This is a genomic window from Streptomyces racemochromogenes (assembly GCF_044129415.1).
GTDB lineage: Bacteria > Actinomycetota > Actinomycetes > Streptomycetales > Streptomycetaceae > Streptomyces > Streptomyces racemochromogenes_A.
This window is the reverse complement of sequence record NZ_JBBDHD010000014.1, coordinates 55,224-96,893: the sequence shown is the minus strand read 5'-3', so window position 1 is coordinate 96,893 and position 41,670 is coordinate 55,224. Positions and strand designations below refer to the sequence as shown.

The window sequence follows — 41,670 nt, the reverse complement described above, 5'->3', positions numbered from 1 at the left end:
TTCCTCGGCGACCGGACCGACGCGCCCGTCACCGCCCGCGCCCAGGACTGAGCCACCGCCTTTCCCCCCCGCCGACGGCCGCCCCCCCGCCCCCCCCCGGGCGGGGGGGGGGGGCCGCCGGGCCGGCTCCCCCGGCGATCGGGAGGCCGGCCGGTCCGCGGGGCCGCGGCCTCAGGCCTGGGCGGCCTGCTCGACGGCCCCCTCGCGCTCCGAGAGCGGGACCTGCTTGCGCGGCAGGACGAACATCACCGCGAAGATCACGACGAGTACCGCCACGACCCACCACAGCGCGCCCCGGAAGGCCTCGACGTAGGGGGCGCCGAGGACGCGGTCGTCGTCGATCGACCCGAAGAAGACCACGGAGGTCAGGGCGAGGCCGAGGGCGTTGCCCATCTGGCCGGTGGTGTTGATCAGGCCGGAGGCCGAACCGGCGTGCTCGCGCGGCACCTGGGACAGGATGGTGTCGTTGAGCGGGGCGACGATCAGACCCATGCCGGCACCCATGACGATCAGCGGGGCGGCCATCTGCCAGGAGGCGATCTCCATCCCGTAGCGCTGGGACTCCCAGATGTAGAGCAGCAGACCCGCGGCCATGACCAGCGCTCCGGCCTGGAGCACCTTGCGGCCGAAGCGGGGGACGAGCTTCTCGACGGAGAGGCCGGCGGCGACGGAGACGGCGATGGAGAAGGGGATGCCGGTGCTGCCCGCGTGCAGCGGGGTCCAGCCGAGGCCCATCTGCATGTAGAGCGTCCACACCAGGAAGAAGATGCCGGTCGCCAGGCCGAAGGCCAGCTGGACGGTGATGCCGCCGGCGAAGCTCTTGACCTGGAAGAGGGAGAGCTCGACGAGCGGGGAGCCGTCCTTCTTGATCTTGTACTTCTCGTACGCGATGAAGACGGCGAAGACGACCGGCGACGCGATCATGCAGGCGAAGCCCCACAGCGGCCAGTCGTTCTCCCGGCCCTGGGTGAGGGGGTAGATCAGCAGGACGAGCGCGAGGGTCGCGAGGACGACGCCCACCAGGTCGAGGCGCAGGGCCTTGGGGGCCTTGGACTCGGAGATGAACCTGCGGCCGAGGATCACGGCGGCGATGCCGACGGGCAGGTTGATCAGGAAGATCGTGCGCCATTCGAGGCCGAAGAGGTTCCACTCGGTGAGCAGCGCGCCCAGCAGCGGTCCGGAGACCGCGCCGAGGCCGACGATCGCGCCGAACATGCCGAAGACCTTGCCGCGCTCGTGCGGGGGGAAGGTGACGTGGATGATCGCGAGGACCTGCGGGACCATCATCGCCGCCATGCCGCCCTGGAGGAGGCGGGAGGCGACCAGCATGGACGGGTCGGCCGCGATGCCGCAGAGCAGCGAGGCGGCGGTGAAGCCGGCGACGCCGACGAGGAAGAGCCGCTTGCGGCCGTAGATGTCACCGAGACGGCCGCCGGTGATCAGGCCCGCGGCGAAGGCGAGGGCGTAGCCCGCGGTGATCCACTGGATCGCGCTGGTCGAGGCGCCGAAGTCCTGGCGCATGCTGGGTATCGCGATGTTGACGATCGTGACGTCGACCAGGTCCATGAAGGACGCGGTCATCACGATGGCCAGCGCCAGCCAGCGCAGGCGGTCGGCCGGGGCGTCGGGGGCGGCGGGGCCGGCGGCGTCCGGTGCCGCTGCGGCGGGCGCCTGCCCCTCTTCTCGTTCGGGGCCGTTCTCTCTTTCGGGCGATGCTGTGGGCGTCTCGGTGCTCATGGGGAGAAACGTAGACGGGATCTAGGCCAGATCGTGTCCTATTTACCTGGCAATCTTGAAGGATGAACGACACACCCGCCCGGCTGCTCACCCTGCTGTCCCTGCTCCAGACCCCGCGCGAGTGGCCCGGCAGCGAGCTGGCGGAGCGGCTGGGCGTGAGCGCGCGGACGATCCGGCGGGACATCGAGCGGCTGCGGGACCTGGGCTACCCGGTGGAGGCCACGCTGGGCGCGATCGGCGGGTACCGGCTGGTGGCGGGGGCGGCGATGCCGCCGCTGCTGCTGGACGACGAGGAGGCCGTGGCCATCGCGGTGGGGCTGCGGGCGGGGGCCGGGCATGCGATCGAGGGGGTCGAGGAGGCCTCCGTACGGGCCCTGGCCAAGCTGGAGCAGGTGCTGCCGGCCCGGCTGCGCCGCCGGGTGGGCGCGTTGCAGTCCGCCACGGTGGCGGTGACCCGGGGGGACGGGCCGAGCGTGGACCCGCGGACGCTGACGGCGATGGCCGCGGCGGTGGCGGGGCCGGAGCGGCTGCGGTTCGCCTACCGGGCGCGGGACGGGGCGGACTCGCGGCGGCTGGTGGAGCCGTACCGGCTCGTCAGCACGGGCAGCCGCTGGTACCTGGTGGCCTACGACCTGGAGCGGGAGGACTGGCGCACGTTCCGGGTGGACCGGGTGAGCGAGCCGTTCCCGACGGGGGCGCGGTTCAGCCCGCGGCCGCTGCCGATGGAGGCGGCCGAGCTCGTCCGGCGGGGGCTGCGGGGCGGGGAGACCTACCCGGTGGACGTCTGCTTCGCGGCCGCGCCGCAGGAGCTGCCGGGGTGGCTTCGGGAGGGGGCGGTGGCGGAGGGGCCGGGGTCGCGGGTGCGGTTCGAGAGCGGGGACGCGCCGGAGTGGCTGGCGGCCCGGATGGCGCTGACGGGGCTGGAGTTCACGGTCCGGGGACCGGAGTTCCTGAGCCGCGCGGCGGCCACCCTGGCGGCCCGACTGACCGGTGCGTCATCGACGCCGGGGGGCGAAACGGCGTAGGCGGCGAGCCGCCGGGGCGGGGTTCCGGGCAGGGGGGAGCCCCGGCACCCGGGGGGGTGGGTGCCGGGGCTCGGCTCGGGGGGCGGGTGGGGCGTCAGGCCACGGCGTCGAAGCCCGTGTCGCGGGCCATCCGCTTCAGTTCCAGCAGCGCGTGCTTCTCGATCTGGCGGATCCGCTCGCGGGTGAGCCCGTGCTGCTTGCCGACCTCCGTCAGGGTCCGCTCGCGGCCGTCCTCGATGCCGTAGCGCATCTTGATGATCGACGCCGTGCGCTGGTCCAGCTTGCCGAGGAGGTCCTCCAGCTCCTCGCTGCGCAGCAGCGCGAGCACGGACTGCTCGGGGGAGATCGCGGCGGTGTCCTCCAGCAGGTCGCCGAACTGGGTGTCACCCTCGTCGTCCACCGACATGTTGAGGCTGACCGGGTCGCGCGCCCAGTCCAGGACGTCGCCGACGCGCTTCTCGGTGGAGCCGAGCTCGGCGGCGATCTCGGCGTGCTCCGGGTCGCGGCCGTTCTCACGGTTGAACTCGCGCTGGATCCGGCGGATCCGGCCGAGCTCCTCCACCAGGTGGACGGGGAGGCGGATGGTGCGGGACTGGTCGGCGATGGAACGGGTGATGGCCTGGCGGATCCACCACGTGGCGTACGTGGAGAACTTGAAGCCCTTGGTGTAGTCGAACTTCTCCACGGCGCGGACCAGGCCGGCGTTGCCCTCCTGGATCAGGTCGAGGAGCGGCAGTCCGCTGCGCGGGTAGCGCCGCGCGACGGCGACGACGAGGCGGAGGTTGGACCGGATGAAGACCTCCTTGGCCCGCTCGCCCTCGGCGGCCAGGACCTCCAGCTCCTCGCGCGCCGGGGTCTCCCCGCCGCGCTCGACCTCTCCGTCGAGGATCTGCCGGGCGTAGACGCCCGCCTCGATGATCTGCGAGAGCTCCACTTCCCGGGCGGCGTCGAGCAGCGGGGTGCGCGCGATCTCGTCCAGGTACATGCCGACCAGGTCGCGGTCGACGATCTCGCCGCCCGCGGCGCGGGCGCTGCTCGTGGACTGACGACGGGCGACGGCGCGGGTTGCCATGCGGTGCTCCCTTGCGATGCGATGAACGGTCGCGGTGCGTCTTCGGACACTCTCCCGAGTGGCCGCTTCCGAGGGAAACAACGACTGGAATCGGGACAGAATTCCCACACGCCTCCCTCTTCTCCGGGATCTTGCAGTATCCTGCCCCGCCACCATCCCGCCCGGGCGGTCCCGGCGGTCCGCGAGAACCCGTGGACGTGCAGGTCAGGCCGGGGGTCGGAGCCGCCGGCCGGTCCCCGCGGGCGCAGCGCCGATGAGATGGCCGTCACATCCGTCACGGCCGCCCCGGCGCTGTCCGCGGGCTGCACTCCCACCCTCCAGGACGGCCCGCGCCGGGTTCTGGTTGCCTGCCCGTCACCCGTCCGGGCGGGGGCCTCAGCCGAACTGCAGGGACCGCTTCGACAGGCCCATCCAGAACCCGTCCACCGGCGTGCTCTGCGCGCCCAGGTCCGGTCCGGCCGCGCCGAGGGTGACGAAGAGGGGGGCGAAGTGCTCCGTGCGGGGGTGGGCCAGGCGGCCCGCCGGGGACTTGGCCTCGAAGTCCAGCAGGGCGTCGACGTCCCCGGCGGCCAGGGCCTCGCGGCCCCAGGCGTCGAACTCCGCCGACCAGCCCGGCACCCCGGGGCCCGTGTGGCGCAGGGCGGCCAGGTTGTGGGTGAAGAAGCCGCTGCCGACGATCAGGACGCCCTCGTCGCGCAGCGGGGCGAGCCTGCGGCCGAGGTCCATCAGCCGGGTGGGGTCCAGGGTGGGCAGGGAGATCTGGAGGACCGGTATGTCGGCCTCCGGGTACATCTCGACGAGGGGGACGTACGCCCCGTGGTCCAGCCCGCGGTCCGGGATGTCCTGGACGGGGGTGCCGGGGGCCTTGAGCAGGGCGCGGACCGAGGCGGCGAGCTCCGGGGCGCCGGGGGCGTCGTAGCGGACCCGGTAGTAGTGCTCGGGGAAGCCCCAGAAGTCGTAGACGAGCGGGGCGGGCACGGTGGCGCCGAGGGCCAGCGGGGCCTCCTCCCAGTGGGCGGAGACCATCAGGATCGCGCGCGGCCGGGGCAGTACCGCCGACCAGGCGGCGAGCTCGGACGGCCAGAGCGGGTCGTCGGCGAGCGGGGGCGCACCGTGGCTGAGGTACAGCGCCGGCATGCGGGCGGGGGCGGTGGGCGGGTTCATCGGGCGCTCCTCGGGCCGTCGGACCGGTCGTCGGCGTACGTCGTACGTCGTCCGCGGGGAGGGCGTACTCGGTTCACCCGAAAAGACTAACCCCGCTTCGTTCAAATTTGAACGAAGCGGGGTCCTCGGTCATTCCCGTACCGGCGCCCCCGTCAGTGGGCGATCACCGGCACCCGGAGCTCCGCGTCCTCCGCGCCGGCGCCGGAACCGCCGGCCACCGGGCCGCCCTGGCCCGGACGGCCCGTGGTGATCAGGGTGAAGGCGATGGTCGCGCTGACCGCGAGGATGCCCACGGCCCACCAGATCGCCGAGGAGTAGCCCTCCACCATGGCCTGCGCCTGGATCAGCCGGCCCGCGGTGCCGCCCGCCGCCGCCTCGGCCGCGTGGTCGGTCAGGTACGCCGTGGTCGCCGAGGCGGCGATGGTGTTCAGCAGGGCGGTGCCGATCGCGCCGCCGACCTGCTGCGAGGTGTTGACCATGGCCGAGGCCACACCGGCGTCGGCCGGGTTCACCCCGTACGTGGCCAGGGACATGGCCGGCATGAACGCGGTGCCCATGCCGAGGCCCAGCAGCAGCTGCGCCGGCAGGATCAGCGCCGGGTAGGAGGAGCCGACCTCCAGCTGGGTCAGCAGCAGCATGCCGACGCCGGCGAGCAGGAAGCCCGGGCCCATCAGCAGCCGCGGCGCGACCCGGGTCATCAGGCGGGCGCCGATCTGGGTGGAGCCCGTGATCATGCCCGCGATCATCGGCAGGAAGGCGAAGCCGGTCTTGACGGGCGAGAAGCCCTTCACGACCTGGAGGTAGTACGTGAGGAAGAGGAACAGGCCGAACATCGCGATGACGGCGAGGCCCAGCGAGAGGTAGACACCGCCGCGGTTGCGCTCCAGCAGGACGCGCAGCGGCAGCAGCGGGGACTTCACCTTGGCCTCGACGGCGACGAAGGCGGCGAGCAGCACGGCGGAGGCCACGAACAGGGCGAGGGTGACGCCGTCCGTCCAGCCGGCCGACTCGGCGCGGGTGAAGCCGTACACGAGCGAGACCAGACCCAGGGTCGAAAGGACCACGCCGGGGATGTCGAGGCGGGCGCCGTTGCGCGAGCCGGCCGGCTCGCGGATGACCATCCAGGCGCCGGCGGCCGCGACGACCGCGAAGGGGATGTTGACGAAGAACGTCCAGCGCCAGTTGAGGTACTCGGTCAGGAAGCCGCCGAGGATCAGGCCGACGGCGCCGCCGCCGCCCGCGATCGCGCCGTAGATGCCGAAGGCCTTGGCGCGCTCCTTGGCGTCGGTGAAGGTGACCGCCAGCAGCGAGAGCGCGGCCGGGGCGAGCAGCGCGCCGAAGGCGCCCTGGAGGGCGCGGGCGCCCAGCATCATCGCCTCACCGGTCGCGGCGCCGCCGAGCGCGGAGGCCAGGGCGAAGCCGGCGAGTCCGGTGATGAAGGCGTTCTTGCGGCCCCACTTGTCGGCGATGCGGCCGCCGAAGAGGAGCAGTCCGCCGAAGGCCAGCGCGTAGGCGGTGATGACCCACTGGCGGTTTCCGTCGGATATCCCGAGGTCGGTCTGCGCGGAGGGCAGGGCGATGTTCACGATGGTCGCGTCGAGGACGACCATCAGCTGCGCCAGCGCGATGAAGACCAGGGCCTTCCAGCGACTGGGATCGGCGGCGGCAGCGGCAGCCGGCGAGGCGGACGCGGCTGTTTTGGACATGGGGGTACCCACTTCACTGAACGAAGAAAACGGAATGACCGAAAAAAAGCGGTGATGGAATGAAAAGAGGCGGTTTTTCAGACTACGGAAGGAGGGGGCGCCGCGTCACATGGTTTTCCGGCTGATGTCCTGCAACGTGACGGCCGTACCGGGGAGTTGGGAGCGGGCCGGGGCCCGCAGCCCGTCGAGGAAGAGCTGGAGGTGGCGGTGGACGAGCCCGCCCACCATCGCGCAGTTCGTCCCGGGGAGGGGACGGGCGAGCTGGGACAGGGCGAGCATCAGGTCGCCGGTGCCGATGTCGGCGCGGAGCAGGCCCGCCTGCCGGCCGGCGCCGACCAGGGCGTCCACGGCTGCCCCCAAGGCCTCGCGGGCGGCGAGGAGTTCGGGGTGGTCGTGGTCGAAGTCGTCCGAGAGCATCGGGCACAGGGCCCCGATCCGCTCGTCGGCGGCGGCGTGCGTGAAGCGGCACAGGGCCGCGAAGGCGTCGGGCTCCTCGGCGAGCGCGTCCTCGGCCTGGGCGGTGACCCGGTCCATCACGTAGAGCACCACGTGGTGGACGAGGTCGGCCCGGTCGGGGAAGTGCCGGTACAGGGTGGCGTTGCCGATGCCGGCCCGGCGGGCGATCTCGTCGAGGGGGGCGTCCGCGCCGAACTCCACGAACATCTCGCGGGCCGCGCCCAGGATCCGCTCCCGGTTGCGCACCGCGTCGGCGCGCGGCTTGGGCATCCGGGCGGCGGCGGCCGGGGCGGTGGCGGTGGCGCTCTGCATTCCGGGCCTCCCTGAGCTGGAACTCGTACGGACTGACGGCGGGACCCCGAACCGGGGACTCGTTCCCCGCTTAGGGGGACTCTCTTCCAAACGGGGAGCCAGTCCCCGGTTATTTCACTCGCCCGAGTGACCTGCGTCACACCCGAATCCTGCTGTTTCCTCCCGTTTGGCCGCTTTCGACGGGCGGGCGTGTCGCAGCCGTCGGAGGGTGAGCGCACAGAGAGCAGTCCGGACCCGGCCGGCTGCCGCGCACCCGAAGGCGATCTCCATGCCGCAGACCCGCCACCGGATACGCAGACCCTGCCGCACCGGCGCGTTCATCGGCCTCACCGCGCTGGCCCTGGGCGTCACCGCCACCGCCGGCGACGGCATCCAGGGCCGGGGCCCCACCACCTCCGGCCCCAAGGCCGCCAGCGCCGAATCCGTCCTGGCCCCGTGCCGGATCTCGGCCACCATGGGCGTCCAGCTGTCGGAGGGCCTGCCCACGGCCCCCGGGTACTCCCGCTCGACGGGCGAGGTCCGCGCGCTCAACCTGATGATCGACTTCCCCGACGCCAAGGGCGAGGGCTCGGCCATGGACCGGCTGGCGGAGTTCTTCCCCCAGACCGCGGACTGGTTCCGCACCAGCTCCTACGGCCGGCTGACCTACCGGGCCGAAGCCCCGATACGCACCTGGCTGCGGATGCCGATGCCCTTCGCGGCGTACGGGATCGAGCGCGGCTCCCCGTACGAGCCGGGCTACCGGCAGCTCGTCGAGCACATCGCGCGCGCCGCCGACCCCGAGGTCGACTTCAGCCGGTACGACCTGATCAACATCCTGGTCACCCCGAACGCCGGACCCTCCGCCCTCGACACCGTCCTGTCGGTCACCTTCTCCGGCAACGGGGAGGCCCCGATGGCGGACGGGGTGCCGCTGGCGAACACCTCCTTCGTCTACAGCCGGCAGGACGACGGCTCCGGCTCCTACCGGGAGACCGGCTACCGGGTACTGCCGCACGAGAACGGGCACGTCTTCGGCCTGCCCGACCTCTACACCTCCGACGGCGGCGGGACGGTCGGGCACTGGGACATCATGAGCGAGGACTGGGGCGCCAACAACGACCTCCTCGGCTGGCACAAGTGGAAGCTGGGCTGGCTCGACGGGTCCCAGATCAGCTGCGCCTCGAAGCCGGGCGTCAGCGAGCACGTGCTCACCCCGCTCGCCGTCCAGGGCGGCACCAAGCTGGCCTTCGTCCCCCTCTCGGAGAGCGCCGGCTACGCGATCGAGGTGCGGACGCGGGCCGGGAACGACGAGGCCGTCTGCAAGCCCGGAGTGCTGATCTACAAGGTCGACTCGGACGTGGACACCGGGCGCGGGCCCGTGACGGTCTCGGACAGCATGACCGGCAGCGGCGGCTGCACCCGCCGGCCCAACGTGCACGCCGAGCTGTCGGACGCGCCGTTCCGGCCGGGCGAGACCTTCACGGACGAGAAGGCGCGCCTCACCATCGCGGTGGTCGCGGCGCTGCCCGACGGCGGCTTCCGGGTCCGCGTCACCCGCCCCTGACCCCTTCCCCCCCCAGAGGAGCCACCCATGAACGCGACCCCCGAGGAACGCCTGGCGGCCGCCGGACTGAAACTGCCGCCGGTCGCCCCGCCCGTCGCCGTGTACGTGCCGGCGGTGGTGAGCGGCCACTACGTGTACACCTCCGGCCAGCTGCCCATGGTGGACGGGGCACTGCCGCGCACCGGCAAGGTGGGCGGCGAGGTCACCCCGGAGCAGGGCGCCGAGCTGGCCCGGCAGTGCGCGCTGAACGCGCTGGCCGCCGTGGCCTCGGTGGCCGGGGACCTGTCGGCGGTGAAGAGGGTGGTCAAGGTGGTCGGCTTCGTGGCCTCCACCCCGGACTTCACCGGCCAGCCGGGCGTGGTCAACGGCGCGAGCGAGCTGCTCGGCACCGCCTTCGGCGACGCGGGCATCCACGCGCGCAGCGCGGTCGGGGTGGCGGTGCTGCCGCTGGACGCCCCGGTGGAGGTGGAGCTCACGGTGGAACTGCACACCCCGATGGGGGTCTGAGTCCCCGGGTCACACCCCCGCCCGTGCCCCTCCCCCGCCGGTGACGGGCAGCGCGCGCAGCGCGCGGAACCTGAACGTGGTGCTCCACTCCAGCTCCCGCGCGGGCACCGCCGGCCGCAGCCCGGGCAGCCGCCGCAGCAGCGTCTCCAGGGCCAGGGTGACCTGCATCCGGGCCAGCGGGGCGCCGAGGCAGTAGTGGACCCCGTGCCCGAGCGCCAGGTGGGCCTTGTCGGCGCGGCCGATGTCGAAGCGGTCCGGCTCGGGGTAGCGGGCCGGGTCCCGGTGGGCGGAGGCCAGCGAGAAGAGCACGGTGTCACCCGCGGGGATCCGTACGCCGCCGATCTCGACGGGCTCGGTCGGGAAGCGGCGGATGGCGGTGTGGTTGGGGACCGCGTACCGGAAGAGCTCCTCGACCGCCTCCGGCAGCAGCTCCGGGCGCTCCCGGAGCGCGGCCAGCTGTTCCTCGTGCGTCAGGAGGGTGAGCAGGCCACCGCTGATCAGGTGCTGGACGGTCTCGCTGCCGGCCATGAGGATCAGGAAGGCGAGGGAGACGAGCTCGTCCTCGCTGAGCCGGTCACCGCGGTCGCGGGCGGCGATCAGCCCCGACAGGACGTCGTCCCCGGGCGCGGCGCGGCGGTCGGCGACCAGCCGCACGAGGAACCCGTGCACGTTGCGCACCGCCCCCGCCGGCTCCTCGCGGCCGCGGGGCAGGAGCATGGAACCGATCCACCCGGCGAACCGCTCGTACGCCTCCTCCGGCACGGCCAGCAGGTCGCCGATGACCTTCAGCGGCAGCGGGCCGGCGAACTCGGCGACCAGGTCGGCCACCCCGTCCGCCTCCAGCCGCGCGACGAGCCGGTCCGCGCAGGCGTCGACCGCCGCCTGTACCGCCGTGCGCATCCGCTCGACGTGGCGGGGCGTGAACCCCTGCGCGACGAGGCGGCGCAGCCGCAGATGGTCCTCGGGGCCGACGTTCAGCAGGTTCACGTCCAGCGCGGGCGGCAGCGAGAACCCCTGGAAGCCGCCCCGGGAGTGCCGCTTGTCGACGGAGAACCGGCCGTCTGCCAGCCCCGCGCGCACATCGGCCTCGTGCGTGACGAGCCACACCGGCGACCCGTCGGGCAGCGCGACCCGGTGCACGGACCCCTCGGCGCGCAGCCGCGCGTAGACCCCGTACGGATCCTCCCGGAACCCGTCCCCGAACACCTCGACGGCCTCGGCCATGCTTCCCCCCTCGCGTGCGAGCGCACCGCTCCCGAGCCGATTATGCGGGCCCGCCCCCACCGCCGTGATCTTGCCCGGCGGATCCGAGGGGCCGGGCAGCCCGCAGCGGACGGCGCCGCCGCGCCGCCCGCCCACCCCGGCGGGAAACCGACCCGCGGAGCCGCTACCTGATCCGCTACGCTGTGCCTGGGCCGCCTCCACGGCGACCCAGGGCCCCTCACGGGCCCCGCCTTCGTGGGGCTTGGAGAAAACCCCATCACTGCAGGTCAGCGGGTAATCACCAGCCTCACTCAGAACGCATGACTCCCGACCTGAGAACGCTCAGCGAATCGCTGCAGGTCAGCGAGGGCATCCGTTCATGCACCCACGAAGACCGCCTCCCGGCCCCGGAGTCCCGTCGATCAAGTGAGCGGGAGGCACCTCTTCACTCTCCTGCGCGCTGCCGCGCGACACGAGCACGGCTCCGGGAAGCTCGTAACCACCCCACCCGTCCGGACCAAGGGATCGCTCGGCCGCTGTATCCGTCACGCGCCTCACGAACATCGTCGTGACAAGGCCGAGCACTACAGAGCTAGGATGCCCACGGCTGTCGATCAAGGGGGTACGACATGGTGGGGGCGGAGAGGCCCGAGCTACTGCCGGACTGCGACGTGCCGACCCAGCGCAGGCAGCCAGATGACTTCGTCACGACCTGCCTTGTCCGCCTGGCCGACGAGTCACTCGGTGACGCCTGGCGGACATCCGCTCTGACAGCGTGCATGGTTCGTGGAGGTTCTGCACTCGCTGCGGCGACGTTCATGGTTCAGGCTCCAGGCCCCTGGTACGAGGACTTGCGACGCATCCTGCGGTTGTCCGGGGTCAATGTCGATCGGCCGGCGTACTCCAGCGCCGACTACACCGTCGGCCTCTGCTACGTCGCAGGCACCAAGGGCCTCCCGGCAGGTCTGCGGCACCGCGCAGCTGACGCCCTGGTGCACCGCGCGAACGACGTCGGCTACGCGGAAGCCCGACACCTGCTGCCCAAGAATGGCTGGAGCTGGTTGGCGGACGCGGTGCGTGAGGGATGGGCCGTGTGGACCGCTCACCTCTTCGCCCAGGACGAGACGGCCCCGCTCACCACACGTATGCGAGTCGGTCTGGCCCTCGCCGAGCACGACCATCCTGCCGGCTACGTACCGACAGCTCTGGAGCGGCTTGCAGCACACCCGGGTGCGGCAAGCAAAGATCGTCTCGCCCTGGCCGTCGCCGTGGGGCAGCGCGCCCCCAAGGACGCGACGGGTCTGCTGTGCTGCGTCGCGTCCGACTCGATCGTTCAAGCCGGCCACCGGATGCAGGCCATTGAATTGTTGGACGAGATCGACCCGGTGAAGGCTGAGGAGATGCGGGCCCTGCAAACCCGCCTTCCCTCCGCCCGGACGTCTCGTGACCAACAGCGAGACGCCGCTGCGCGCGCGGAGCAGGAGGCGGCAGCGCGGCGCGAGCGGGAGACCCCTGTGGCGGTCAAAGAGCGCCTCGATTCCAAGGTGGAGAAGCTTCTGGACGATCTCCGTGGCCGCGGCTCGGCGGACTGGCTGGCCGATGATCTCGACAACCACATCGCAGAGAGCGACTGGAACCAGGTTGCCCAGGACATCGCCGACATCTGCGGTCTGGTCCGTGAGGAGGAGGTCGAGTCCTCGCTCCGCCTGCTGGAAGTCCTCACGCAGATCAGGTACGGCGACGAGGCCAGTCCGACGTCGAGCACTTCCGACCTAGAGACGCGAGGTGATCTGGACGTTCCCCGACTCACTCGGGAGGAGCTGGAAGATTACGCGCGTGCCAAGGCAGAGCGCTCCTGGACCTTCTGGAAGGAGCTCGTCGAAAAGCACGGTTGGGATGACGACAAGCTCTATGAACTCGACCATCAGGCAGACGAGGTGGACCGGAACGTTGCCGACTCGCTCTGTCAGAAGGCCGGCGATCACCTGCGAGCCCTGCAACAGTTCCTGGTGTGGGAGCTCTGGCCCGCTCTCGTGAACGCCGCGGAGCACCGAAACTACGGCGCAGCGCGCGGCCACCTAGCGACCGCCCGACTCCTTGGGGACGAAGCAGAGCACGCCGAGATCCTGTGGAGATCGACAACGCTCGAGAACTACTCCTTCGACCCTCGGGCCATGTCCTGGCCCCGTGACTTCTGGCTGGTGCTGGAGCAATGGCGGCGCGATGCTCCTGACGCTGATGGTCAGGACTGATCCGGCCGCTTGGCGTACCGCGCGACCGGATCCCTCCTCGACCCCCGCCAACCATGCCGGGGGCCATACCTACTTCGCCTTGGGCGCCCACTCCTGCGCGAAGGTCTCCATCTGCTTGAGGACCAGGTCGACGGCGTCGTGCTCCCCCTTCGGGGGGTAGTCGAACTTCGCGAGCACGCGGCGGATACGGGAGCGGAGCTTCGCTCGGACGGGTTCCCGGGAAAGCCAGTCGACGGACAGGTTCTCCCGAATGTCCGTCACGAGCGCGCGGGCGATCCGGGCGAGGGTGTCACCTCCGCCCGCGATGAGCTCAGCCATGTTGCGGTGCGCGACGGCGTCGTAGAAGGCGAGCTCGGCATGGCTCAACGGCGGGTCAAAACGTTCGCCGCGGCGGGCCTCCGCCGAGATCTCAGCCGCCATGGCAGCAAGTCCGGCGATCACCTGGGCACTGGTGAGTTGCTGGAGCATGTAGCGCCTCATCAGGTCGTCCAGGCGCTTAGCGAAGCTCTCGTGGCGGACGATGTTGTGCTTGGTGACCTCGCGCATCTTCTGCTGGATCAGGCGCCGCAGAGCCTCGGCGACGAGGTGCGGCGTCTCGGAGTTCTCCAGCTTCCGCAGCTGCGCCTCGTTGAGGTGGGTGATGTCGAGTCTGCCTATGCCGGCCTGTTCGTACAGGTCGGTGATGTCGTCGGCGTCAACGACGGAGGCCGCGAGCTGCTTAAGGTAGAGCTGGACCTCCGCGGAGAGGGGTTCGCCCTTCGCCTCCCGGTCGGCAGCGTCGAGTTTGACCATCCAGGCACGGACCTCGGTGAAGAAGGCGATGTCGCGCCGCCAGTCCTCCAGGTCCTCACAGCGCTCGACGATCTCCCGGCTCATGGAGCAGATCCGGTAGTAGCGCTCCAGGCGGTAGGCACTTTCCTTGAACTTCGTGGACAACGGCTTGGCGTCGCCCTCCACCTGGTTGCCGGGGGTCTTCGGGTCGCGGAGGTAGTTGGAGACCAGCCGCAGGGCACGCTTGCGGGGCTCCGGGTACGTGGTGTCAGCGAGGAACTCCTTCCAGCGGCTGCCGGCCAGAAGCCCCTTGATCTCGTTGAGTTCGTTCTTGACGTGAGTGATCGCTCGCTCGATGTCCGCGCCGAGCGTCTTGTCCCGCTGATCGCCGGACGAGTATTCGCCGAGCGCCTTCGTGAGATGGTCGGTCAGCGGGGCGTAGCCGACGAGGAGGCCGTCCTGCTTGCCGCGGAAGCGACGGTTGACGCGGGCGAGGGCCTGCATCAGGTTCGCGCCCTGCATCGGGCGGTCCATGTAGAGGGTGTGGATGGGCGGGGCGTCATACCCGGTGAGCAGCATCGAGTGGACGATAAGTAGTTCGAGTGCGTCATCGGGGTTCTTGGCGCGCTTCTGCACCGTCTTCTGCTGAGACTTGCGCAGACCGTGCTTGCGGAGGAGTTCCGGGTCGGTAGGGTCGCTGTGAAAGACGATCTTCATGACGCCCTCGTCGACCTTGTCGCTCGCCCAGTCGGGGCGCCGCTCCGCGAGCGCGTCGTACAGCCGCACGCAGATCTCGCGGGTGGCGCATACGACCATCGCCTTGCCCGGGCCGCCGATCTGCGGCTTCATGAGCTCACGGCGCTGCTCCCAGTGTTCGATCAGGTCGTCGGCGAGCGTCGCTATGCGGTCGTCGGCACCGTACACCGTGTTCATGGTGGCGGCGCTCTGCATGGCACGGCGGCGCTCGGCGTCGTCCATGCCCTCGGTCAAGGCGTTTGCCTGCTCGTCGAGCACGTCGGGGTCGATGCCAGGCGGGAGGGAGACGTCGATGACCCGCGGCTCGTGGTACACGCGCACGGTGGCGTCGTCGTCCACGGCCCGCTTGAGGTCGTAGCGGTCGATCTCCGTCCCGAACACTGCCCAGGTGTCGGCTTCGGCCTTGGAGATCGGAGTGCCAGTAAAGGCGATGAACGTGGCATACGGGAGCGCGTCGCGCAGGTGGCGGGCATATCCATCAAGACTGTCGTAGTGGGAACGGTGCGCCTCATCGACGACGACCAGGATGTTGCGGCGCTCGGAGAGCCGCGGATGGCTGACGCCGGTGGCCCTCTCCTCAGGGGTGAGCCCGAACTTCTGCAGCGTCGTGAAGATGATCCCGCCGGTGCGTCGACTCGACAGCTCGGTGCGCAGCTCCTCGCGGGTGGTCACCTGGAGGGGTGCCTGGCGGAGGAGGGTTGTGCTGTCCTGGAACGTCTCGTACAGCTGGTCGTCGAGGTCGTTGCGGTCGGTGACCACGACGATGGTGGGGTTGTTCAGCGCCGGGTGCCGGGACACCAGCGCGGAGGTCTCCACCATCTCCTCGGACTTGCCTGCGCCCTGCGTGTGCCAGACGACGCCGGCTTGGCCGTTGCTGCGGGACGCCTCGACGATCGCGTTCACGGCCTTGGTGACGGCGTAGTACTGGTGCGGCTTGGCGATCCGCTTGCCGGTCGGCGTGAAGTTGACGAAGTTGGCCGCGAGAGAGAGGAAGCGGGGCTGGGTGAACAGCCCGTAGAGGGCAAGGTTCAGTGCCTCCAGACCGTCGTAGTCGGGAGCGTTGGTGTCGACGCGCTCGCCGTTCTCGTCCACGTTCCACGGAGCGAAGTGCTCGTACGGCGTGAAAACCGTCCCGTACTTCGCGGTGATGCCGTCCGAGATGAGGCACAGGACGTTGTAGCGGAACGCGATCGGGAACTCGGCGACGTACGTCTGGATCTGCGCGTGCGCGTCCTTGAGCGTGGCGCTCTCGGCGGCGGCGCTCTTCAGCTCGACGACTGCAAGGGGAAGGCCGTTGACGTAGAGGACGACGTCAAAGCGGCGGTGTCCGCCGTTGCTGTCCCGCAGTGTGACCTGGTTGACGACGAAGTACGTGTTCGCGTCAGCGTTGTTGAAGTCGACGAGGCGGACCGTCGGGGACTGCTCGGCGCCGAAGTCGTCGGTGTACGTGAGGCGGATACCAGAGACCATGTAGGCGTGCGCCTGCTTGTTCTCCGGGTACGCCTCCGCCGACCGCACGTCGGTCGCGATGCGAAGAGCGTCACGGACGGCCTTGGGCGGCAGCTCGGGATTCAGTCGCTCGATCGCGGCTTTGAGCTCGTCGTGCAGGACGAGGTCATCCCAGTCCGCCCGGTGTCCGGTTCCGGGAGCGATGTCCTCGCTCTCCTTCACCTCCCAGGCGAGCTCGGCAAGCTGCTCCATGGCCGAGCCCTCCCACGTGGCCTCGGTCATCTTGCTGTCGCGCTTCGCGCGGTCGCTCGTCATACGGCGTCCTCCACGATCCGCTCCGCGTCACGGACGCGGAGCTTGCCAGACATCAGTTGGGGGAGCAGGGTGTCGCGGAGGGCGGCAGCCGCGCGGGCTTCGGCAGCACAGGCCACAATTCGCTCATGAAGCGGCTTAGTAGCGGCCTCAAACGAGGAAATAGCGTCGGCGCTCGGGATTTCCAGGAGCACCGTGGCCAGATCACGCTTATTCAAGTGCGCTACTGTCGTTCCGGTCTTGTAGCCCTCCACCATAGCCAAGGGGCCGCGTAGGGCTTCGCGGCAGAGCGACTCTCCCCCTCCGACGAGAGATCGAGCATGCAGCACTCGCTGATTGAGTAGAGCCGACTCACCCAGCCAGAAGGTCGGGCGAAACTCTGCATCCATCCCCGCCACAGTATCCCCAGGAGCGACCATTAGCTCCTTGTCCAGTTGCTGAGTCGTCCAGACTTGAGGCCGAAATGTCTTCAGATCGCGGATGCGAAGCAAGGGACGCCCGTTTCCCTTTGAATTAAAATCAGAAGATGCGAAAGGGGCGCCGAATGCGATATCCATCGCATCAAAAAGCGCCATTTCGCGAGCGCCTGGCGCAGCCAGAGCAGAACTGTAAATGCATCGAATCAGCTCGTCGGCGATGGAAGCGATTCGCTCACTGGCGTTGATCCTCCCATCCAGCACCTCAAGCACACCTGCGATCGCTCGCTGAAGGTCGATAGGCGGAACGGTAACTTGCAGCCGCCGCTGCTCAGTCAGAGAGACGTAGCCCGCCATATCGGACTCATTTTCTCGGGAACGGAGTTGCACCTGAAATGAGTCTGATCGAAGAAACGCGTAAAGATACATTGGATCAATTACGTCATGATCCATACTCCGCCAGAAAGTCGTTTGCGGCGAACACACAAAGGGCGGGCTTCCAGCGGGAGCGAAGGAAACCTTCCCAACCGTGCCCTTATGCGAAAGGATCACATCGTTCGAGGCCCCAATTCCCTTGCGGACTCGATCTCTCGCGATTCCGTTGATTTTCTGCGCAGACTCGAAGAGGATCCTCCCCTCCTTCAAGTCCGCGGCACGAATGAAGGCTGTACCCACGTCACCGAACTCTGCTGGACGAGGACGATACTCGCCATGATTACCATCCTGGACCAGAAGAGTCCCCTCTTTCTCGAGATCCTTGACCGTACGCCGCCAGTCACCCATCGATCCTCCCCAGCTGCTCGCGCAGGACGGCATCGAGCCGTGCGGACTCATCGAGATGCGCGAAGAGTTCCTTCGTCAAGCGCTCAATGCGCTCCTCCACCGGCTCCCCGTCCGGGTCTTCCTCAACCTCGGGTACACCGACGTATCGTCCAGGCGCGAGCACATGGTCGTGCTTAGCAATCTCCTCCAGCGTGGCGCTGTAGCAGTAGCCCGGCACGTTCTCGTACGAAAGACCCTTCCTCCTGGCGGACTTGGTGCCACGCCATGCGTGGTACGTATCGGAGATCTTCTCCAGGTCCTCGTCCGTGAGGATGCGCTCGGTGCGGTCGATCATGGTGCCCATCGCGCGAGCGTCGATAAAAAGCACCTGGCTGCGCCGGTCCTCCAGGGCTTTAGCTCCCTGCGGCGTCTTGTCCTTCGTGAGGAACCACAGGCATGCCGGGATAGCCGTTGTCCGGAACAGGTTCCCGGGGAGGGCGATCATGCACGCGATCAGGTCAGCTTCGACCAGCGCAGCCCGGATCTCTCCCTCACCTGACTGCTTCGAGGCCATGGACCCGTTCGATAGGACAACGCCGGCCGAACCACGGTCCCCCAGCTTCGACACGATGTGCTGCAGCCAGGCGTAGTTGGCGTTGGACTGCGGCGGGACGCCGTACCTCCAGCGCGGGTCGTCCGTCTTCCGCTCCCAGTCGGACATGTTGAACGGCGGGTTGGCCATGACGAAGTCGGCCTTGAGGTCAGGCAGCTTGTCATCGTCGAACGTGTCGCCCCAGCGGTCGCCTACGCCCTTGGGGTCCATGCCATGGATGGCGAGGTTCATCTTCGCCAGACGCCAGGTGCGCTCATTGGCCTCCTGGCCGTAGACGGCAATGTCGTGGCTGTGGTCGCGCCCTCGCCTCTTGGTGACGAACTTGCCTGACTGGACGAACATGCCGCCAGAGCCACAGGCCGGGTCATAAACACGGCCCTCGTACGGCTCCAGGACCTCCACGATGAGGCGCACCACACTCGCCGGGGTGTAGAACTCGCCCGCGCGCTTGCCCTCGGCCCTCGCGAACTTCTCCAAAAAATACTCGTAGACCTCGCCGAGCACGTCCTGGGCCGGGCGGTCACCGTGCCCGGTGAAGCGGGCGTCGCTGATCAGGTCGACGAGCTGCTTCAGCCGGCTCTGGTCGACGTTGTCGCGGTTGAAGATCTTCGGGAGGACGCCGGTAAGGGCCTTGTTAGCCTTCATCACCTCCTCCATCGCGTCGTCGAGAAGCTTGCCGACGCCGCCCTCCGCGCTGGCCGCGTTCTCGGCGATGTAGTCCCAGCGGGCGGTCTGCGGCACCCAGAAGACGTCCTTCTTGGTGTACTCGTCGCGCTCCTCCAGGAAGGCGCCACGGCGATGCTCAGGGATCTCGGCGAGTTCGGGGTCGGCGGCCAGCTCGGCACGCCGCTCCGCGAAGGCGTCGGAGACGTACTTCAGGAAGACCAGTCCGAGGACGAACTCCTTGTACTGGGCGGCGTCCATGGAGCCGCGGAGCTTGTCGGCGGCCTTCCACAGGATGTCCTGGATCTCCTTGGTGCTGGAGACGCCGGGCAGTTCGCCCTGGCCGGCGGTGGCTCGCTTGCGCGGGGGCATCGTTCCCTCTTCCTGGTTCTGGTGACGTCGGATTTCAGAAGTTCAACGGGTTACAGCAATGAGGTTCGGGGCGGCTTCGTCGATGGTGAGCGTGCCGTCGGCGAAGCCGGCGATTACCAGCCGCCTCGCCTCGTCCAGCGCGTCGACTTGGGCCTGCAGCAGCTTCCCGCGCCGTTCCGTCTCCAACAGGAGCGCGTCGAAGCGCTCGATGTCGTCCGGGTCGAGGTCGGGTAGCTGGTAGTCCTCGATGCGACGGGGGCGCACTGCACTCGGGCTGCGCCTGGTCGCACGGGCGGAGCGGAGCAGCGCGGCCAGCACACGCGGCGTCAAAGGCTGCTCACCGTCACCACTGACCCGCAGCACACGCGCCGGAAAGGTGACGACCTTGAAGCCCTCATGGTCAACGTAGAGGCCGAGTTCGGGGGCCACAGTGTAGACGAGGTCGCCAGGCTCAGTCAGTGCCACATAGTCGTACTTCTTGGCCAGTACGAGCCGGTCGATTCGGCGGGCTCCGATCGGGCTGGATCCGGCGATCTCCCCTGGGCCGATCACTACATGGTGGCCCGCACCATCGATGTCCGTCTCATCGACACGGTGGCCCTTGACCTTCGCCACCCGCCGCTGCTTGATCAGCGCTCCCAGGGTCGTAGGCCCAGGCAGGCGGCCCGTGCGTCGCAGGACGCGGCCTCGGTACGGGCCGTGCGCTTCGTCGTACCTTCGCGCTTCCTCGGCAGTGCGCTCCATTCTCGTCTCGGCATCGGCGATCAAGGCGGGACGCTCCCTGACCGTGCGTGCAAGGATCTGGGAGGCGGGCGGCCCAGAGGGCGTGAGCGGGCCACCGAATGCCCGGTCAAGGTCCGCGACACGTGCGATTCGCCCGTAACGGGGGTCGTGCCCGTCCAACGCTCGGAACCCCTCAGCGCGCCACAGCAACACGTCTTCGGTGAGGCGAACTCGTACATGCTCGGTGAGTGCCTCGGAGCTGACGTCCGCGAGCAGGACGTTGCCCTCCGCGGCCGGGACCGGGCCACGGGTGAGGACCCAGACTGCCGGCCGGTAGCCAGGCCTGTAGGGCAGCGCGCCGGCAGGAAGCATGAGAACGGCCTCCACGACGTTGCTCCGGAGCAGGGCCGACCGCAGCTTGGACTCCTCCGTGCCAGGCAGTGCGTCGACAAGGGCGTCGGCGGGGCCGAGCACGACGGCGGTGCACCCAGGACCGAGCGAATCCGCGATCCGCTCCACCTCCGTCAGCACAGTCAGAACGGACCGCTCTTCGCGAGGACGGTACGGAAGCTGGGTGACGACAAGCTGCGGTTCGGCGAGCCCTTCCTCTACCTCTGTGCCGGTCTGCACATCGAGAGCAAGCTCGTCGACGCCGGCCAGAAGGAGACGCCGCCGGACTATACGGGCCAGGCGCTCGTCGGGGTCGGCGGCCAGCACGGTGATGATCTCCGGATCCTCCGCCCCGCGGATGAGGGCGGCCAAGAGATCGCCCGCGCGGGCGTACGGGTCGGCCACGGCGACTCGCGTGCCCCCTTCAAGGCGGGTGCGAAGATCGGCGAGGTGAACCAGGAGCGTCAGGAGTTCGGGCGTCGGCGCATCGGCGGTGAGCAAGGTCGCACCGAGCCTCGATCGAGCGGCAAGCAGCCGCTCGAACGCCCCGCGCTCACTGTAGGCGGCCTCGATCATGTCTTCGGCAAGGTGGACGAGCGGTACGGCTTCCGTGCCGGCAGTCTGAAGCTCGCGCAGGAGGAACTCGTCCTCTGAGTCGATGCGTTCAGCTCGCCGCAAGATCGCGCCCCAGACATCGTCGGGCTCGGGCGCCTCCTCCCCCAGGTCTCCGACCAAGGGCTTCTCGTCGAGATGCCGCAAGGAGATCAGGGCGCCGAGGGTCTCGATGGTGCGCAACGGATCCGAGTGGTCCGCGTAGGCGGCGATGCTGTAGAGGACGAGCTCGGCGCGCAGATGATCGGGATTCACGTTGCCCAAGCCGGTCGCGAGCAGCCAGTCCACGATCTGGTCACCGTCGAATTGAAGCCGTCCTGTCGTTTCGGCCACGGGGGTAGGGAAGTCCGCGTACCGTCGGCGCCAGGTGGAAACGACCGGCCGCTTGACCTGCGCCAGTGCAGCGATCTCGGGCATCGAGAGCAAAGGTGCCGCGGCGACAGTGACGCCTGAAGGGCGACGGAAAGGCACGTTGGCCATGGCGTCCCCCTAGATGACGTACTCGGTGACTTAGTTGCCCGGTGCCGAGTGGCCCGGGAGCTTCCGGCAGTGATTCACACCTTAGACGACATCAACATCGCAGCATCAGCACGAACCCGATAACTGGGGTTATCACAATTTCACTGTACTTACTTTGATCGCGTCGCCACTCTCGGAACACATCGCCTCAGTCGTCAGACAGGGGCGGCAGCGGCCACCACCCCGTGTGGCTGATCGACTCCACGCCGAGAGGGATCCACCGATGACCATCACCATGCCGACCGCCGCCGTCGAGGGCATCCAGCTGACCGTGACCCCGTTCCGCCCGGACGCCGTGATCGGGACCATGGGGCTGCCGACCCTGCTGCAGCTCGTCCCCTCGCCGAAGGCGGAGGAGGACAAGCGCGCCCTGAAGTACGCCTCGGGCACCCTGCGCCGGCACGCAGAGGTGCGCGGGCTGGTTCAGCGGATGCTGAAGGCGACGCAGAAGGGGCGGAACGTCACCTCGTACGCCTCCTACATCGCCACCGGCATCAGCGGCGGCCACGGCGCCGCCTGGTCCACGCCGCCGATCACGCTGTGGCTCGACGGCCACCCGGCCTCGGTCGGCGAGGAGCTGATCGCGGGTACGGGCATCCGCACGATCACGGTGCTGCCCGGCTCCCCCGTCGTCGCCATCGACGGAGAGACGCAGGTCACGGCGTGGCACGAGCTGTACGACAACCCGGAGCGGTTCGGGACGACGTACGAGAAGCTCGGCCAGGTCCGGGTGCCGTTCGAGCTGTACTTCGGGCTTACTGTCGAGGACGCCCGGCAGATCTTCTACGACCGCAACGTCGAGGGCGTGCCTGTGGCTAAAAACCTGGCGATGTCAATGGACCAGCGGGACATCGGCACCCAGATCGCGCACCGGATCTCTGAGACGGTGAAGGTCGAGCACGACGGGAAGATCATCCCGTTCAGCAAGCTGGTGCAGGGCCGCAAGCGCCAGCTGACCAAGACCGACCCGGAGCTTGTGACGCTCTCCGCGTTGCGGGTCTTGGTGATCACGGCGCTGCACGGGCGGAGCGGACTCGGGCTGTCCTCGGCGACGGTCCACGAGGGCGACCTGCCGGAGTGCGTGAGCGCCGAACAGGCCGAGCGCGAGCTCGTCCCGATGCTGTCCCAGGTAATCTCGGCGCTCTTCCCGCACTTCGCGGCGCGCGATGCTGTCTCGGCCCCCGCCGTGCTCGCCGGCCTCGGGATCGCCGCTCACCAGGCGACCAGCTGGGCGAACGGTGGCAGCCGGCTGAGCGTCGAGGAGCTGCTGCGGCTGCTGGAGCCGGTCCGCTTCGAGCGCGAGGCACGCTACTGGGACGGCGTGGCCGCCAGCGCCAACGCGGCCGGTGTCCTGAACTTCGGCGGCGGCGCCAAGGACTCCGGCGGCCGGGTCGCCGACGCGCTGCTCGGGCCCGACACCGACTTCGGGCGCAAGATCCGCGGCTGGTAGCCCGCCCCTCCCTACGGGGCCCGGTGTGGCTACCGGGCCCCGGCCTGCCCAGCACTTCGCCTCTGGAGAACCTGACCATGAGTACTCAGCATCCGCCGCAGCCCTCCCCCGGCAGCTGGGGGGCCTGGGCCCGCTCAGCCGTTCTCCGCCACGAAACCGGCCCGCCGCAAGGCGTGGCTGGCCCACAGCGCAACAGGCATCGTCGCGCTACTGATCGGCACCGCGATCGGGGCGAACGGCAAGGATGCTACGGGGAACCCGCCCACCGCCTCCGAAAACCCTCAGGCGGTCGAGACGACAACCCCGACGACCGAGCCGGAGCCGCCATCCCCCGCACCTGAGACGACCGAGGCCGAGCCTGCACCCAAGCGGCACCGTCGGGGTTTCTTCACCTCAGCCCGCGAGTGTCGAGGCATGCTGCCTGCTGCATCCACCGTTCAGAGCAATGTCGCTGCTTGGGTTCGGCGTCCTGGCTGCGGCATCCCTACCCGCGGCGCTCCTCGCCCTGGCCTCCCGGGCACCCCGATCCGGGGTCAGTGTGATCCAGCCGTCCGGGATCCAGCCTGCGAGGTAGCCCTCGACGAATTGTTCGAGTTCCGGCAGATCAAGGTGCGCCACGTCCCGGATGGCTTGACGCCAAGGCACCCACAGGGCCATCGAACGGACCTGCCCCTCGGCGTGGGCCGTGAACAAGCGCACCTTCCCGCGGCGGCCGTCACCGTGAGATGCGGCGTCCAACCGAGCTACGAGCCCGCCGAACCGCATGACTGATCCAGCGCCGAGGCGACGGATCGCCGCCTTGTAAGACTCTCCCGGCGCACACCGCGTCGTCGGCAGGCTGACGCACTGCGGAGAGCGCCTTCGCACGAGCCCCACTCGGTGACCCTCGTCGAAGCACAGCAGGTAGACCTCACGAGGCGTCGTTGGTGCATACATGGTCACAAGAAAAAGAATGACCGGCCAGCCTCAGTGCGCATTCCGGACAGGCCGAACGGTGGACGGCCGACCGGTTCAGGACTTCGGCGACTGCGGCGGCAGAGCCGCCGGCCCGGGCCAGAGCTGAAACCCGAACGCAGCCTCTAGGCGGGCGAGGGTGCCCAGGTCCGGCATGACCTTGCCATTGAGAACGCGGCTGACCGTCGAGTGGTTGATGCCTGTGACTTCCGCAAGGCTGCGAAGCGTGTATCCCGTAGAGGTCATAGCCCTCTGAAGGTTCCGCGAGAGCGACTGACCGTAGTAGGCGCTCACCGGAGCATCCGGAGCGAGGGCAGCGTGAGGCCAAGCGCCATCCACGACGTAGTCGCGCGGCTGCTTGTCGTTGCTGCTCCGGGGCATGCCGAAATCATCCCACGTACCCATGGGACCGACCCTTCCCTCATCCGGGATCCCGTCAGGGACACTCAGCAAATGTTGCAAGTACGGAACCTCATAGGGTCAGGGGAGGCGTCATAGCGTGATTTCAGGCAACCGCGCGAGGCGCCTTTGGGGAACTCGCAAGGCGGTCACATCCGGACCGCGGCCTCGCTCCAGGGCTCGTCCGAAGCCGGCGGCGACGAGCTCGCGACGTGCGTATCGCACGGATGGGTGGTCGCACGCTCGGCATCGAGGCACCTCCATCCGTGCGCTGCGGTCACACCGGGAGCCGCAGCGCCGAGCGCGCTCGTGCGCTCGCACCAACTGCGCCTGGACACATAAAAGTTTGAGCCTGCACGGCAGGCAAACGACGAAGTGCTTCGAGTGTTGCCGTTCCCCTGCGGCGCAAGCTTCTGATCGCTAGCTTGTGTACGGATCACTCAAGGGGGAGGCGAAGCGTGCGTACGAATCCGGGCGATGCAGTGAACCCCCTTGTCGAGCACCTGCGTCAGGTGGAGGCCATCGAGCAGGACCGGTGGGTCGCGGCCGGCGAAGCGTGCAGCAAGGCTGAGTACAACGTGAGCGAGCTGCGTCAGCGCCTCGCCGACGCAGAGCAGGAGCTCGTCGCCGCAGAGCACAACCGGACGGTGGCCACGGAGCGACTCTCCGCTGTACGCGACACGATCTCCAGCGCAGAGCAGTTCCTTGCGCAGCCGGGAGATGCTGCGGCGACCGAGCCTGAAAGCGAAGACCCGGTCCGCCAAGAGCCTCCGGCAAGCAGTCGGAGCCGCCCAGCGCAGCCGGCCGACTCGGCCGCGCCCACTTTGAAGGCGCTTGTCCTTCAGGCACTGGCCGACGGCGATGCCACGCCGCTCGCCCTGATCATCGACCGCGTCCGTCAATCACGGCCAGACACGAAGGCGAACTCTGTCCGCTCGACCCTCGCCAACATGGGCCCGAGCGACGGAGTAGCAGCCGTGGGACGCGGGCTGTACCAACTCCTACCGCCGGAGGCGCATACGTAGAGGTCTCACCCCTCGCACAGACGAAGAGGCGCCGCCCGGGTGGCTAGACCCGAGGCGGCGCCGATGACACGTCAGCTGAGGGCCCACCATGAGTTTTCGTGCATCAATGCACCATTACGCCCATCTGAGGGTACCCGCCTGGCGTACAACCCACCCCCTCGGCGGGGGCGGCCGATGAGCCGCAGGGCGGCTCGCCATTCCGAAGCCACCCGCATCCTGCCCACTGAGGCCGTGGCCCCTCGACGCCAGCTCGAGCTCGTAGACGTCAGCGCGCGAATCGGGCCCGCAGCGGACGGGGTGCCCATCGGAGCTGTGAGCAAAGCCCTCGGCGTTGCTGAGAGGACGATCGCCGATGCGCATGGGTTCCTGCGGCAGAATGGCCTCTTCGAGGCAGGCTGCCAGACCTTCACCCTCACCCCCGCCGGTCGACGGCTGGCGGAGCTCCGCGCTTTGGACTCCGCCCATGCCCGCCTCTACCTGCGGGAATTGTGGGCGTCCGCCTGGTTCACCACGGCCGCGGTGGGATTGCTGCGGCCCTGCCCCCACGACGCCACCGCCCTTGCCGAACATCTGATCCGTGGCGTGAGCCGCCGGATCGAGCGCGGGCTGCACCTGGTGCACTGGCTCGAGTACGCACTGGTCGTCCGCAAGGGCGAGGACGGTCGAATGACGCTGGTCCGCGAGACGCTCACACCGCCGCCGTCTCTCTCATTCATGGTCACCAGCGAAGCCGTGGCTGGGCTGCCGCGAGAGCGATTCCTCAAGGTGATGGACGCCTACCGCACGATCACCCGAGCGCTGAGCCCGTCGCCACAGCCCGCCGAAACCTCCCCTCGGGACCAGCAGCACGCATAGCGGCCGGACATTCCAGCGCCGGAGACGTCCCCGGCGCCGAGATGCACCACGCCTTCACCCCTTTCGCCCTCGTCATGTTGCCGCGGAGGTCACTCATGCCCAACGTGTTGCATGTAAGGAACATCGCAAATCTTTCGGTCCGCCCCTTGCCCATGTGGCGTGGAGCGGCTTCCCCACCCTGCCCCGCCCATCGGAGGACGCCCATCGTGGGAACAGACCTCTCACTCACACACGGCATCGACAGTGTTCTCCAGGTCTGGCAGCAAATGACCGCACAGAACGAGATGTCGCATCAGACCTATGACAAGTTCGGCCTCCTGCTGCGGCGGTTCGGCCTGTACGCCGGCGTTCGAGGCGCGCTCCTGATCGCCGATGTCGAGCCGGGTCTCGTCGATGACTTCATCAACGCCAAGGGCCACAGCCGACACGGCTACGTGTCTGACGCCGCGGTTGCCACCCGGCTCCTGAGGCGCAGCGTCGTACGCTCGGCCTTCCGCGTCCTGCGCGAGCTCGGACTGAGCGATCAGGATCCGGCCAGGGACATCGTCCTGCCGGCCCGGACCCACGAAGGCGTCCGGGCCCTGACCGAGGACGAGATCGTGGATCTGCGCCACCACGCCTCCTTCACGAGCCGTCCCACTCGGCACGCTGCGGCCGCTGCGCTGGCTCTCGCAGGCGGACACAGCGGCGAGGTCGGCCACATCGTCATCGCAGACCTCGACCTGCCCCACAGGAGGGTGTGGATGCACGGCTCCATCAAGTACGAGCCTCGCTGGTGCCGACTGGATGCCTGGGGCCGACACGTACTGGCCGAGCGAGCCCGTCACGTCACCACAGAGAATCCGGATCCCGCAACCGCCCCGCCTGGCCGTGTCGAGCCGTCCGACCTCGGATGCCGCGCTACAGGCCCGCGCCTGCGTCGCGCTCCGGGACCTTCTGCGCCGGATCGGACTCGGCGGCGAGCCTGACGTCAAGCCGGCCTCGATGACCGCCGCCGCCGCAGTCGCTGCCTTCGAGGCGACCGGCAGGATCGAGGACGCCGCCCGCAGCATCGGCCTCCGCTCACTGGACCGGGCAGCCGCCGTCGTCGGCTACGACTGGCGCTGCGACCCCGCCTACACCGATGGGGTGGCCCCCCGTGCCTGACGACATCTTCGGCGCTCCCTTGCCCGAGGGGAGCCGCTCCAGCCGTAAGCGGCAGCTCTCCGACGCGGACCAGCGCAAGCTCGACCGGCGTCTTCGGGACTGCCTGGACTACCCGTTGCTGTACGAGATGGCCGAGCTGCTTCCCGCCCCCTCGAACGTCGGATGCCCTCGCGAGTACCCGGCGATCGTGTACCTGCTCCTCGTCGCTCTGACACCCGTCGCCGGGTCGAAGCGCGGAGCGGTCGGACTCCTCATCGCCCCGCAGGACTGGCGTAGCGTGCGTGCGCACGTGCGGCGCCACCTGGGGCGTCGGGCGGCCGCAGCACTGCCCCTGAACGGGCCCTCCCGCAATCAGTACCAGGACGCCGTCGACAAGCTGCTGGTCCCGAGCAGTGACGCGCTGGAAGAAGCGTTTCGCACCTACGCAGCACGTCAGGCACTCGAACAGGGCCTGTTTCCCTCAGACGCTCCCAAGATCTGGAGCCGTCCCGAGCGCCGGCAACTCGTGGTCGGCGACGCCACTGTCCCCAAGGCGATCTCGAAGGCGCGCAGTGCGGTGACCGTGGACGAGAGCGGCAGGCGCCGTATTCACCGCGTCGATCCGGCCGCGCGGTTGTACTACGAGAACGGCGAGACGAAGAAGAAGCAGGTCCGCGGCAGCAAGTGGTTCTTCGCGTCAGGGCGGTCCGACGGGTACTGGACCCGCGTCATCCTGTCCTTCGCCCACGTCGCCGGCGGCCAGTACGAGGACGAGGCGGCCGTCGCGGTGCGCCAGTTCCTCATGCTCAAGGACGCCCTGCCCGACTGCATGGGCATTGTGTACGACGGCGCCCTTCGCGGGGTGCACCGTGATGCCATCGCCCGCCGCGGCATGCTGGCGATCAACAAGCAGCACGGTTCCACCAAGCCGGTGTTCTACGAGCACCTCAAGGTCTGCCGGAGTGGGCGCGAACTGTGGTGCAGTGATGGGCGGATCACGGAGAGCGTGCCCCTGGATGACGGCACACGCATTCTCGCGCCCGTCCCCATCGCCAAGTTGGAACGGCGCTTCGGTACCACCAAGAGCCGCTGGTACCACGTCCTGCGCATTCCGTGCCGCCACGGGGACCACACGCACCGCGTCCCCGTGGGTATCACCACCACCCCTGAGGACCGGTCCCTTCGCAATGTAGACACCGGCAAGCCGCTCAGGAGCGACAGCGAACGCGGATTTCATCGCGCGGAGCTGCTCCAGCAGATCCCGCAGTCGACGCTGGCCCACCAGCTCGTCTACCCCTACCGAGCCGACTCCGAGTCCGTCCACTCACAGTTCGACCAGAGCCTGTGGAACCGACGCATGATCGCCTACGGCGTCGAGCGCCAGAAGATCTCGTGCTCGGTTTCTCGCTGGCCCAGAGCGCCACCAGTCACCAGCTGCACAAGGAGCGGCAGAGCGCGATCCTGTCGGCGACCCGTACCGCTTGAACCCGTCTTGGGCGGGCGCTGTCAGTGCACCAGGGACAGTGCCCGTCGCGGTGCGCTCTCGGCCTGCTCACCGCCGCCTTCGACGGTGGTGAGGGTCAGGCCGAAGAGCATCTTGTTCAGCTCGTCCCCGGTCACCCCGATCTCCGCGGCCACCGCGCCAGGGCGTACTCCCTTGGCCCGGAGTCCCTGGAAGACCTTGGTCAGCACCTGCGAGGCTTCCCGCTTCTTCATGCCGTGCGGCTCGTCCTTACGGTAGCCGCGGTTGCTCAGCTCCGTGCAGGCCGACCTGTACTGCCAGTCCGTCAGGAGCCCCAGGTCGTGCATGCGGTAGGTAAGGGCCATGGCCGAGACCTTCCAGATGCTCTTCGCCTGGATGATCTGGTCGACATGGGCACCGGACGGCATGTGTCCCAAGACGCTCGACGCCGGCATCAAGAACGCGCTCGCGAAGTCGTTGGCCTGGCGCTCCGCCCCGGGACCCGAGCATTCCCGGTCGCTGCCGTGCATCACCAGGTGGCCGAGCTCGTGTGCCGCGTCGAAGCGGCCGCGCTCCGCGGACTTCATGGTGTTCAGGAACACGAACGGCGTACCGTTCCGCCACACGGCGAAGGCGTCCACGTCCGCGTACTCGGGCGCAAGCGAGAAGACCCGCACTCCGTGGGCCTCCAGCAGGTGCACCATGTTCGGCGCCGGCGCCACGCCCAGGTCCCAGCGTGCACGGACCATCCCGGCCGCGGTCTCGGGGTCCGGCTTGCCCAGCGAAGGGACGTCCGGGGCGGGAAGGCGGAAGCGCTCGTCGATCCAGTCGTACAGCAGCGCGGCGAGCGTGCCGGCCGAGCGTGCGGCGTCCAACGTCCGAGCCGAGGTCTTGCTCCGTGCCCGCCAGGAGATGCCGTCCGCCGGGAGCTCATCGAGCTCGGGCCCCTCGAAGAAAGACAACGGGAAGTCCAGCGCCTCGGCGATCCGGGCGGTGGTGGTGCGGCGGGGGGCGGTGCGGCCCGTCTCGTAGTTGGACAGGCTCTGCAGCGAGACCCCCGCCAGGTCGGAGAGCTCGGCGAGCGTCATGCCCCGGCGCTTGCGGGCCAGCGTGATGCGGGACGGGGTCACCATGGTGGGAGCTGCCTCAGTGATCGGTGGTGCGTAGTGGGGCGGCGGTCGCCCGTCACCCCACCCTACGGGCCTCAGCGGAAGTCGACCGGGATGTCGATCTCACCAGGTCCATCATCGTCCATGCGTTCGATTCCGTCCATCTCGAGGACGGGTAGCGGGATGCGCTGATCCCACTTCGCGACGAATCCGCGCTTGAACTTGCGCGGAAGCGAGAGCTCGCTGTGGATCCGGACCACGTCGCCCACCCGAACCCGGTAGGAGACCAGGAACCAGGTCTTGAGATCGGACGCTTCGACAGGCGCGAGGCGCACCACGTCAGAGTCCATCCGGGGGGAGAAGAGGGCGAGTTGCATGTCGTTGCTTGCTGCGGCGCGCGCGGTCGCGGCTCCCCGCTTGCGCAGGTTCTTCGGGTGCAGGCGGGCGTTCCCCGTGGCCGCGTCACCGATCATCACGCCTATCGCAAGCGACTTCTCGGGGTTGTAGACCAGCTCGAGGTGGTCGTGCAGCAGCCGCTTCCACCTCGCGTTGCGGATGTGCTCCTCACGTATCGCCCGTACGTGCTCCTGGTAGGCGCGGGTGCCGGCCGTGTTCGCCGGGTGGTTGGGGGTGGCCGTCCGCCTCGCCGCCTCGCCGGCGTACAGCGCGGGCTGGAGGTAGTCGACCTTTGTGCCGAGCTCGGCTAACCGCGCGTGGACATCGCCCGGTTCAGGTGCGGGCGTAACGAGGGACAGTGCCATGGAACCTCCGCTGCCGACAGCAATCTTATAAGGATCATACCGCGAACGTGGCGCAGAAATTATAAGAAACATCCGAAGGCTCGACCTCAAGCCCCCGCCACCGCCCGCGACCCAGGCACCCTCGGGACGGAACGGACATCGCGGCCACCGCGCCGCCCCGTCAGTCAGCAGCGCCACCACAGGCGGCAGCCGCGTTTCCGCAGATCAGGAGACCTGCAAGACAACCTCCTGGCCAGGAAGCGTTATGGGGGCGCACCCGCGGACCTCGATCCGCTAGGCTGTCTGCGGTCAGTCGGCTACCAGGCCGTTGCTCGGGAAAGTGTCCGCTCGGACTCCGCCCCGACTACGCCCGGGCGTCAGCTGACCTGGAGGTTTGCCGTGCCGGCCGATGATCCCCCACTGGGGTTTTCGGCAGGGTTTTCAGCAAGCCCCCGCCTTCGTAGCTCAGGGGATAGAGCACCGCTCTCCTAAAGCGGGTGTCGCAGGTTCGAATCCTGCCGGGGGCACCAGCTCAGAGGGGGACCACTTCCCGAATTCGGGAAGTGGTCCCCCTCTGACATCTATGCCTGACATCAACGGCGTCGGTCAGGGACGGCCGGGCCGCCTCTTGAGCAGCCGGTCCATGTGGCTGATGGCCTCGCGCTGCGTGTCCTGGACGACGTGCGTGTAGACGTTCATGGTGACGCTGATCTGGCTGTGCCCGAGGATCTCCATCACGACGCGGGGCGCGACGCCGGCAGCCGTGAGGAGCGTCGCGGTGCCGTGCCGGGCGTCGTGGAGCCGGATCACTCGCAGGCCGGCGGTCTGGGCGATCCGGGTGAAGGAGCGGTAGACGTTCCGCGGCTCGACCGGGCGACCGTTCCGGGTGACGAAGACGTGGCCCGAGTCCTGCCAACTCTCCCCCGCCTTGGCCCGGATCTCTGCCTGCCGCATGCGGTGCCAGCGGAGCGGGGCGACGCACAGCGCGGGAAGCGGCACGACCCGTCGGCGTCGGCTCTTCGGATCGCCGTCGTACAGGACGCCGCGCCGGCGCTGGGTCTGGTTGCGGACGTGGAGCACCCTCTTGTCGAGGTCGAGGTCCGACCATCGGAGCCCGACGATCTCACCCCGACGAAGTCCCATGGCAATGGCGAGGACGAAGGCCGCGTAGAGCGGGTCCCGGCGGGAGGCGGCGAGGAAGTCGAGCGTCTCGTCCAGGGACCACGGGGACAACTCTCGCGCAGCCGCCCTGGGCGGCTCGACCAGCTTGGCCACGTTCCGTGTGATCAGCTCCTCCCGGCAGGCGGCCGTCAACGCGGAGCGCAGCACCCGATGGGACTCCTTCGCCGTAGCGGCCGTGGTCCGCGCCTCCAGCCGCTTGAGGAAGCTCCGAACGTCCGTCACGCCCAGGGATTCGAGCCGCTTCGATCCGATCATGGGAGCCAGGTAGAGACGGACGTGCGACTCGTACTTCTCGTAGGTGGCGGGAGTCCGCCGGGGCGGCTGGATGTACTGGTCCAGCCAGTACGGCAGCCACTCGGAGAGCTTGGCCGACCGGGTGGGCACCGGCACGCCCTGGTCCACCTTGGCGAGCAGATCCCGACGCTTCACGTCGCACTCGGCCCAGGTCTTGCCGTAGGCGAACTTCCGGGCCCGGGTCCCGTCGGGCTGGAGGACGTACACGGCGGCCTGGTAACGGCCGTCCTTGCGCTGGGTGATCGTTCCGGCGCCGTTGGGGTTGCGCTTGCGCGGGGCGGCCATCAGACGGCCTCCTCGATCTCGTGGTCGATGAACTTCCGGACGGATTCGGCGGGGATGCGGCGCGCGCGGCCGATGGTGATGGATACGAGCCGCCGGGAGCGGATGAGGTCGTAGACGGTCGAGCGGCCGAGCTTGAGCCGCCCCATGACCTCGGGCACGGTCAGCAGTTCCGGGGCGGCGGTGGTCATGGGGCGGCTCCTTCCAGGGCGAGTTGGTCGGGGAGTGCTTCGCGGGCGGTCTGGCGGTTGAGCTGGATGCCGCGCGCGATGGTGGCGGCGAGGACGGCTTCGCCGGGGGTATGGCCGTGGCCGGCGTACTGCCAGGAGGCCAGGACGAGGACGGTGTCCGGCTCGATGTCGTCGAGGCCCCGGGCTTGGCGTTCCTGGGCGGCGCGGTAGTCGGCGCGGGTCTGGCGGAGGGCGCCGAGGGTGGTCGAGTACCGCCTCGACTTCGTGGAGAAGTGGCCCCGGAAGCCGAGCATGTGGGCCCAGGCCGCCAGACGGCGGTCCGGGTACAGCGGGTCCAGGTCGAGGCAGGCTTCGACCAGGCGGGCGGTGTGCGCCGGGACGTCGAGGAGGACGAGTGCCTCGCGGTTGCCGATGCGGCGGTCGAGGGTGCCGGTGTTCTCGGCGGCCTTGGTCGCGTACTTGGCGATGTACGAGGCCACGGCCTGTTCGGTGATGTCGGAGCCGTCGCCGAAGGCCTTGATGGTGCGGACGTCGAGCTGGGCGCCCCACCGGAAGGTGCGGGCTGGCTGGTCGCCCGCCGCCGGGACGGTGACCGACGTGTAGGCATGGGCCACCGCGGCCCTGATCGAGCGGTCGAGAAGTTCGGTGGTGGCCCAGGAGGGCGGTGGGCTGCCGGGCCCGTCGGGTCCGTCGAGGCGGATCACGGCGTGGAAGTGGACGGCCCCGCGCTTCTGGAACTCGGCGACCTTGCCGTAGGAGATACGGGCCACTTCCGTCAGCTCCCGCTGAGTGAGCCCGGCGTGGGCGGCGATCTCGCGGCGGAGCCGGGTGGTGAAGCGCTGCCAGAGCTGGCCGGCGTGGTTGTTGAAGAGGACGGCGGCGGCGTAGTCGTACGTGGTCGGGTCGAGGGCGGTGCCCAGTTCGGCGGCGTCCTCCTGGTGGTGCGTGCCGCAGCGGCAGGGCCGGCCGGCGGGGCGGTTGTGGACCGGGCCGAAGGAGGGGGCGGTGAGGGTGGCGAAGACGCGGGGGTGTTCGCGGACGGTGGCCGGGATCTCGCGGCGGTCGTCTCCGGCGAGGCCGGCCCGGATGAGGTGGTAGGTGTCGCCGGAGTACGTCCAGGCGCAGGCAGGGCAGCGGGACGCGCGCCGGTTGCCGCAGGCGATCCGGAGGCGGGCGCCGGGTTCGTCGGCGGTGGTGTAGCGGTGCAGCACCTCGCCCGAAGCCTTGTCCTTGGCCACGGTCCAGCCGGTGATGTGGATCGGGTCGGAGCAGCCGCCCGTACGGCGGACCTGGTCTTCCCAGCGGGTGTATCCGGGGGCGCAGGCCACCTTCAGCACGTCGTCGAGGAGACGGGGGTCCAGGCCGGTGACGGACGCGGGGGCGGTCACGGCGTCACCGACCGGCGGGGGTGGGTCATGAAGGGCGTTCCTTTCAGGGCGGGCCCGGGACGACAGCGGCGGAGAGCGCGACTGCCGCCCGGACTGCGTTCGGTCAGCGGCCCTTGAACTCCTGGCGCAGGGCCCGGACGAGGAAGAGCAGGACGACGCTGCTGACGGACAGAGCGACCGCGGTGACCGCGACGGCCAAGAGCAGTGAGACGGCGACCGAGGCCAGCGCGAGAACGCCTGCGACTCCGCCCGCGGCGAGGGCCAGCAGGGTTCCGGGCGACTGCCGGCCCAGACCGGCGAGGGCGGACGGCGCGGTGGTGGGCGCCGGAGCCGGGGCGGAGTGCTCGACGGGCGCCGGGGTCGGGGCCGGGCGGATCGTCGCCGGGGTGTAGGTGTCGGGGCGCGGGTACTGGGGCTTGAACACGGGCGTACTCCTTCCGGGACGGGTTACTTGTTGATCGCGGTGTCGATGGCCGGGGCGAGGAAGCTGTCCGCCAGGAGGAATCCGCCGAGGAGGATCACGGCGACGAGCCACAGCGGCGGGCGGACGAGCCTGTAGCCGAGGACCCCGACGACGATCAGGGCGAGCCAGAGCGGGACGTCCATGGGTTGGCCTTTCGGGTCAGCTGACGCGGCAGCGGTGGGAGCGGGCGGCGAGCTGGGCGGCGGTCGAGGAGCTGTAGTCGGCGGACCAGCCGCAGGAGTCGGCGGTGCAGACCGCGGCGTCCTTCGTGCGGCCCTGCCGGTCGCGGTAGGTGCCGATCTGGACGGGGCCGATCTTCAGGAGCGAGCGGAAGTTGATCCGGGCGGGCATGGCGATCTCCTGTCGTCAGGCGAGCTGGGCGGCGATGGCTTCGGCGAGGGGGTGCGGGACACCGAGCCGGGAGCGCAGGGTCTCGGCGTCGATGTCCGAGCCGGTACGGGCGCGGTGATCGGCAGCGATCTTCCGGGCGTGGGTGACGAGGGCCGGCGGAGCGGTGACCGGCGCCGGAGCGGCCGATAGGGCCGGAACAGTCGGCGCTTCAGGTTCGGGCTCCGGCTCCCGCTCGACCATGGGCAGGGGTTCCGGGGACGGCTCTGGCTCGGGGGTCGGCTCGCTGGGCGGCGTAGGCCGGTGGACCAGGAGCGTGCCGCCGAGGAAGGCGAGCGCGGGCCAGCCGGCGACGACGATCCGGAGCCAGTCCGGGACGTCGCCGAGGTCGAGGAGGCCGGCGGTCGCGACGTTCGCGCCGAGCGAGGCCGCCAGGGCGACGGCGAACCAGGACCAGGCCGAGCGCGCCGGTTCTCCCGAGTCCCGAAGGGCGCGGAGGCGGTGCCAGGCCGCGACGAGGAGCAGGTCCACGCTGACCGGGTAGGCCCAGGCCTTCCAGCCGGTCTGCCCCGCGGCTTCGGCGAGGTCGTGCAGGTGGGCGAAGGAGAGGGCTCCGGCGATGACGGCCTGGACGAGGACGGCGTCCGGGCGGACCGGGCGGCGGGTCATGGTGTTCACCTCCTTTCAGGCATGGGTGGGGTAGGGACGTGGCGCGATGGGCCGCGCCGACCGGGGGTGGGCCAAGCGCTTAGAAGGCGCTTGCTGCCGCGGGCTTGGGCGGGTGGACCTCGCCGACCAGGACGCGGGCCGGCAGCTGGGGCCGGAAGGGTGCCAGCTCCGGGATCTCCGGGGTGCGGTGCGCGTGGGCGTTGCAGATGTCCACGGCCTTGCGGAGCGTGGTGTGCGGGGCCCGGATCCGGGACCAGCCGCCGGAGGAGTCACCGGCCACGGCGGTGCCGGGGCGGTCCTTGTCGATCTGGACGGCGGCGAGGACGGCGTCCGGGGAGATGTCCCCGAAGGCCATGTTCGCCGAGGTCTCGTCGTTGACGCGGTGGGCGGTACGGCCGGTGAGCTGGGCGCGGAGCATGGTGATGCCCTTGCCGAGTTCGGAGCCGAAGCGCTGTCCGCAGACCGCCAGGTGGATGCCCGCGGCGCGGCCGAGCTGGGAGAGGCGGACCAGGTTCGTGACGATCTGGTCCCGGCGGGCTTCCTCCGCCTTGTTCGCGGCGAGGGCGAGCTCCGCGACCTCGTCCACCAGGAGCACGACGGGAACGGGGCGCAGGTGCGCGGGAAGGTCCCAGATGTCGGCGGTGATCTCCGCGTCCGGCAGGCCGACGCTGATCCGCTGTTCGGCCCGGATCAGCTCGTAGACCCGTCCCATGTAGGCGACAAGTGCGTCGAGCAGTTCGGCAGCCTCGCCGGGGTTGTCCGCCAGGGCGGTGAACCGCGCGGCCAGCGGGGAGAGTTCGACGCCGTTCTTGCAGTCGATGCCGACGAGCGCGACGTTGCGCGGCGCGAGGCCGACGACGAGGGTGCGTTGGTAGACGGACTTCCCTGACTTGGTCGCGCCGACGTTCAGGGCGTGCGGGACCTCCCGGTAGTCCCGGTGGTGGACCTCCCCGTCCTCCCGCAGGGCCACCGGGATCCGGAGTGCCGCACCGGGTTCGGTTTCGGGTTCGGCCGGCGGCATGCGTACCCGCTTGAGGACGTCGTAGCCGGTCATCCGCAGCTCGACCACACCGGAGCGGATCTCCCGGGAGACAACGTTGTGGAGGGCGAAGGAGTGCCGTAGCCGGTCGGAGGAGGCGGAGAAGTCGAACGCGTCCTGACCGGGCCGGAGCTTCAGCCTGAGGACCAGACCGGTCGCGGTGGGCCGCAGCCGCAGGATGCGCGGGGAACGGGGTTCGGGAACCGGGCGGTTGGCCATCCGGGCGAGCGCCAGTCGCCAGCGGGAGGGCGGGACCGTGAGCCCACAGGCGTCCATCACCGAGCGATAGCGGACCAGGACGCGGATCGCCGCGAAGGTGACCCCGAAGGCCATCCAGTACCAGGTGGGTCGCAGCCGGCGCAGAACGAGTACGGCGACCAGGACCACGCCGGGCGTGAGCCATAAGGCGCTCATGCTCAACCCGCCTTGGCGGCGAGGGAGGTGACGGCGACGGCGCGGAAGCTGAGCCCGTGCCGCTTCTGGCCGTTGAACTCGTTCTCCCAGGGGCGGGCGACCAGGCCGGTCAGGGCCACGGGGGTGCCCATGGTCAGCTCACCGGAGATGTCGGGCTCCGCCACGGTCACGGAGACCACCTCGGCGTTCCCGTTCATCACGAACAGCACGTCGACGGTCATCAGGTTGTGGCCGGTCTCGGCGTCGACGGCGACCTGACCGGTCTTCTTGTCGCGCATCTTGAGCTGCGGGGGCTGGGCGACCATCACGGTCGCGGCGTTGGTGTCGACGGGAATCTGACGCACAGCAGATCACTCCTCTACAGAGGTACGACTCCGCCACTCCTGTATAGGAGTGACATGAAGAAGAGTGCCCGACTCCTATACATGAGTCAACCCGCCGCGAAGAGAAACTCGCGGCGGGCTGTGAGGAGTTGAGTGGACGTCAGTCGCGCGCGGGGATCCGGTACTCGAAGACGAACTGGTCAGCGGCCATGAGGGTGTCGCAGACCTCGACCACACGGCCTTCCGTGGTGACCGCGTCCCGCAGCAGGTGCACCACGGGGGCGCCGGGCGTCAACGACAGCTCCGTCGCTTCGGCCTTGGCGGCCGGCCGGGCCTGAAGCGTCTCCACGTACTCGGCGAAGACGTGGCCGTGGTCCTCCAGCCGGGCGTAGATCCCGCCGGGTCCAGGGTTCTCGGCGAACAGCTCCGGGATGTCCTTCACGACGTCCCACGGCAAGTACGAGGTAGCCGTCTCGACGGGAGTCCCGTTCCGGAAGTACAGCCGGCGGCGAGCGAGCACCTGCGTCCCTGCGGTCACCCCGAGCCGCTCCGCGATCCCCTCCGGCGCCTCCATGGGCCCGATGAACAGCACGCTCACCTTGGCCTCGGCCCCGGACTGCGCCGACTCGGCGAGGTACGCGGCCCTGCCCTCCTGGCGATGGGTACGCCGAAAGCGGTCCGAGGACCGGTGCCGTACCGGCGGCCGGGCCTTCACGATGGACCCCTTGCCGTGCCGGGTCTCGACGAGCCCGCTGGCCCGCACCTCGACCATGGCCTTGCGTACCGTCCCGCCGGCGACGCCGTAGCGCTCCACCAGCTCGGCTTCGCTCGGCACCATGTCCCCGGCCTTGAGCGCGCCCGCCCGGATCTGCTGCACGATGTCGTCGGCGATCTGCACGTAGCGCGGCACAGCCCCTCGCCCACCTCCCACTGCGGTTCCCATAGTCCTTCTCTTCCTCCTATGCTCCTGTACATGAGTACGGGTTCCCCGCAGGTCAAGTCAACGCCACTGCACTCCGTGTCCGTAGCCGGGGCCGTACTGCGCGAGGACGGCCGACTCCTGGCAATCCGCCGCGCGGACAACGGGACTTGGGAACTGCCGGGCGGAGTGCTCGAACTCACCGAATCCCCGGAGGCCGGCGTCCGCCGCGAGGTCCTGGAAGAGACGGGCATCGAGGTCGAGGTCAACGACCTGACGGGGGTCTACAAGAACACCACCCGCGGCATCGTGGCCCTGGTCTTCCGCTGCACGCCGACCGGTGGCACGGAACGCACCTCGGAGGAATCGACCGCGGTCGCGTGGCTCACCCCGGAGGAGGTCTCCGCGCAGATGTCCGAGGTCTACGCGATCCGCCTCCTGGATGCCCTGGACGAAGCGGGCCCCCACGTCCGCAGCCACGACGGCCGCCAGCTCCTCACGGCGTGAACCGCGAAGAAGCGGTAGCCCTTGTCGCCCGCCTCATGGACGGCAGCATCACCGACGAGTCCGAAGCCGACACAGCCCTGACCACCCTCAAAGCAGGACTCGGGTGCCCCCACATCAGCGACTACATCTACTGGGACTTCGACCCCGAACTGAGCGCCGAGAAGATCGTGGACCGAGCCATGGCTTACGAGCCCTTCGCACTCTGAACCAGTCGGCGCGGTAAGAGTTTCCCTACTTCATCAAGGGCGCTTCCGCCGCCAAGGCGGCGTCGCGCGCCCGCCGCCCCGGGCCTGCGCTCCTGTCTCCGCCCCGCTCCTGGCCCGGCCCGCCGGCCGCGCGCCACTGTGGCTCAAGGCTCGATGGGGTGAACCAAGCCGATCCGCCGACTGCCGGTCAGAACGAATGCCTCCGGCGGGGGCGCTCAGGCTCCGGGATGGACGGGGCCCGTCCTGCGTCTGCCGGCGGGTTCGTGGTTGCGGTGGGGCTGTCATCCCGCCTGCCGTCGACCCAGGCAAGCCGAGCAGGCGCGAGTCCTGGCGTCCAGGTCGTACGTCCAGCAGGGCGCTCCACCTGGACGCCACGACCCGCGCCCGCTCCACATACGTGTGGGTCGACGGCAGACGGGATGACAGCTGGTGGGTCCTTACAGATTAGTGCAGTGCCTAGTCCGCTGCCGATAGGGCAAGTTCACCGACGCTCTCCACCGACAAGTCCGATACATCCCCTTCAGACTCGCAGACCACCCACGCTTGGACCGGAACAACGTAGGACCCTGAAACGGCAGGTTCCTCAAACGCGGTGACGTCCACACAAACACGTAGATCTGCAAGCACCAGGATCTCGCCATCCACGACGTACGACTTGATCCTTCTAATTGCAAGGGGTCTACACTCAAAGAAGCGCGCACCGCCCCCGTCTATCACTGAAAGGGCGTTCCGGAAATCCTCACTTTCCATCAGCCTGTCATTCAGCAGGGCGCCCATCTCCGGTCCATCGAATTGATCGATTGACGGTTCGTGATTCGAGCGACTCGACAAGGAGGAGAGCAGCGAATCTAGGTTGCGGTGGTAAATGACGACTACGCCAGTCCGGGCGCACTCATCCATAAGTTGCGGATGAAGAGATCCTCCGTTCGCGGGATCGGCAAAGTCCTCGCGATTGTCTGATACGAAGTGCACGGCTTCGCCAAGTGCGGCTGCACACCTGAGTGTGCACAGCCAGATAGCGCTATCCCTGGCCCCCTTTCCCAGCCTCGCCGGGAGCTCCCTAGCCGCCTCCCGGCGCAACGCCTCTAGCGCATCTTCTCCTCTTGTGGTCAGGACCTCGAACGCCTCAGTCAATTCCCTACGCCACTCGTCCATAACGTGGCGACGGTCGGGAATGTAGAGAGACTCCAACTGCATCAGCTTGGATGCCTGACTTAGCGCTTCCTGGAGTTTCTGCGTTGCGTCGTCGACGGCCTGGCCTCGGGCATTTATCGACTCCTCAAGCACAATGTCAGATATTCCCACCCGGATCCCTCGATGTGCGGCGACCTTTAAGACAGCGGACATCAAGACATTCCGAAGTCGGCCAGTTCGAGGAAAAACATTTGTATCGAGGAGGATCACTGGCTAGGTTCCCCCTCCAGTCGCCCCAGGATGCTGGCCGCCAGGTTGTCGAAGAGAGTAAAAGTGTCTCGGGCGCGGGTGTACTGGGACCCTCGCGCTTCGGTGCCACTCAGCTCAAATACCGCACTCTGCGACTTTTGCGCCATTGGGATCAAGCTTGAAAGGTTACGAACTTCGCCAATGTGCGGATCCCCGGCGGGCACAGACACTCCAGCCTTTTTCAACGGCGCGGCGACGCCACGTTCATATTCACTTGGCATTCGATCAATCCATTGCTTATATGCCGCCGCCGGGGCCTGACGATAAGTCGTGAATTGCTGGCTGATGTATCCGAGGGGAGAAGGCTCTCCGAGCGGAAGGGGGAAGTTCAGGGAAATTTCGCGCCTCTCTGCCGACCCCTTCGCCGCTCGCCACTCCTCAACCCACAGTGAAGTACTCTTGCCTACACTAGGGAGTGCCGTAATGGAGAACAGATCGGGCGCCATCGGAATAACGAAGCCATCCGAGGCCAGCAGGGCCGTTCGGTTCATGGCTCCAACGTTAGGGCCCAGGTCTGCCAAAACGTAATCGGCGGAGACTTGCGCTCCTGCGAGCTGTGCGAGTCGGTGAATGGTAGCGCTTACCCGGAAACCGCCCGCATTACCTGCTAGAGCTTCGGTCCATCCCTGCGGGCAGACTTCTTCGAACTCGCTCAGCCTGATGTCTCCGGGGAGGATCCAGGCGGTGTCTCGAATCTGTGCGAGCTCGATAATTTCCAGTTCTCCGGAGCGGTCCACGACTGGCTTAACGCACTTCCAGACCGTGTTTCCTTTGCTCCATCCGTCGACAATCCGAGTCGGGGAGAGTGCCGCAGCGGTCAGGTTCGCCTGCGCATCTAGATCGAGAAAGGCTACCCTTTTCCCTTTGGCCGCCAGGGCGAGACCGATATTGTAAACAAGAGTCGTCTTCCCGACGCCGCCTTTGTGATTGAAGAATGAGATCAGCTTCAAGGGTCACTCCCTATAATGGGTAAAGGTAAGCCTGCTCGCGGCGACCCACCTCTGACGGCGCTTTGATGATCGTACTAGGCCAACTGGCCGCAAGGGGGCGGATTCACACCACTGAGCCTCTGCAGGAAGAGGTGCACGAGGACCACCGTCCGATCGCTCTGGTCTGCGGTAGAGAGCTCATCGATGCGCTTCGGCAACCCGGGAGGACGACCGTGGACTCTCGTTCGACAGTGGCAAGCTGCCCTTCCCCCGCCGCAGCTAAGAAGGCGCACGGCCTATGCGTGGACCGGTGGGGGATTTCGTGGAGCATGCAAGCTCCCGAGCTGCAGAAACACGCGAGGCTCACGGGGCCTCCTCCCGAACCGTATGCGCACGACAGCAGAGCGGCCCTGTGGGGTTCTTGGGGCCGCTCTGCCGCCGGTTGAGGAGGGCTGCTGCTAATGCAGCGCTGACAGATGGAGGGATGTGGAGGGCTCTTCAGGGTCGGCGAGGGTGGCGTGGGGGAGGCGGTGGCCTCGGCTGTTGGCTACTCGGATTGCGGCGTGGAGGGCGCTCGTGAGGTCTGTGGCCAGGAGGTGGAGTTCCTCCGGGTCTG

At 68.9% G+C, this 41,670-nt stretch carries 37 protein-coding genes and 1 tRNA gene (1 of these 38 cut by a window edge); 11 read left to right on the top strand and 27 right to left on the bottom strand.

The features are described from left to right. Positions 1 to 171: 171 nt before the first annotated feature. A complete protein-coding gene (locus WDV06_RS08340; protein ID WP_395508992.1) occupies positions 172 to 1,737 on the bottom strand; it encodes an MFS transporter in 1,566 nt (521 codons plus the stop codon). A gap of 62 nt (positions 1,738 to 1,799) precedes the next feature. Between WDV06_RS08340 and WDV06_RS08335 the strand changes: the two genes are divergently transcribed. Then, positions 1,800 to 2,762, top strand: coding sequence for a helix-turn-helix transcriptional regulator (locus WDV06_RS08335; protein ID WP_395508991.1), 963 nt, complete (start codon positions 1,800 to 1,802; stop codon positions 2,760 to 2,762). A gap of 94 nt (positions 2,763 to 2,856) precedes the next feature. Here WDV06_RS08335 and WDV06_RS08330 read toward each other — a convergent pair whose 3' ends face one another. The 4 genes from WDV06_RS08330 to WDV06_RS08315 form a co-directional block, all read right to left on the bottom strand. Next, a complete protein-coding gene (locus WDV06_RS08330) occupies positions 2,857 to 3,834 on the bottom strand; it encodes a sigma-70 family RNA polymerase sigma factor (protein ID WP_395508990.1) in 978 nt (325 codons plus the stop codon). Between the two features lie 375 nt (positions 3,835 to 4,209). After that, on the bottom strand, positions 4,210 to 4,998 hold the full coding sequence (locus WDV06_RS08325) for a dioxygenase family protein (RefSeq protein ID WP_395508989.1): 789 nt from the start codon (positions 4,996 to 4,998) through the stop codon (positions 4,210 to 4,212). 152 nt (positions 4,999 to 5,150) lie between these two features. Beyond that, positions 5,151 to 6,704 (bottom strand): MFS transporter, encoded by a 1,554-nt coding sequence (locus WDV06_RS08320; protein ID WP_395508988.1) that lies wholly within the window; start codon positions 6,702 to 6,704, stop codon positions 5,151 to 5,153. 105 nt (positions 6,705 to 6,809) lie between these two features. Further along, complete coding sequence (locus WDV06_RS08315) at positions 6,810 to 7,472, bottom strand: TetR/AcrR family transcriptional regulator (RefSeq protein WP_395508987.1); 663 nt, start codon at positions 7,470 to 7,472, stop codon at positions 6,810 to 6,812. 268 nt (positions 7,473 to 7,740) lie between these two features. Here WDV06_RS08315 and WDV06_RS08310 point away from each other — a divergent pair, with 268 nt between their 5' ends. Continuing rightward, positions 7,741 to 9,018: a M6 family metalloprotease domain-containing protein gene (locus tag WDV06_RS08310; RefSeq protein ID WP_395508986.1), complete on the top strand. Its 1,278-nt coding sequence runs from the start codon at positions 7,741 to 7,743 to the stop codon at positions 9,016 to 9,018. Between the two features lie 27 nt (positions 9,019 to 9,045). Beyond that, positions 9,046 to 9,525: a RidA family protein gene (locus WDV06_RS08305; protein WP_395508985.1), complete on the top strand. Its 480-nt coding sequence runs from the start codon at positions 9,046 to 9,048 to the stop codon at positions 9,523 to 9,525. A gap of 9 nt (positions 9,526 to 9,534) precedes the next feature. Here WDV06_RS08305 and WDV06_RS08300 read toward each other — a convergent pair whose 3' ends face one another. After that, positions 9,535 to 10,749, bottom strand: a complete 1,215-nt coding sequence (locus WDV06_RS08300; RefSeq protein WP_395508984.1) for a cytochrome P450 family protein — start codon at positions 10,747 to 10,749, stop codon at positions 9,535 to 9,537. A gap of 608 nt (positions 10,750 to 11,357) precedes the next feature. Here WDV06_RS08300 and WDV06_RS08295 point away from each other — a divergent pair. Next, positions 11,358 to 12,980 carry a hypothetical protein gene (locus WDV06_RS08295; RefSeq protein WP_395508983.1) on the top strand — a complete coding sequence of 541 codons (1,623 nt, stop codon included), beginning with the start codon at positions 11,358 to 11,360 and terminating at the stop codon, positions 12,978 to 12,980. Positions 12,981 to 13,049: 69 nt separating this feature from the next. On the opposite strand, the gene WDV06_RS08290 is transcribed toward WDV06_RS08295, so the two are convergent. From WDV06_RS08290 to WDV06_RS08275, 4 genes are read right to left on the bottom strand one after another with little or no spacing between them, the layout of a single operon-like run. Next, positions 13,050 to 16,271, bottom strand: a complete 3,222-nt coding sequence (locus tag WDV06_RS08290; protein ID WP_395508982.1) for a type I restriction endonuclease subunit R — start codon at positions 16,269 to 16,271, stop codon at positions 13,050 to 13,052. Then, positions 16,268 to 17,467, bottom strand: a complete 1,200-nt coding sequence (locus WDV06_RS08285) for a restriction endonuclease subunit S domain-containing protein (RefSeq protein ID WP_395508981.1) — start codon at positions 17,465 to 17,467, stop codon at positions 16,268 to 16,270. The genes WDV06_RS08290 and WDV06_RS08285 overlap by 4 nt, the downstream gene beginning before the upstream one ends. Further along, positions 17,460 to 19,094: a class I SAM-dependent DNA methyltransferase gene (locus WDV06_RS08280; RefSeq protein WP_395508980.1), complete on the bottom strand. Its 1,635-nt coding sequence runs from the start codon at positions 19,092 to 19,094 to the stop codon at positions 17,460 to 17,462. Before WDV06_RS08280 ends, WDV06_RS08285 begins: the two co-directional genes overlap by 8 nt. A 42-nt stretch (positions 19,095 to 19,136) precedes the next feature. Then, on the bottom strand, positions 19,137 to 21,236 hold the full coding sequence (locus WDV06_RS08275; protein WP_395508979.1) for a hypothetical protein: 2,100 nt from the start codon (positions 21,234 to 21,236) through the stop codon (positions 19,137 to 19,139). Positions 21,237 to 21,561: 325 nt separating this feature from the next. Here WDV06_RS08275 and WDV06_RS08270 point away from each other — a divergent pair, with 325 nt between their 5' ends. Further along, the gene (locus tag WDV06_RS08270; protein WP_395508978.1) at positions 21,562 to 22,788 is read left to right on the top strand and encodes a DNA sulfur modification protein DndB; all 1,227 of its coding nucleotides are present in this window, start codon (positions 21,562 to 21,564) and stop codon (positions 22,786 to 22,788) included. A gap of 1,011 nt (positions 22,789 to 23,799) precedes the next feature. Here WDV06_RS08270 and WDV06_RS08265 read toward each other — a convergent pair. Beyond that, complete coding sequence (locus WDV06_RS08265) at positions 23,800 to 24,123, bottom strand: helix-turn-helix domain-containing protein (protein WP_395508996.1); 324 nt, start codon at positions 24,121 to 24,123, stop codon at positions 23,800 to 23,802. 476 nt (positions 24,124 to 24,599) lie between these two features. On the opposite strand from WDV06_RS08265, the gene WDV06_RS08260 reads away from it, so the two are divergent. Together WDV06_RS08260 and WDV06_RS08255 are read left to right on the top strand one after the other, a co-directional pair. Beyond that, positions 24,600 to 25,166: a hypothetical protein gene (locus WDV06_RS08260; RefSeq protein ID WP_395508977.1), complete on the top strand. Its 567-nt coding sequence runs from the start codon at positions 24,600 to 24,602 to the stop codon at positions 25,164 to 25,166. Between the two features lie 312 nt (positions 25,167 to 25,478). After that, positions 25,479 to 26,021 (top strand): hypothetical protein, encoded by a 543-nt coding sequence (locus WDV06_RS08255; protein WP_395508976.1) that lies wholly within the window; start codon positions 25,479 to 25,481, stop codon positions 26,019 to 26,021. A gap of 221 nt (positions 26,022 to 26,242) precedes the next feature. Here WDV06_RS08255 and WDV06_RS08250 read toward each other — a convergent pair whose 3' ends face one another. Next, entirely contained in the window at positions 26,243 to 26,635 is a 393-nt protein-coding gene (locus WDV06_RS08250) for a hypothetical protein (RefSeq protein ID WP_395508975.1), read from the bottom strand. 256 nt (positions 26,636 to 26,891) lie between these two features. Here WDV06_RS08250 and WDV06_RS08245 point away from each other — a divergent pair, with 256 nt between their 5' ends. Next, complete coding sequence (locus WDV06_RS08245; RefSeq protein ID WP_395508974.1) at positions 26,892 to 27,167, top strand: hypothetical protein; 276 nt, start codon at positions 26,892 to 26,894, stop codon at positions 27,165 to 27,167. Positions 27,168 to 28,652: 1,485 nt separating this feature from the next. Here WDV06_RS08245 and WDV06_RS08240 read toward each other — a convergent pair. Beyond that, positions 28,653 to 29,741, bottom strand: coding sequence for a helix-turn-helix domain-containing protein (locus WDV06_RS08240; RefSeq protein ID WP_395508973.1), 1,089 nt, complete (start codon positions 29,739 to 29,741; stop codon positions 28,653 to 28,655). A 71-nt stretch (positions 29,742 to 29,812) separates the two neighbouring features. Then, positions 29,813 to 30,478, bottom strand: coding sequence for a hypothetical protein (locus WDV06_RS08235; protein WP_395508972.1), 666 nt, complete (start codon positions 30,476 to 30,478; stop codon positions 29,813 to 29,815). A gap of 433 nt (positions 30,479 to 30,911) precedes the next feature. On the opposite strand from WDV06_RS08235, the gene WDV06_RS08230 reads away from it, so the two are divergent. Continuing rightward, positions 30,912 to 30,987 (top strand) — tRNA-Arg (locus tag WDV06_RS08230). Between the two features lie 76 nt (positions 30,988 to 31,063). Here the strand turns inward: WDV06_RS08230 and WDV06_RS08225 are convergent. The 10 genes from WDV06_RS08225 to WDV06_RS08180 form a co-directional block, all read right to left on the bottom strand. After that, entirely contained in the window at positions 31,064 to 32,218 is a 1,155-nt protein-coding gene (locus tag WDV06_RS08225) for a tyrosine-type recombinase/integrase (protein WP_395508971.1), read from the bottom strand. Continuing rightward, positions 32,218 to 32,406, bottom strand: coding sequence for a helix-turn-helix domain-containing protein (locus WDV06_RS08220; protein WP_395508970.1), 189 nt, complete (start codon positions 32,404 to 32,406; stop codon positions 32,218 to 32,220). The genes WDV06_RS08225 and WDV06_RS08220 overlap by 1 nt, the downstream gene beginning before the upstream one ends. Next, positions 32,403 to 33,794, bottom strand: coding sequence for a replication initiator protein RepSA (repSA, locus tag WDV06_RS08215; protein ID WP_395508969.1), 1,392 nt, complete (start codon positions 33,792 to 33,794; stop codon positions 32,403 to 32,405). The genes WDV06_RS08220 and repSA overlap by 4 nt, the downstream gene beginning before the upstream one ends. Before the next feature lie 103 nt (positions 33,795 to 33,897). Next, positions 33,898 to 34,218 (bottom strand): SpdD protein, encoded by a 321-nt coding sequence (locus WDV06_RS08210; protein WP_395508968.1) that lies wholly within the window; start codon positions 34,216 to 34,218, stop codon positions 33,898 to 33,900. 23 nt (positions 34,219 to 34,241) lie between these two features. Continuing rightward, on the bottom strand, positions 34,242 to 34,400 hold the full coding sequence (locus WDV06_RS08205) for a hypothetical protein (RefSeq protein ID WP_395508967.1): 159 nt from the start codon (positions 34,398 to 34,400) through the stop codon (positions 34,242 to 34,244). Positions 34,401 to 34,416: 16 nt separating this feature from the next. Next, positions 34,417 to 34,608: a mobile element transfer protein gene (locus tag WDV06_RS08200; RefSeq protein ID WP_387265553.1), complete on the bottom strand. Its 192-nt coding sequence runs from the start codon at positions 34,606 to 34,608 to the stop codon at positions 34,417 to 34,419. A gap of 15 nt (positions 34,609 to 34,623) precedes the next feature. Continuing rightward, on the bottom strand, positions 34,624 to 35,274 hold the full coding sequence (locus WDV06_RS08195) for a DUF2637 domain-containing protein (RefSeq protein ID WP_395508966.1): 651 nt from the start codon (positions 35,272 to 35,274) through the stop codon (positions 34,624 to 34,626). A 79-nt stretch (positions 35,275 to 35,353) separates the two neighbouring features. Beyond that, positions 35,354 to 36,727 (bottom strand): FtsK/SpoIIIE domain-containing protein, encoded by a 1,374-nt coding sequence (locus WDV06_RS08190; RefSeq protein ID WP_395508965.1) that lies wholly within the window; start codon positions 36,725 to 36,727, stop codon positions 35,354 to 35,356. 2 nt (positions 36,728 to 36,729) lie between these two features. Next, positions 36,730 to 37,071 carry an SCO3933 family regulatory protein gene (locus WDV06_RS08185; RefSeq protein WP_358895754.1) on the bottom strand — a complete coding sequence of 114 codons (342 nt, stop codon included), beginning with the start codon at positions 37,069 to 37,071 and terminating at the stop codon, positions 36,730 to 36,732. A 139-nt stretch (positions 37,072 to 37,210) separates the two neighbouring features. After that, complete coding sequence (locus WDV06_RS08180; RefSeq protein ID WP_358895753.1) at positions 37,211 to 37,993, bottom strand: GntR family transcriptional regulator; 783 nt, start codon at positions 37,991 to 37,993, stop codon at positions 37,211 to 37,213. An 18-nt stretch (positions 37,994 to 38,011) separates the two neighbouring features. Here WDV06_RS08180 and WDV06_RS08175 point away from each other — a divergent pair, with 18 nt between their 5' ends. Together WDV06_RS08175 and WDV06_RS08170 are read left to right on the top strand one after the other, a co-directional pair. Continuing rightward, positions 38,012 to 38,476, top strand: a complete 465-nt coding sequence (locus WDV06_RS08175) for an NUDIX hydrolase (RefSeq protein WP_358895752.1) — start codon at positions 38,012 to 38,014, stop codon at positions 38,474 to 38,476. Between the two features lie 35 nt (positions 38,477 to 38,511). Then, the gene (locus tag WDV06_RS08170; RefSeq protein WP_395508964.1) at positions 38,512 to 38,682 is read left to right on the top strand and encodes an e9imm peptide; all 171 of its coding nucleotides are present in this window, start codon (positions 38,512 to 38,514) and stop codon (positions 38,680 to 38,682) included. Between the two features lie 456 nt (positions 38,683 to 39,138). On the opposite strand, the gene WDV06_RS08165 is transcribed toward WDV06_RS08170, so the two are convergent. The 3 genes from WDV06_RS08165 to WDV06_RS08155 form a co-directional block, all read right to left on the bottom strand. After that, complete coding sequence (locus tag WDV06_RS08165) at positions 39,139 to 40,086, bottom strand: PIN domain-containing protein (protein WP_395508963.1); 948 nt, start codon at positions 40,084 to 40,086, stop codon at positions 39,139 to 39,141. Then, positions 40,083 to 41,075 carry a ParA family protein gene (locus tag WDV06_RS08160; protein WP_395508962.1) on the bottom strand — a complete coding sequence of 331 codons (993 nt, stop codon included), beginning with the start codon at positions 41,073 to 41,075 and terminating at the stop codon, positions 40,083 to 40,085. The genes WDV06_RS08165 and WDV06_RS08160 overlap by 4 nt, the downstream gene beginning before the upstream one ends. Positions 41,076 to 41,512: 437 nt before the next feature. Continuing rightward, positions 41,513 to 41,670: the 3' portion of a hypothetical protein gene (locus WDV06_RS08155; RefSeq protein WP_395508961.1), read on the bottom strand. Its footprint extends 184 nt past the window's final position; the window shows 158 of its 342 coding nt (coding positions 185-342); its start codon lies beyond the right edge, outside the window; it ends in the stop codon at positions 41,513 to 41,515.

Excerpts from the sequence above, each read along its gene's own strand:
- WDV06_RS08225 (WP_395508971.1), bottom strand. The coding sequence starts at position 32,218 with ATGGCCGCCCCGCGCAAGCGCAACCCCAACGGCGCCGGAACGATCACC.
- WDV06_RS08300 (WP_395508984.1), bottom strand. The coding sequence starts at position 10,749 with ATGGCCGAGGCCGTCGAGGTGTTCGGGGACGGGTTCCGGGAGGATCCG.
- WDV06_RS08270 (WP_395508978.1), top strand. The coding sequence starts at position 21,562 with ATGACCATCACCATGCCGACCGCCGCCGTCGAGGGCATCCAGCTGACC.
- WDV06_RS08220 (WP_395508970.1), bottom strand. The coding sequence starts at position 32,406 with ATGACCACCGCCGCCCCGGAACTGCTGACCGTGCCCGAGGTCATGGGG.
- WDV06_RS08180 (WP_358895753.1), bottom strand. The coding sequence starts at position 37,993 with ATGGGAACCGCAGTGGGAGGTGGGCGAGGGGCTGTGCCGCGCTACGTG.
- WDV06_RS08290 (WP_395508982.1), bottom strand. The coding sequence starts at position 16,271 with ATGACGAGCGACCGCGCGAAGCGCGACAGCAAGATGACCGAGGCCACG.
- WDV06_RS08325 (WP_395508989.1), bottom strand. The coding sequence starts at position 4,998 with ATGAACCCGCCCACCGCCCCCGCCCGCATGCCGGCGCTGTACCTCAGC.
- WDV06_RS08275 (WP_395508979.1), bottom strand. The coding sequence starts at position 21,236 with ATGCCCGAGATCGCTGCACTGGCGCAGGTCAAGCGGCCGGTCGTTTCC.
- WDV06_RS08285 (WP_395508981.1), bottom strand. The coding sequence starts at position 17,467 with ATGGGTGACTGGCGGCGTACGGTCAAGGATCTCGAGAAAGAGGGGACT.
- WDV06_RS08305 (WP_395508985.1), top strand. The coding sequence starts at position 9,046 with ATGAACGCGACCCCCGAGGAACGCCTGGCGGCCGCCGGACTGAAACTG.
- WDV06_RS08330 (WP_395508990.1), bottom strand. The coding sequence starts at position 3,834 with ATGGCAACCCGCGCCGTCGCCCGTCGTCAGTCCACGAGCAGCGCCCGC.
- WDV06_RS08280 (WP_395508980.1), bottom strand. The coding sequence starts at position 19,094 with ATGCCCCCGCGCAAGCGAGCCACCGCCGGCCAGGGCGAACTGCCCGGC.
- WDV06_RS08265 (WP_395508996.1), bottom strand. The coding sequence starts at position 24,123 with ATGCCCCGGAGCAGCAACGACAAGCAGCCGCGCGACTACGTCGTGGAT.
- WDV06_RS08205 (WP_395508967.1), bottom strand. The coding sequence starts at position 34,400 with ATGGACGTCCCGCTCTGGCTCGCCCTGATCGTCGTCGGGGTCCTCGGC.
- WDV06_RS08310 (WP_395508986.1), top strand. The coding sequence starts at position 7,741 with ATGCCGCAGACCCGCCACCGGATACGCAGACCCTGCCGCACCGGCGCG.
- WDV06_RS08170 (WP_395508964.1), top strand. The coding sequence starts at position 38,512 with ATGGACGGCAGCATCACCGACGAGTCCGAAGCCGACACAGCCCTGACC.
- WDV06_RS08195 (WP_395508966.1), bottom strand. The coding sequence starts at position 35,274 with ATGACCCGCCGCCCGGTCCGCCCGGACGCCGTCCTCGTCCAGGCCGTC.
- WDV06_RS08340 (WP_395508992.1), bottom strand. The coding sequence starts at position 1,737 with ATGAGCACCGAGACGCCCACAGCATCGCCCGAAAGAGAGAACGGCCCC.
- WDV06_RS08240 (WP_395508973.1), bottom strand. The coding sequence starts at position 29,741 with ATGGTGACCCCGTCCCGCATCACGCTGGCCCGCAAGCGCCGGGGCATG.
- WDV06_RS08335 (WP_395508991.1), top strand. The coding sequence starts at position 1,800 with ATGAACGACACACCCGCCCGGCTGCTCACCCTGCTGTCCCTGCTCCAG.
- WDV06_RS08190 (WP_395508965.1), bottom strand. The coding sequence starts at position 36,727 with ATGAGCGCCTTATGGCTCACGCCCGGCGTGGTCCTGGTCGCCGTACTC.
- WDV06_RS08315 (WP_395508987.1), bottom strand. The coding sequence starts at position 7,472 with ATGCAGAGCGCCACCGCCACCGCCCCGGCCGCCGCCGCCCGGATGCCC.
- WDV06_RS08320 (WP_395508988.1), bottom strand. The coding sequence starts at position 6,704 with ATGTCCAAAACAGCCGCGTCCGCCTCGCCGGCTGCCGCTGCCGCCGCC.
- WDV06_RS08175 (WP_358895752.1), top strand. The coding sequence starts at position 38,012 with ATGCTCCTGTACATGAGTACGGGTTCCCCGCAGGTCAAGTCAACGCCA.
- WDV06_RS08235 (WP_395508972.1), bottom strand. The coding sequence starts at position 30,478 with ATGGCACTGTCCCTCGTTACGCCCGCACCTGAACCGGGCGATGTCCAC.
- WDV06_RS08200 (WP_387265553.1), bottom strand. The coding sequence starts at position 34,608 with ATGCCCGCCCGGATCAACTTCCGCTCGCTCCTGAAGATCGGCCCCGTC.
- WDV06_RS08295 (WP_395508983.1), top strand. The coding sequence starts at position 11,358 with ATGGTGGGGGCGGAGAGGCCCGAGCTACTGCCGGACTGCGACGTGCCG.